Here is a 57,671-nt window from a genome sequence, read left to right as displayed (position 1 = left end):
TTCAATGAGGCCAGGCAACATTTCTTGCAGGCGCTCGTTGAAGCCGGGGAGCACGTTGGAGGGGCAATCTTCTAAATCGCCGATGTCGATCCAAGCTTCTAGAACGGGGCGGTAAGTCCAAATATTCGGACCCTTCAAGTGGGTTACCCGAATAAATTTGATATCTTTAGAACTCATTTTCGTGCTTTTCACAATTCTGAGCGAAGGCACGGAGCGATTCGTGTCCGGGGATACAATGACTGGCCAGTTGCAGCACTGGCAATGATCGTCTGATAAACAAGGTGCATGGGCTGTGTCCTGGCCGCTTCTTTTGCTGTTTTTGTTTGCCGCCAACACGGGTTGACTCTTGCTGTTTGAAACTTTATGAACTCCAACACCCATCCTCCCATCGATTTGCTGGGATTGCCGTTTTTTTGGCAGAAGGGCTTGTTGTCGCATGTTCACCATGGTGAAAACGTTCTAGCTTGGCTAGAGGTTGACCTGAATGATGAACTGATCTTCAAAAAGACCCTTGTTATTTTGACCGATCAAAGGGTCATCTCTGTGGATGAGGCCCAAAATAGTTGGGATTTTTGGGCCTTGAGCCCCGATTTAACCCTTCGAGTGGTCGATCACGCGGGCGTTGGCACCTTGGCACTTCATCAGGGCGGCTTAAGACTCAAGGCTTGGCGGTTTACCTTGGGGCTTGAAGCGGCGGTTCTGAGATGGAAATTGGGCTTTGAAAATCATCTCACTGGACAGGCTCAGACGGCGTCCTTTTTTGGGCAATCCTTGACTTCCCCCTCTGCCGGTGTAGATGACTGGGCAGAACCAGGGGTTGGCCAAATGCGGCACGTCTTGTGCCCATTTTGCCAAAATGTGGTGGATGCTTTAGAAGAGGAATGTGCTGTTTGCCTCGAAAAGGGCCAGGCGCCAACTTCCACATGGACCTTGCTCAAGCTCTGGCGTTTTGCCAAGCCTTATCAGTGGCAACTCTTGATGGGGTTTTTGCTGACCTTGGCGTCCACTGCGGCCACCTTGGTGCCGCCTTACCTCACCATGCCCCTGATGGATGATGTGCTCATTCCTTATCAAAACGGCAAAGACATAGACACTGTGCTTGTCACATGGTATCTGCTGGGCCTGCTGGCCTCCGCCATCGTTGCTTGGTCCTTGGGTTGGGTGAAGACCTATATTTTGGCGCTGGTTTCAGAGCGAATTGGGGCTGATCTCAGAACGACTACTTACCAGCACTTGCTGAAATTGTCTTTGGAGTATTTCGGCGGGCGTCGAACCGGTGATTTGATCGCTCGAATTGGCAGTGAGACCGATCGAATCAATGTCTTCTTATCGCTTCACTTGCTGGATTTTGCAACCGACGTGTTGATGATCCTGATGACAGCAGTGATCTTGTTTTCAATCAATCCCACCTTGGCGCTGGTAACCTTGTTGCCTTTGCCATTCATCGGCTGGCTGATTCATGTGGTGAGAGAAAGGCTGCGAACGGGCTTCGAAAAGATTGACCGCGTGTGGTCAGAGGTCACCAACGTGTTGACAGACACCATTCCTGGCATTCGCGTGGTTAAGGCTTTTGCGCAAGAAGACCGCGAAGCGCAGCGTTTCATCGATGCCAACAAACACAATTTGACCGTCAATGATCGGCTCAACAGAGTTTGGTCTGTGTTCTCACCCACGGTCACGCTCATGACCGAAATAGGCCTGTTGATTGTTTGGGGTTTTGGCATTTGGTTGGTCTCTAAAGATCAAATCACAGTGGGTGTGTTAACCGCATTCTTGGCCTACATCGGGCGCTTTTACACCCGACTTGATTCCATGAGCCGCATTGTGTCGAGCACTCAAAAAGCAGCCTCTGGTGCCAAGCGAATTTTTGAAATTCTGGACCATGTCTCTAGCGTGCCAGAGCCCCAAAATCCTGTTGCGATGTCCAAGGTAGAGGGTCGCATTACTCTGACAGATGCCAGTTTCAGATACGGCAACCGGGCTGTGATCAAGCACTTGAATCTCGACATCAAACCTGGAGAAATGATTGGTTTGGTAGGGCACAGTGGTTCGGGGAAAAGTACCTTGGTCAATTTGATGTGTCGCTTCTACGATTTGTCGGAAGGCAGCATTGCTTTAGATGGCGTTGATATCAAGCAACTCAAAGTGGCTGACTACCGCAGGCAAATTGGTTTGGTTTTGCAGGAACCTTTCTTGTTCTTTGGCACCATTGCCGACAACATTGCCTACGGCATGCCCGAAGCCACTCGAGACCAAATTGTGGCTGCTGCGAGAGCGGCACACGCGCATGAATTTATTCTGCGCATGCCTCAGGGTTATGACTCTTTGGTGGGAGAGCGTGGACAAGGTTTGTCTGGTGGCGAGCGGCAACGAATTTCAATCGCTCGCGCCTTGCTCATTGATCCGCGCATTTTGATTTTGGATGAGGCCACATCGGCGGTTGATACTGAAACCGAAAAAGAAATTCAAAACGCTTTGGATAATTTGGTTCGCGGCAGAACCACCATTGCCATTGCGCACCGTTTGTCAACCTTGCGCAAAGCAGATCGTTTGGTGGTCATGGACAAAGGCTTGATTGTGGAGGAGGGCACTCACGACGTTTTGATTGATAAACAGGGTGCCTATTGGCGCTTGTACGAAGCCCAGCAAAGGCAGGCAGAAGCTGAAGGCGCTGTTTTGCGGGAGTCGGTGGCATCATGATGACCCAGCTGATGAATTTTCAATTTGACCAAGGGTCCTCGGGTCGGTGGTTTTACGTCAGTGCAGAAGGCCGACAACATGACAATGTTTTGGCTGTCAGATCATTTCCTGTTGCGGCTCCCGAAGAGGGAATTGCCATTGTGGATGTCGATGGCAAAGAGCTGCTTTGGATTTCGCATTTGAATTTGTTGACAGAGGCCTTGCGCGCCAATATTTTGAAGGCCATGGCACAGCGAGAGTTCATGCCTCAAATTTTGAAGTTGTATGGTGTGAGCGGATTTGTGGCGCCCAGTACTTGGGACATTGAAACGGATCGTGGTAGAACCAAACTCTTACTCAAAGGGGAAGAGGACATTCGCCGGCTGTCTGGCACGGTTTTGCTGGTGACGGATGGGCATGGTGTTCAGTTCTTGATTCGTGATTTGGCTCAAATGGATCGACATTCACGAAAGCTGCTAGATCGATTTTTATGAAGCGCCCCGGCAGTCTGCATGCACGTCTAACTTCGATTGATAAACGTCTGTGCTGATATTCATCAGCCCCAGCACTGTGTGAAAGTAATTGTCGTGAGTGAGTGGTGTTTCCGATTTGTTTTTCAAACAAGCAGGCACCAAGCCAGACTGCTTTTCAAAACTTGCCGACAACCATGTGATCCAAGGGACGCGCTTTTGCAAGTCGGGCGCAACATTGTAGGGTAGCCCATGCAAGTACAAATTGTTTTCACCCAAAGATTCGCCATGGTCAGACACATAGAGCATGGCTGGCGCAGCGTTGGCTTCTGATTTTTTGAGCCACTGAATGGCCTGACCTAAGAAATGATCGGTATAAAGAATGGTGTTGTCAAACGAGTTGACAACCTGCTCACGGGAGCATTCATGGAGAGCATTGCTCTTGCATTCTGGTAGAAATTTTTTGAATTGATCGGGCACACGCTTGTAGTAGGCAGGGCCATGACTGCCCATTTGGTGCATGACCACCACAACACCTTTGGCTCTTCGTTCTGCAGGCAGTGCTTGAATTCGTTGGTCAATTTCGTGCAACATTATTTCATCAAAGCACTCTCCGTTTTTGCAGAGTGTGGGGTGTTTCAATGACTTGGTCAGTACTTGTGGCACTCGTTCGCAGACGCCTTTACAGCCCGACTGGTTGTCAAGCCACAATACAGCCAGACCAGCGTGGTGAAGCACATCGATCAGACTTTCGTAATTGTTTTTGCGCGATTCATAAGCCTCTTTGCCCATGTGCGAAAACATACAGGGCACAGAAGTGGCTGTGCTGGTGCCACATGACATGACGCCTTTCAGACTGATGATGTTCTCATTGGACAATTCAGGCGTGGTAGGGCGATCGTAGCCATTGATGCCAAAGTTGCCCATGCGCGCTGTTTCACCTAGAACCAATAACAAAAGGGTGGGCTTGTGTTTGCTGTTGGCTGGATTCAATTGAGCATCGCGGCCCAAGGGCAATAAAGTTGTTTGATTCCTTTGAAAGGGTTTGGCCGCCACCATGCCAATTGCATAGTAGCTGTTTAAAGGGTTGACCAAATAACGCAACTGAGTGTGATTGCGCATGATGGAGGAGAAGTCTTGAAAAATAGCCAATAAAGCGCCAACAATGACCACCAAAGAGATGACAAGTGTGAGGATGTTGCCAAAGATTTGCTGGCCTAAGCGCAAAGGTTTGACGGGTATTTTCCAAAGGACCCAACAGGGCAAAATACCCAAAAGTGCTAGGCTGATCAGCATCCGCCAGTTCATCAAATCCAAAGCTTCTTTGGTATCTGTTTGAACCACATTGGTAATCATGGTGCTGTCGATCACAATGCCGTAGCTCATCATGAAGTAAGCGCCGCTGGCTGCGCTCAAAAAGAACACTGCAATGGCAGGTTTGAGAAGCCATCGCCAGTTCAAGAAACTCAAAATGGCACTGATGGCAGCAGTGATGATGGCGCCAAATCCGATGGCAAAAGCCAGTCCTCTAAAGCCAGTCACTTCGGGCAATTGGTGAACCTGTGACCACAGGGCGATGTTGCCAGCGCTGCTTAGCCACAGACTACTGAGCAAGGCAAGCCAAGCCGGGTGCCATCCTTGTTTTTGCGGGGCAGAAGAATTTGAGCGTTTGAGATTCATGCAGAAAAGATAAAAGCTGGATGTATTTTCTCAGACTTCCTTTGAAGCCAAGGTGTTTGAGAAAGAATTCGCATGCAACATCAGCCTGGCCATAAGGAGCCGTGTTCGGGAACAACGGCACGCATGTGCAGCTCTCTCTCAATGCGCTGGCGCAAAACGTCTGATGCCTCGCGTTCGCCGTGCACCACATAGACTTGAGCCGGTGCTTGCGGCATCTTTTGAAGCCAAGCCAAAAGTTGTTTGCCATCGGCATGGGCAGAGGCTGAGCTAAGTTGGACAATTTCTGCTGCCACAGGCAAGTCTTTGCCATGCAGCCGAACAGAAGACGCGCCACTTGCCAATGTGGCGCCGCGCGTGCCCGGAGCTTGAAAGCCAGTGAGAATGACCATGTTGCGATGGTTACCAACGTGGTTGGCAAGATGGTGCAACACGCGGCCGCCTGTGGCCATGCCGCTGGCCGACAAAATGACCATGGGGCCATGGCGTTTTACCAAAGCTTTAGACTGTTCGGGTGTTTCGATCATGGTGGCCACGTGGTCCATGGCTTGAACTTCGGTGGCATTCAAGCGGTGCTCGCCCATGTGCCGTTTAAACAGGGCGGTGGTGTGAATGGCCATCGGGCTGTCCAAAAAAATAGGCAGGCTGTGAGGAATTTCGCCACGAGATTTGAGTTGTGCAATGCTGTGCAAAATAGCCTGTGCTCGGCCAACTGCAAACACCGGCACAACTGCAACGCCACCTCGAGCCGCTACTCGTTTGAGGGCTTCGCCTAACTCTGCATTCACGTTTTCCTCGGGGTGTGTTCTGTTGCCGTAAGTTGATTCAATCAACACCGTATCAGCTTGCGGCGGCGCGTCGGGTGGATTCATGAGGCTGTCATCGGGCCGTCCAAGATCACCTGAAAACAGAATGCGCCGACCACCCACTTCCAACAACAAACTGGTAGCACCCAAGATGTGGCCCGCACTGCTGAATTGGGCCTTCCAGCCTGGCATGGGTTGAAACCATTCACGGAGTTTCTCAACATGAAACTGTTGCAGGCAATACTTGGCGTCTTGCTGGGTGTAAAGCGGTAAGGCTGGACTGTGTTTGGAGTAGCCATGCTTGTTTGCGAAATAGGCATCTTCCTCTTGGATGTGCCCACTGTCGGGTAACAAGATGCCGCACAGGTCGCGTGTGCCTGAGGTGCTGTGAACTTTGCCTTGAAAGCCGTTGCGAGCTAAAAGTGGCAAGTAGCCACTGTGATCCAAATGGGCATGCGTCAAGATCACAGCGCCAATGTCTTTTGGCGGTGTGGGGCAGGGATCCCAGTTTCTAAGGCGCAATTGTTTGAAGCCTTGAAACAAACCGCAATCGACCAGCAGTTTTTTGCCGTCGTACTCGACACAGTATTTGGAGCCGGTCACCGTGTCGGCACCGCCTAAGAAACGAATGTTGAGTGTCATGCGTCCATGTTAGGCCGATGACCCAACATTGACTTGACATAGATCAAGACTAAGCTTTTAACTTAAGCGCCGAACAAACCTTTGAGTTTGTCGGTCCAGCTGTTGCCTGTGGGCATGTGCTTGGCGCCGCCTTTTTGCAAAGACTCTTCGAATTCCTTGAGCAGCTTGCGTTGGTGCTCTGTGAGTTTGACGGGCGTCTCAACTGTGATGTGACAGTACAAGTCGCCAGGATAGCTGGAGCGTACGCCCTTGATGCCTTTGCCACGCAAACGGAATTGCTTGCCAGTTTGTGTGCCTTCAGGAATGTCGATGGCTGCCTTGCCGCTGAGAGTGGGTACATCGATTTCACCGCCCAGAGCGGCTTTGCTGAAGCCGATGGGCACAGAGCAATGCAAGTCATCGCCATCGCGCTCAAAAATGTCGTGTTTCTTGAGGCGAATCTCAATGTACAAATCGCCGGGCGGGCCGCCATTGGTGCCGGGTTCACCGTTGCCGGTGCTGCGAATGCGCATGCCGTCGTCAATGCCTGCAGGTATTTTGACTTCGAGCGTTTTTTGCTTTTTGAGTTTGCCTTGGCCACTGCACGAAGGGCAGGGGTCAGAAATAATTTTGCCGGAGCCACGGCAGTGTGGGCAGGTTTGCTGCACACTGAAAAATCCTTGGCGCATTTGCACGGTGCCCGAACCTTGGCAAGTACCGCAGGTTTTGGCGCTGGTACCTTTCTTGGCGCCGGAGCCATCACAGGGGTCGCATTCTTCCCAGCCCGGAATTCGAATTTGCGCGTCTTTACCGGCAGCTGCTTCTTCCAAAGTGACTTCCATGGCGTAGCTCAAATCGCCGCCTCGGAACACTTGACGACCACCCCTGCCACCGCCACCGCGTTGTTGGCCAAAGATATCACCAAAAATGTCGCCGAAGGCTTCACCAAAACCGCCGAAGCCTTCAGCACCACCTGGGCCACCGCGCATATTGGGGTCAACACCTGCATGGCCATATTGGTCGTAGGCGGCACGTTTTTGCGCATCCGACAACATCTCGTAGGCCTCTTTGACCTCCTTGAATTTGCCCTCTGCTTCTTTGGCGTCGTCACCCTGATGGCGGTCAGGGTGGAACTTCATGGCCAATTTGCGATACGCCTTTTTAATCTCTTCATCAGAGGCGTTCTTGGCTACACCCAATACTTCGTAAAAGTCTCTTTTGGCCATCGTATATTGCTACTGTTTTTAACAAGAACGCCGCGAAAGCGATTCCCTGAGGAAATACGCTGACGCGGCGGCTTGGGCTATTGCCCTTGAGAAAAAGGCTTAGCCTTTTTTAACTTCTTTCACTTCTGCATCGACCACATTGTCGTCTGCTGGTTTGGCATCGGCACCAGGACCACCTGGGCCACCGGTTGCACCACCGGCAGCCGCTTCTTTGGCTTGCATGTCGGCGTACATTTTCTCGCCCAGTTTCTGGCTGACGTTCATGAGTGTTTCGGTTTTGGCTGTGATGGCGTCTTTGTCATCGCCATTCAAAGCCTCTTCCAATTCTTTGACTGCAGCTTCGATTTTTGTTTTCTCGTCGGCTTCAATCTTGTCGCCATATTCGGTCAAGCTTTTCTTCACGCTGTGTACAGTGGCTTCGCCTGAGTTTTTGGCTTGAACAATTTCGAGTTTCTTCTTGTCGTCTTCGGCATTCAACTCGGCGTCTTTCACCATCTGTTGAATTTCTGCTTCAGACAAACCAGAGTTGGCCTTGATGGTGATTTTGTTTTCTTTGCCAGTGCCTTTGTCTTTGGCGCCAACGTGCAAGATACCGTTGGCGTCGATGTCAAAGGACACTTCGATTTGCGGGGTGCCACGCGCAGCAGGTGGAATACCTTCGAGGTTGAACTCACCCAGCAACTTATTGCCACTGGCCATCTCGCGCTCACCTTGGTAAACCTTGATGGTCACGGCGGGTTGGTTGTCCTCGGCAGTGGAGTAGGTTTGTGCAAACTTAGTAGGAATGGTGGTGTTCTTGGTGATCATTTTGGTCATCACACCGCCCAGGGTTTCAATACCCAAGGACAAAGGTGTCACGTCCAACAACAACACGTCTTTGCGATCGCCCGACAACACTTGACCTTGAATGGCAGCACCCACGGCCACAGCTTCATCAGGGTTCACATCTTTGCGTGGCTCTTTGCCAAAGAATTCTTTGACCTTGTCTTGCACTTTGGGCATGCGAGTCATGCCGCCCACTAAAATGATGTCGTCGATATCAGACACACTCACGCCAGCATCTTTGATGGCCATGCGGCAAGGTGCAATGGTGCGCTCGATCAACTCGTCAACCAGGCTTTCGAGCTTGGCGCGGCTGAGCTTGATGTTCAGGTGCTTAGGACCTGTGGCATCGGCTGTGATGTAGGGCAGGTTGATGTCGGTGCCAGCTGAGCTGGACAATTCGATTTTGGCTTTTTCAGCGGCTTCTTTCAAGCGCTGCAAAGCCAACACATCTTTGGACAAATCAACGCCGCTTTCTTTCTTGAACTCGGTGATGATGAAGTCGATGATGCGTTGGTCAAAGTCTTCGCCGCCCAAGAAGGTGTCGCCGTTGGTGGACAAGACTTCGAACTGCTTTTCGCCATCGACGTCGGCAATTTCAATGATGGACACGTCAAAGGTACCGCCGCCCAAGTCATAAACCGCAATTTTGCGATCGCCTTTTTCGGTTTTGTCCAAGCCGAAAGCCAGTGCAGCAGCAGTAGGTTCGTTGATGATGCGCTTCACATCCAAGCCAGCAATACGGCCAGCGTCTTTGGTGGCTTGACGTTGCGCGTCGTTGAAGTAAGCAGGCACCGTGATAACCGCTTCGGTCACTTCTTCGCCGAGGTAGTCTTCGGCCGTTTTCTTCATCTTGCGCAAAACCTCAGCGCTAATTTGTGGCGGTGCCAATTTGTTGCCACGCACTTCCACCCATGCATCGCCGTTGTCGGCTTTGGCAATGGTGTAGGGCATCAGGTCGATGTCTTTTTGAACTTCTTTTTCGGCAAATTTGCGACCAATCAGGCGCTTCACGGCGTACAGGGTGTTGCGGGGGTTGGTGACCGCTTGACGCTTGGCGGACGCGCCGACCAAAATTTCACCGTCTTCCTGGTACGCAATGATGGAGGGAGTGGTGCGCGCGCCTTCGGCGTTCTCAATCACCTTGGTGGTGTTGCCTTCCATGATGGCCACACACGAGTTGGTGGTGCCCAAGTCAATGCCAATGATTCTTCCCATGTTCTTCTCCGGTAATCTAAAAAAATGCTTGAATAGTTAAGAAGTAGGGGCATTTAGGGCAATTTCAAGACTAAATAGGCTGAAATTGCTTCTTTTTTGCCCTCTTTTGCCCGAAAACAGGCAGTTTTCTACTTCTAAGCGTACTTATTTGGGTGCAGTCACTGTGACCAATGCAGGTCGCAACACCCGCTCTGCAATCAGGTAACCCTTTTGCAAAACAGTCACCACCGTGTTGGGGTCTTGTTCAGCAGGGACCACGCTAATGGCTTGGTGGTGGTGGGGGTCAAACTTGGTGCCAGCAGCAGGGTTGATTTCAACCACTTTATTGCGCTCTAGGGCACTTTTCAATTGACGAAGCGTGGCTTCTGCGCCTTCGCGAATTTGTTCTGGCGTGACGTTTTGAATGGCCAAACCAGCCTCCAAACTGTCAAGCACAGGCAGCAGGCTGTCGGCAAAACCTTCCACTGCAAACTTGCGTGCTTTGGAGATTTCTTCGTCGGCGCGGCGTCGGGCATTTTGCACATCGGCTTGGGCGCGGAGATATTGATCGGCCAATGTGGCGTTTTGCGCCTTCACGTTGACAAGTTCTGCTTGTGCATCGCTGAGAGGGTCTGAGCTTGCAGGCGCAGCTTGAGCATGCGTGTCATGACCCATGGCCGCTGCTGCTGCTGCCAAGGCTTCGGCCGCAGGCATGACATTGGGGGCTTCAGGGTTTTGGCCTTGATTTGAGGTGTTTTGTGAGCTGGAATCAGACATGAAATGCATCCGCAATAAATGACAACGCCCCAAACTTGGGGGCGTTTTGAAAGATTTCAAGACCTTTCAGCGCTTGCGCTAACAGGTCTTGGTGGCCATCAAGACAGGTCGAGTAACTCGACGTCAAACTTCAGAGTGGCGTTAGGAGGAATGACACCGCCAGCGCCGCGAGAACCGTAGCCTAGCTCGGCAGGGATGATCAGGGTGCGCGCGCCACCGATTTTCATGCCGGCCACGCCTTCATCCCAACCCCGAATGACCATGCCAGCACCCAAACTAAATTGGAAGGGGTCGCGGCGGTCTTTGCTGGAATCAAACTTGGCGCCTTGTTCGCCGTCTTTGTAGAGCCAGCCCGTGTAATGCACGGTTACTGTTTGGCCTTTGGTGGCTTCGGCGCCGTCGCCGACCACGGTGTCTTCGTATTGCAGGCCTGTGGCTGTGGTAATCATGATGAGTCCTAGAAATTAGTCATAGAAAGGCCGGTACAAGACCGGCCGTTGGCTGAATTATGCCAGTGGATGGCTTCTTGCTTAGTTCTTGACCTCAATGCGATGAACGTTTGGCCAAGTCTTGCATCAGTGCTCGAATGCCATAAGTCCAAGCTGGGGCTTGGTCCGATGTGGTCACGCGGTTAAACAGGGTGCCCAATTGGGGCGTTGTGATGGCCACGGTATCGCCCACCAAATGGGTGAATCCTTGGCCAGGGCCGTGCCTGTCTTGGGTGGGAGCAAACATGGTGCCCAAAAACAGTACCAATCCATCAGGGTATTGGTGGCAGGGGCCGATGGCCTGCGCTGCCAAATCCAGGGGGTCTCGGCTAATTTGGCTAAGGGAACTGCTGCCTTGCATCACGAAGCCTTCAGGTCCATGCACCGCCATGCTGAGGTCGGTATTTCGAACGCTGTCGATGGTGTATTGGCCATCAAACAAGCGGATGAAGGGGCCAATGGCGCAGCTGGCGTTGTTGTCTTTGGCTTTGCCTAACAACAAGGCACTGCGGCCTTCAAAGTCGCGCAGGTTGACGTCGTTGCCCAATGCGGCGCCCACAACGTGGCCTTTGGAATTGATCACCAACACAATTTCGGGCTCGGGGTTGTTCCAAGAACTGCCGGGGTGCAAACCCACATCAAAACCCGAACCCACTGCGCTCATGGCTTGTGATTTTGTGAAAATTTCGGCATCGGGGCCAATCCCCACTTCAAGATACTGAGACCATACACCCTGAGCCAACAAAACTTCTTTGAGTTTCATGGCTTGCGCTGAGCCCGGTTTGACATTGCGCAAATTCTCGCCCATGACATCTACCACGGCCTTGCGAACGCTCTCGGCTTTGGCCGCATCGCCGCGAGCCTGCTCTTCAATCACGCGCTCAAGCATGCTGGCCACAAAGGTCACGCCAGCTGCCTTGATGGCTTGCAAGTCAGTGGGAGCAAGGAACCACGCTTGTTGCGCGTTGCGATGCAAAGGGTCAGTGTTGGTCCACAGGGCTTGGGTTGACCAAGTTTTGCCTTGGTGATTTTTCACTTTGATGGACACATCTTCGAGCTCCATCAAGTCGCTGCTGGTCAGAGCCAAATTAGACAAGTCGGTGGTTTCTGTGGCGCCCACTTTGACAAGGTAAGGGCCTTCATCGGGTACCCAAATGCGGCCAATCAAAACAGCGTTGGGAGCATCTTGAGGCAGAGTTTCTGCCAATGAAGGAAAGCTTGAATGTGACAAGGCCAGGTCTCCCAATGTGTGTCTCTGGGGTCAAGAAAAACGATGCCCTTAGAGGTAAATTTTTTGCAGCAAGCTCACCAAGGTTTGTACTTGATTTGGTGTGAGTTTAGAGCCAATTTTCATTTCTAGCTCGGAGGCTGTGGCCTCTGCTTTTTCCATGAGTTCTAAGCCCTTGTCAGTGGGGTGCAGGCCCATGGCGCGACCATCATGGGGGTGAGGCAGGCGTTCAATCAAGCCTCTTGATTCCAAGGATTGCACCAAGCCTACCAAATTGGGCGGCAAAATATTCAAGGCAGCACAGAGCTGTCGCGAAGTGACACCTGGGTTGTGAACCACCACCGACATCACAGAGAAGTCAACTGGCTTTAAGTCATAAACCGCCATGCGTTCTAGAAATTGTGCAATCACGGCCAATGCTGCACGGCGTGCGTTATAACCAATGAGGGTTTCCAGATAGCTGGTGTCGACTGTTTCGACAGAAGGAGCGAGAGATTTCAGGCTGTTTGGCATTGTGTCTGAATGATATGACAACGCATGGCAAATTCTGGCAAAACCCATTGACTGAATGCCTTTGAAGGTGCGTGCCAACGGTCTTTCACATTGGGCGTGTTTGGGCTAAGTTGAGCATCAATGCGCTGCCAAGCCCATTGCAAAAGAACCAAGGCCAAGGCACGCAAAAAATCATCGGCCACCTGGTGGCCAAGGCTGTGGTTTTGTTGAGAGGCTCGCAGAATTTGTTGTGTCAGTGTGCGAAGTTGCGTTGCCTCAGCTGTTTCAGTGTTGGAGTCTGTCATCAAGTCATCCAGCAGCTGATACAAACTTTGACCGCCATCGGGAATGATTTTTCGGACCAACAAATCAATGGCCTGAATTTCATTGGTGCCTTCATAAATCATGGCAACGCGTGCATCGCGAACAATTTGCTCAATGCCCCATTCGCGCACATAGCCATGGCCGCCAAACACTTGCAAACAATCGCTGCCGCCGTGAAAAGCTTGGTGGGTGAATGCGGCTTTCATGACCGGCGTCACCAGTGCACACCAACGCTGTGACTTGGCTGCAGTGTCTTTGTCGGCGTGTTTGATGCGGTCTAACTCTATGGCTGTTTGATAAGCCAGCACACGGCCGCCATCCACCCATGCTCGCTGCGTATCCAAGATGCGCTTGATGGCGGGGTGTTCAATGATGAAGTCGGCTTCGGCTGCAGATTTTGCTTTGACTTCTTTGCCAGCTGGCGCTCGCATCTGGCGGCGTTCTTTGGCATAGGCATCGGCTTTTTGCCAAGCGGCATCGAGAAGGCCAATGCCTTGCATGGCCACATGCAAACGCGCGGCATTCATCATCACAAACATGGCGTTCAAGCCTTTGCCCGGTTCGCCAATGATCTCTGCCTGTGCATCGTCAAATCGCATGACGCAAGTGGGGCTGCCGTGCAAGCCCATCTTTTCTTCAATGCGGTCGCAATGCACAGCACTGCGATCGCCATTGGGATAAAACTTAGGGACTAAAAAGAGAGACAAACCTTTCGGTCCAGGTGGTGCGTCGGGCAAGCGTGCCAATACCAAATGCACGATGTTGTCGGTGAGGTCGTGCTCGCCGCCAGAGATGAAAATTTTGGTGCCGTTCAATGCATAGCGGCCATCTGTTTGCGGTGTGGCCTTGGTACGCGACAAGCCCAAGTCGCTGCCGGCATGGGGCTCGGTCAAGCACATGGTGGCCAACCATTCGCCGGTGCCCACTTTGCTCAGGTAAGTTTCTTTGAGTGAGGGGCTGGCGTAATGCTTGATGCACTCGTAAGCGCCATGCAGCAAACCGGGCGCCATGGTCCAACCATGGTTGGCGGCCGACAGCATTTCGTAAAGCATGATCTCCAAGGCAGTGGGTAAACCTTGGCCACCATCTGCCGTGTCAGCCGAAAGTGCTGGCCAACCCGCTTGCCAAAACATTTGATAAGCCGACTTAAACCCCGGGGGCATAGTCACTTTGCCGTCTTGCCATTGGGCGCCAATTTCGTCGCCGTCGCGGTTCAAGGGTGCAACAACCTCGCCTACAAACTTACCGGCTTCATCCAAGACTTGCTGAACCAAATCATCGTCTAAATCTTCAAACACTTGAAGTGATTTGAGTTGATCTGGCGCATTCAAGACATTGGACAAAACAAATTGCATGTCTTGGATGTTGGGTTGGTAATGGCTCATGGCAATTCGGCAAATGATGGTGAGACCCAAGAGCTTTGTGAGCTCTTGAGTTGATCGGCAATGGTGCCGCCTAACGGAATCAATCCCACCACGGTCAAGGCGTCTTGCACAGCTTTGTCTTTGAGCGCTGCATTGATTGCTGTACCGATTGTGGGTTGCAAAAAATCGCGACGATTGGTCATGCTGGTCTTCTTGGCTTGGTTAAAAAACTGAAAATGGATTTAAAAAAGAAATCAGCGAATTAGCTACACAGCGCTTTGATGTCTGCGGGAACTGGAATAGCTTTAATGCGATCAGGGTCTTCTGGGTGCTTGATGCAGAAGGCTCGCACTTCGGTGCCTTCGCACAGCACGGTATCACCGCGCATCACCACGTGTTTGTGGATGAAGGTTTTGTCGCGCCACTCTTGCACACTGGTATGAACTTGAAGTGTTTCACCGTAGGTGGCCGGACGAGCAAACTTGGTATTGATTTCCAGCAGCGGTGTGCCAATGATGCCGGTGGTTTTGACCAATTCGCGCCAAGGTTGAACGCCGCATTTCACAAAAAAGTTTAGGGATGAAGCGTCCATCCACTTGGAGAAGTTGGGGAAGAACACGATGCCTGCAGGGTCGCAGTCACCGAACATCACTTGCACTTCATAAACGACTGTTTTGCTCATTGAAAACTTTCTTGCGATCAACGCGGCGCCATGCGCAGCGCACCGTCTAAGCGAATCACTTCGCCGTTCATGTGGCCATTGCTCACAATGTGCGCAGCCAATTGCGCAAACTCTTCAGGCTTGCCAAGGCGTGAAGGGAAGGGGATGCTGGCAGCCAAAGAGGCTTGTACGGGCTCTGGCAATGTTTTTAACAAAGGCGTTGCAAAAATGCCGGGAGCGATGGTGCACACGCGAATACCGTGTTGTGCCAAGTCACGCGCCATGGGCAAGGTCATTCCAGCCACACCCGCTTTGGAAGCGCTGTAGGCTTGTTGTCCTACTTGGCCATCAAACGCAGCCACCGAAGCTGTGAACACCATGGCGCCGCGCTCGCCGTCTGCCATGGGATCGAGCTTGGCGCAGGCTGCTGCAAACACACGTGCGGCGTTGTAGGTGCCAATCAAATTGACGTTGACCACTTTGGCAAAGTCTTCCAAAGGTGCTGGGTTGCCATCTTTGCCCACAATGCGTTTGGCAGTTCCGATGCCTGCTATTTGCATCAAGATGCGCGCGCCGCCATGAACTTTGGCTGCTTCGGCTACAGCGTATTCCATGCTGGCGGCGTTGGTCACATCACACTGAATGGCGATGCCGCCAATGTCGGCTGCTACTTTTTGAGCATTCTCGAGATTCAAGTCGAGAACGGCTACTTTGGCGCCGAGTCGAGCCAATTCGCGGGCGGTTGCTTCGCCCAAGCCAGAGCCACCGCCGGTGACCAAAGCGCTCATGCCTTGAATGTTCATGATGTCCTCTTGATAAATGATGTTGTCTGAAAAGAATGGCTTTAGGTGTTGGGGTTCTCAATTAGCAAGGCAATGCCTTGGCCGCCGCCCACACAAGCACTGGAAATGCCATATCGTTTGCCACTGCGCGCCAATTCACGCGCCAAGGTGATGGTGAGACGAACACCCGTTGCGGCCAGTGGATGACCCAAAGCAATCGCGCCGCCGTTGACGTTGAGCAAGCTCATGTCTAAACCCAACTCACGGCCTACCGCCAGAGTTTGTGCGCCTTGGGCTTCGTTGATTTCAAAGCGGCTGATGTCTGACAACTTCAAGCCAGTGCGCGCCAACAACAGGCGAATGGCAGGCGCAGGGCCAATGCCCATGATTTCGGGGGGCACGCCAGCCACAGCAGCAGCCACCACGCGGGCCAAAGGCTTTTTGCCGTTGGCTTTTGCATAAGCTCCCGAGGTGACCACGCAAGCGGCAGCTGCATCGACCAATGCGGAACTGTTGCCACCAGTCTGAACTCCGCCTTCGTAGACGGTGCGCAATTTAGCCAACACTTCTGCAGGGGAAATGCGGGGATGTGTGTCTTGTGTCACTTCAGTGATCTTTCCCTGCAACTTGATGCCGCGAGGTTTGTAGCCGTCGAGTTCAAATTTCTCAGTGGTGACGGGCACAATTTCACCAGCCAAGAAACCAGATTGTTGTGCCGCGACAGCTTTGGCAAATGACTCTGAGGCAAAAGCATCCACTTCTTCGCGAGTAATGCTGTATTTCTTGGCCAAGTTTTCGGCCGTTTGAATCATGTTGATGCCAGCCGCTGGATCTTTCAGCGCCTCCCACATGTAGTCTTTGAAACCAACGGGCGAGCCCAATTTGAAACCTGTGCGGTGGTCAAACGCTGCTATTGGGTTGCGCGTCATGCTTTCAGTGCCCACCACCAACGCAGCTTCTGCTGCGCCCGATTGGATGTGCTCGCCCGCTTGGCGGAACAATTCAAAGCCAGTACCGCAAATGCGTTGCGCCATGAGTGCAGGCACTTCAACAGGCACGCCTGCATACAGGCCAATGTGACGTGGCAAGAAGAACTGATCAAAGTCGCCAGGGGCCATGTTGCCCGTGAGCACTGAGCCAATGTCCTTGGCAGGAACATCGGCACGCTTTAAGGCTTCGCGTGCTGCTTTGATGCCCATGTCGGTGGGAGAAATGTGACCCAAAGCGCCACAGTAATCGACCATTGGCGTGCGAACGCCTTCGTGCATCCATACATCTTCAAAGGCATTGAAAAATCCAGCTTGGCTCATGATGTTTCTTTCTGAATTTCAAAATTAGAGCGTGGGCTTCAAGATGAAGTGCAAACGCTCTTCATGCAAGGCGGCCACAGTATCTGAGCGGTGTGACAACACGGCGCGTTGGTTGATGGAGCCTTTGTCAGTAATCTCTCCTTTGTCGATGGTGGGCGGCTCTGACAACAAGCACATGCGTGCAATGCGATTGGCACTGCCGGTGGCCGTTTTGGCCAGTTCATTGAGCACCTTTTGGAAATGCGCCAATACAGGTTCGCTGCTCAACACATCGGCCAAAGGTGCATCGGCTGCCATGCCGCTCAGTGCGCGCACTGCAGGCGTTGGGAATACCATGGCGCCTACTTCTTTCAAGTTGATGCCTGTTAGCACCACGTCTTGAATAAAAGGCGCACCCGCTGCAATGATCTTGGCGCGCAATGGACCGACACTCACAAAGGTACCGGTGGCTAACTTGAAATCTTCCGCTATGCGGCCGTCAAATTTCAAGCCCAAGTGCACATCGGTTTCATCAATCCACTTGACCGCATCACCAGTGCAAAAGAAGCCTTCATCATCAAAGGATGCTTTGGTTTCTTCCTCATTTCGCCAGTAGCCAGGCGTGATGTTGGGACCGCGGTAACGCACTTCAGTTTTGCCACCCATGTCGACAAGCTTGAGCTCCAAACCGGGTGTGGGGACGCCCAAGTCGCCAGCGTTGACGTAGGGGTTGGTGACGAAAATACCAAAGGGGCCAGACTCGGTCATGCCAAGGCCTGTTCCCATCACAATCCGTTCGCCAATTTCGCGCTCTTGAGATTCATACAAGCTGTCCCAAATGGGTTGTGCCAATGCGGCACCTGCATAGAAGAACATTTGCACGCGTGACAACAAAGTTTTGCGCAGCAAGTCGTCTGTTTTCATGGCCATTGCAATGGCTTCAAACCCAGTGGGTACATTGAAATAAACCGTGGGGGCAATTTCGCGCAGGTTGCGCAATGTCTCGTGCATGAGAGCCGGCGTGGGCTTGCCGTCGTCGATGTACATCGTGCCGCCATGAAACACCACCATGCCAAAGTTGTGATTGCCGCCAAAGGTGTGATTCCAGGGCAACCAGTCCACCAGCACCAGGGGTGCTTCGGCCAAGATGGGCATCGACTGTGCCATCTGTTGTTGGTTAGCACACCACAAACGCTGTGTGTTGATGACCGCTTTGGGCAGCTTGGTGGAGCCACTGGTAAACAAAAATTTCGCAATGGTGTCAGGGCCAGTGGCTGCCATGGCGGCATCCACTTGGGTTGTGGCTGGCGTGCTGCACAAGTCTTCAAATGAGGTGACCTGTTTGCCTTCTACGCCACCTTCATTCATCACAATTTCCATGTCGCTGGAAACTGTGGCTGCAATGGCTTTGGCATAACGTGCGTCGCTGGCAAACACCAAACCTGGCGTTACAGTTCTCAGCACATGTTTGAGTTTGTCGTAGTCTTGGCTGATCAAAGAGTAGGGCGGTGAGGTGGGTACAAAAGGAACACCAGCCACCAGACAACCTAGAGCCAACAAGGCATGCTCTAAACTGTTTTCGCTCAAGATCACCACGGGGCGTTCTGCATTCAGGCCGCGGTTGAGAAGGCCCTGTGCAATGTTGCGTGCGGTATGCCATGCCTCTGCGTAGGTCACATGGCGCCAATCACCCAAGCTGCCATCGGCCAATTTAACGCGTCGTGCAAACAGAGTTTGTGTGGGCTTGATGTGTGCCCAGTGTTGAAGACGGTCTGTGAGGCGATCTGGGAAAGCCTGCAAATCTTGATCTGCTTTGAGGTAGTGCGTACCGGGTACACCATCTCTTAAGGTGACGCGTGTCACGCCAAAACGCAGGGGTCTAAATTGAGGTGCGCTCATTTGTATCTCTCAGTAGGGGGTGGCGATGTATTTTTCTTTAATGGCTGATTAGCTCTTTTGAACTTTGGCAGCCTTGCCTTCCAAGAAAGCCTTCACGCGCGCTTTGGCCTCGGGAGCCGCTTGCGCGATAGAGGAGATGAGGGCTTCTGTGAGGAAGCCATGATCGGCAGGCTGCTCGGCAATGCGAGGCAGCGCGTGCATCAAGGCGTAGTTGGTCAGGGGTGCGTTGGTGGCAATTCGTTGAGCCAGGTCCAAAGCCTTCTCTAAAGCAGTACCGGTTGGAACGTGGTACTGAGCTAGGCCAATGCGCTCGCCATCTACCGCGTTGTAAACACGGCCTGTCAACATCATGTCGGTCATGCGTGCCACGCCAATCAGTTTAGGGATGCGAACAGAACCGCCACCGCCGACAAAAATACCGCGCGTGCCTTCAGGCAAAGCATAGAAGGTGCTGTCGTCTGCCACGCGAATGTGGCAAGCACTGGCCAACTCCAACCCGCCGCCCACCACTGCGCCATGAAGTGCTGCTACGACAGGCACCCGGCCCAGCTGAACCGCATCCAAAGCTACGTGCCAGCTGCGTGAGTGGTGCAGGCCTTGACCAGCGTCGCGCTCTTTGAGTTCAGACAAGTCCAAACCAGCACAGAAATGATCGCCTTCGCCATAGACAACTGCTGCCTTGGCTTCCTCGGGCAGGTTTTGGAACACATCGCGCAAGGCTTCTACCAAACCATCGTTGAGAGCGTTGCGTTTTGAGGGGCGGCTCAAACGCACCATGGCTACTGCCCCATTCATTTCAAAGTGAATGCCTTGAGTCTGAGCGCGTTGCAACAAAGGATGTAAATTTTGAGTCATGATGGAGGGTCTAAAACAGCCTTGCTTGAATGAAAAGGCTGGTTTAAAAGGTTATTATTAATAACTATATTGTCTTTCCATGTGGAACTAAAAAACACAGGGTTTTCCCTTATTTTTGAAAGTTTTTATGAAGCACCAAGACCTGATTGCCATTGATATTCACACCCATGCTGAGGTGAGTTGTTGGAACCCTTTTGACAACTATGGCGAGGAATACGATCGCGCGGCGGATAAGTTTTTTGGCAGTGATCGTCGTCCCACCATTGACGAAACAGTGGCTTATTACCGCGAGCGAAAAATTGGCTTGGTGATGTTCACTGTCGATAGCGAATCTCAATTGGGGCGTCGGCGCATTCCCAACGAAGAAATTGCCAAAGCAGCCCGTGACAACAGCGACATGATGATTGCCTTTGGCAGCATCGACCCTCACAAAGGCAAAATGGGCGCGCGCGAAGCCGAACGACTCATCAAGGAAGAGGGCATCAAGGGCTTCAAGTTTCACCCAACTGTTCAGGGCTATCACCCCTACGACAAAATGGCTTGGCCCATTTATGAGGTGATCAACGAACACAAATTACCCGCTATTTTTCACACGGGTCACAGCGGTATTGGATCCGGCATGCGCTGCGGTGGCGGTTTGCGTTTGGAGTACAGCAACCCCATGCACCTTGACGATGTGGCCATCGATTTTCCCGACATGCAAATTGTGATGGCACATCCCAGTTTTCCTTGGCAAGATGAAGCCCTCAGTGTGGCAACGCACAAGCCCAATGTCTGGATAGATTTGTCGGGCTGGAGCCCCAAGTACTTTCCCAAACAATTGATTCAGTATGCCAATACCTTGCTAAAGGATAGGGTCTTGTTTGGCAGCGACTATCCCCTCATCACACCTGAGAGGTGGATGAGAGATTTTGAAGTAGCAGGTTTCAAACCCGAGGTGATGCCCGGTATTTTGAAAGACAACGCCGTACGTTTACTCGGTTTGAAATAAGTTATTTCAAGGTAATAGAAGTTCTGACAGTGCCTGCCCTTGCGGCATGCGCTGTCAAGTTGAGTACGGTGCCTGCTGGTGCTTCCACAATCCATTCGTTCAAAGCCCGATCGCCAGTGATATTTTTGTTGGGTAAAAAAGCTTGAAGCGAATTGCTGGCAGCGTGGCCTTCTAACTGGGGGCCTTCCATGCGCGGTTTGCCCATTCGAAGTGTTGCCCCTTCAGGCAGACCAATTTCAAAGGTGCAAGGCCTTGCTGTTTTCCTCTCGAGTGCGCGCTTGGTGACATAGCTCGGTAAGTAGCCTGCATTGCCCACTGCCATTTGAATGCGCCACTGGCCATTTCCTAAACTTTCTGCCTTGGTGTGCAGCAATTCCAATTTGGGCAAAGTGAGTGCGATCTGATTCAACCACGCTGGAAACCTTGCTGCCTCACGCTCGCGCAGATGCGCAGGTGGATTGCGCCAGTAGTTCATTCGATCCCAGCCGCCCAATTCCACTGCACCTAAGTCGGGGTGTTGGTAAGGATACCAGTCGACGTGCGCATTGCCGCCACACACTTCATCACTCCATTTAAGCAACTTGATATCGTCTTCGGGTGGATGGTCACGGTACCAATGAATCCAGTCGTAATCTGTGATGCCGGCTTCTTTGTTTGGCGCCCAAATTTCAATGGTCCAAAACAAGGCACCCAGGTGTTCGTAGACCCAGTCTTGCGTACCGGTAATGATTTCTTTGGGATGGTATTTGAAGTCATGAAAGGTACTGACAGCCGGATAGCCTGTGAGCTTGGCGCCAAGGTCTGACATGCGCTTGATCATCCACAAGTCTTCAGGCGTCATGTCGTCGTCGCTTTGCGTGCCCATAGGTCGCAAAATAACGCCCGAGTGGGTGTGAAAACTCACTGCAGCACCAATGTTGGGGTGCTTCGCAATGAAGTCCACCATGGCGCGCACTTCAGGTTCGCTGGTGGGGTAGGGGCCTGCGCCAACTTGTTCGTGTTCTTGACGCCAATAAGCAGGGAAATTACGGTTCAGATCTAGGCCTTCAATGTCTCGGTTGGGCTTGATGTTGACGCCATCGAAATGCTGCAAACTGCCCTCGGGCATGACGCGGTAATACTGGCCGCCAAACTCGCCAGGCAATCTGGGTGTGAGTAAGCGAGGTTCATCGGGGTTAACTTTCCAACCGCCGTGCGGATCGGGAATGCGCATCATCAAAATGCGGCCATCGCCGTCCATGTCTTCTATGGTCAGACCATCTACATGGGGCTCGTCCCATGGATAGGGGCGGGTAGATGAACGAATGTGTCTGGGCTTGTCTGCCAAGGCCAGTTCTGCACCATCTGGGTTCAAGCGAGGCACCAAGTAGATGGCGCGCGTGTTGAGCAACTCGGTCACGCCGGCATCTATTCCGTCTTTGCTCAAAAGATGGTGCAACCAATAAAGGCAAGCCGTACTGGCGGTCAGCTCTGCCGCGTGAATATTGCCATCCACCCAAAAAGCTGGTTTGTCTTGGTCAGCGCCGCTTGCCTTGCGAGTCAAAACAAGCACCCAAATGGGGCGATCTTCATGGCTCCTTCCCAACTCTCTCAGCTCTACCAGGTCAGGACGCGCAGTGGCAAAAGCATGCAGAAGTTCTGTGAGTTCGTGATGTTTATAGAAACGATCGAAGTCGGGGCGTGGGAGTGTCATCTGATGGTTCTTATCGGACATAGCTGAGGACATGGTGAATTGAGGGTGGATGAGGGTAGATCAGGGTGGAGACTAGATTAAGTCCTCAGCATAACAAGGCTTTCGGGTGTTGAAATGAATTCGCACACTTTTTATCCCTTGAATGTACGAGGGGCTTATCAGGGAAAAACCTAGGCAATCAGTCCCGAATAAGACGGATATTGATTTCAATTCTCTTCACAATCCGTCATCAGTTCTAACCACAACTGGCCCCTTGCATGTTTTTGGTGAAAGGGGCGAGTTCAACCCACGAAAGTTTGGCATGTCAAAACCTGCATTGATTCTTGAGAAAGTCCTGGCGCACGAGAAAAATCGCCCAGATTTTGTGTACATGACGCAACCCATTGGGAATGGCCAGGTCATAGATTACACATGGCGCGAAACCCTCAAGCAAGCGCGTTCTATGGCGGCTTACATCAAAGCTCAAAACCTGGAGCCAGGTGCCCGGGTGGCCATTCTGTCCAAAAATTGCGCACACTTCATCATGGCAGAGCTTGCTATTTGGATGTCTGGTTGCACCACGGTGGCCATTTTTCCAACCGAGTTGGGTGCGACCGTTCGATACGTTTTAGATCACAGCGAAGCCAGTCTGCTGTTTGTCGGTAAATTGGATACATGGGCCGAACAAGCGCCTTCTGTGCCGGCCTCTTTGCCTTGCATTGCATTCCCCTTGGCACCTGCCAATCAATTTGCAAAGTGGGATGACATCGTTGCAAAAACAGCGCCCTTGCAGGGAGACATCGCGCGGGCACCTCAAGATTTGGCCATGATCATGTACACCTCTGGCTCAACAGGCCAACCCAAAGGTGTGATGCACAACTTTGAGCGTATCTCCGTTACTGCGGAGTTAATGAGTCAATCTATTATGGACAGCGCTGGTGATTTGAAAGATTACCGAATCTTGTCTTATTTGCCTTTAGCGCACGTTTTTGAGCGAGCTTGGGTGGAGTCAGCCAGTTTGACTCATGGAGATACGCATGTGTTTTTTGCAGAATCCTTAGACACATTCATCCAAGACTTAAACCGTGCACGGCCCACGTTCTTCATTTCTGTACCGCGCTTGTGGCTCAAGTTTCAGCAAGGTGTTTTCAGCAAAATGCCGCCAGCCAAGTTGGATTTGTTGCTGAGCATCCCAATTGTCAAAGGTTTGGTTAAAAAGAAAATTCTCCAAGGCCTTGGCTTGGATCAAGTGGTGTCAGCGGGCAGTGGTTCTGCACCCTTGCCAGCAGAACTCATCGTCTGGTATCGCAAGTTAGGCTTGAACCTCTTGGAAGGCTACGGCATGACAGAGGATTTTGCCTGGTCGCACAACTGCACCAATGAAATCAATGAGCCAGGCAGTGTGGGCATCCCCGCAAATGGCGTACAAGCTCGTATCAGCTCTGAAGGCGAAATTCAGTTGAAATCACCAGGACAAATGGTGGGTTATTACAAACGGCCCGATTTGGATGCTGAAGCTTTTACAGAAGATGGCTTTTTCAAGACAGGCGATCAAGGTCAACAGCGCGCGGATGGCCTGTTGAAAATTACCGGACGGTTGAAGGAGATTTTTAAAACCTCCAAGGGTAAATATGTGGCGCCTGCACCCATTGAAAACAAACTCAATGTGCATCCCATGATTGAGATGAGTATTGTCTCAGGCGTCTCTCAGTCGGCTCCCTACGCCATGGTGGTGCTGGCGGAAGACATTCGTCCGAAAGTCAAAGACGCTGAAGTCAGGGCTCAAGTTGAACAAGCGCTTAGCGATTGGCTGGTTAAGGTGAATGCAGATTTGGCAGACTACGAAAAGCTTCGCATGCTGGTGATTGCCAATGAGGCTTGGTCTATCGAGAACGGCTACCTTACGCCCACTATGAAAATCAAACGCAGCCGCATTGAATCGTCTGTTGAAAGCAAAGTGCCCAGCTGGTACGAAAAGTCCGGCAGTGTGTTTTGGGCTTGATGGATGAATCACTCAATTTCAAACACCAACCGAGTCTTGGCACACACAGGTGCCAAGTATCCTATCTTGCAAGCGCCCATGGGTTGGATTGCGCGCACTCAATTGGCTTCCGCTGTCTCTAGAGCGGGAGGGCTTGGCATCATTGAAACTTCTTCAGGCGAAACAGAAAATTGCCAAGCTGAAATTCTAAAAATGCGCGAATTGAATTTGCCATTTGGTGTCAATTTGCCCATTCGGTTTTTAAAAGACGATGCCATGCTGAAATTTGTGTGTGCATCGGGTGTGAAATTTGTCACCACTTCCGCTGGCAGCCCAGCCAAATTCATTCAACCTTTGAAGGATGCAGGCATCACGGTTTACCATGCAGTGCCCACCGTGGATGCTGCCATGAAATGCGTCGATGCAGGGATTGATGGCCTCGTGGTTGAAGGCTCCGAAGGCGGCGGTTTTAAAAACCCCGAAGACGTATCAACGCTGGTTTTGTTGCAAGCCATTCGGGCCAAGGTTGACGTGCCCTTGATTGCAGCTGGCGGCATCTGTGATGGCAGAGGCATGGCCGCTGCTTTTGCATTGGGCGCTGAAGCAATTCAAATGGGAACACGCTTCGTCAGTTGCGCGGAGAGTCCTGTCCATGACAATTTTAAAAATGCCATTGTCAATTCAAAAGAAACAGGCACTTGGATGCTCAACACCAAATCGACTCCGTGCATACGAGCCCTCAAATCGGAACGAACACAGGCCATCCATGAACAAGGGATCATGTCGTTTGACGACATGAAAGGTATCTTGAATGTTTATTTCAAAGGCGACATGGAAGCAGCGCCAGCATTGGCTGGGCAGTCTGCGGGCCTTATTGATTCGGTGAAAACTGCCAAGGCAATCATCGACGATACCGTGGCAGAGTTTATGGCCATTTCAAGCCAGATGGGCCGAATGGCTCACAACAACCATTTCGCTTTCAACTGATTTTCAAAATCTCAAACATCGTCCTTGATGGTGTTGCGCAAGATACCCACTGCATCAACTTCAATTTCGACAACATCACCTGGCTTCATGAAGAGTTGGGGGGTTCTCTTATTTCCCACTCCGCCAGGCGTACCACTCACAATCACATCGCCGGGTTCTAGTGGAATGAATGTTGAGATGTAAGCGATTTGACGCGGAATACTGTGAATCATCATGTCGGTCGTGGCACGCTGCAATTCAACCCCATTCAGTCGAGTGCTGAGTGTCATTGTTTGACCGGGTTTGATCTCATCGGCAGTGACCATCCAAGGACCAAAGCCACCCGTACGCCAGAAATTTTTACCTGCAGTCCACTGGGTGGTGAAATTTTGCCAATCGCGCACTGAACCATCGTTGTAGCAAGAATAGCCAGCAATGTGATTCCATGCGTCAGCCTCGGAAATACGGCGTCCGCCTTCACCAATGATGATGGCAATCTCGCCTTCATAGTCAAGGCGATGTGATTCTGGCGGGCGCATGATGTCTTGGCCATGGCCTACTTGCGAAGAATTAACGCGCGAGAAAATAGCGGGTTTTTCGGTGAGATCGCGGCCAGTTTCTTTGACATGATCGTGATAGTTCAAACCCACGCACATGATTTTTTCTGGATTCGGAATGACCGGCAACAAGGACAGATCTTCAAAAATCAAATCAGGTGTGTGTTGACGCAATGCCTCTGCTGCTTTGTCTAGCATTTTTTTTGCAATCAATGTTTTTAGATCGGGCGCTTCAGCACCCAAAATGGGCGTGAGGTTTAAAACTTTATTGCCGTGAACTGCGCCATAGCATGCGGTGTGATTGAGCAAGAAGCTAATAAGTCTCATGGAACAATTTCCTGGTTGGGGATAAAACCGATATTGTGCTTGTTTTGAAGCTCACGGTGGCGGCAATCGGAGTTTCATTCGCGGCCTTATGAAAACCATTCATACTGCAAAGTGCTAACCCCGCGCCAAGCGATGCCGTATAAAATCAAGGACAAGAATGATCATGCTGGATTTCAGGTGAAGTCACTTTGAAGGAGATGGGATGTTTCTCAAAAATGAATGGTACGTAGCCTGCCGAGCTGAAGAAATTACCGACAAGCCTTTGGGCAGAAAAATATGCAATGAGTCCATGGTTTTTTTCAGAGGACTCGAAAATCGTGTGTCGGCGGTCGAAGATTTTTGTCCGCACAGAGGTGCCCCTTTGTCATTAGGCCGTGTTTGCAATGGGCATTTGGTCTGTGGCTATCACGGCCTCACCATGGGATGCGATGGTCATACCGTCAGCATGCCTGGGCACAATGTCCGCGGATTTGAACCGGTCAAAAGTTTCCCTGTCATTGAGCGGTATGGCTTTGTATGGGTTTGGCCCGGAGACCCTGCCAAAGCCAACATCGACAAATTGCCAGTCTTTGAATGGTTTGAAAATCCAGCTTGGGCATACGGGGGAGGGCACTATCACATCGCCTGCGACTATCGCCTGATGATCGACAACTTGATGGACCTTACACACGAAACCTATGTGCATGCCACCAGCATTGGGCAAACTGAAATTGACGAAACCCCCAGCCGCACCATCACGGAAGGCAACACAGTGGTTACCAGTCGATTCATGGAGGGTATCAAAGCGCCTCCTTTTTGGCAGATGGCCATGCGGGCCAATGACTTGCCTGACGATGCCAAAGTAGACCGCTGGCAAATTTGCCGTTTTTCGCCTCCCAGTCATGTGATGATTGAAGTGGGGGTGGCACTGGCGGGCAAGGGTGGCTACGACGCCGATCCCAAAGACAAAGCCTATAGCGTGGTGGTTGACTTCATCACACCTGAGACAGATACCAGCATCCATTATTTTTGGGGAATGGTTAGACAATTCAAACCACAAGATCAAGCGCTCACAGCGCGCATTCAAGAAGGTCAGGGAAAAATTTTCAGCGAAGACCTGGAAATGCTGGAGCGTCAACAGAAAAATATATTGGCAAACCCTGAACGGAAACTCAAAGTATTGTCAATCGACGCTGGGGGTGTGATGTCGCGTCGGGTGATTGATCGGTTATTGGCATTGGAAAAGGAAGCGTGAAATGAAACAACCATCTTTGTGGGTCAAATGGGTATGGGCAATGTTGCTGTTTGTGGGGTCTTGCAGTGCATTCAGCCAAGCTGCATATCCCAACAAACCCATCAAAATTGTGGTGCCCTTTGGAGCGGGCGGAGTGGCCGACCTCACTGCGCGCACAGTTGGGCAAAAACTGGGTGAAAATTTAGGTCAAAGCATTGTCATTGAAAACAAGCCTGGCGCAGGCGGTGTCGTGGCCACGGATGCTGTGGCCAAATCTGCCCCCGATGGTTACACCTTGCTTTTGATGTCGAATGCCACCGCTGTGAGCGCGGGGCTTTTCAAAACGCTGCCCTACGACGCTGAAAAAGATTTAACACCCTTGTCGGTGCTGGGTACTTTTGACATTGCCATTGTGGTACCGCAAGAATCTAAGTTCACCAGTTTGCAAGACCTGCTTAACTTTGCCAAAGCCAATCCTGGCAAGTTGAATATTGGCAGTATCAATGTCGGCAGTACACAGCACCTGGCTGCTGAACTGTTCAAAGCCACGGCTGGCATCGATGCGCAGGTTGTGCCGTTCAACGGCACACCCGCTGTGCTTACCGCTTTGCGCGGTGGTCAGGTCGATTTGGCTGTTGAAATCTTGGCGCCAGTGTTGCCACAAATCAGAGGTCAAGCATTGCGTGCTTTGGCTGTTACAGGCGATAAGCGCGCAGCATCATTGCCGCAAGTACCCACAGCCAAAGAAGCAGGAATTAGAAATCTGTATGCCGCTTCTTGGAATGCACTTGCGGTACCCTCCAAAACACCGCGCGACGTTGTCCAAAAATTGAATCAAGAAATTCAAAATGTTTTGAATTCGCCTGATGTTCGCAAAAAACTATTGGACATGAATGTCGACCCTCAGCCTGGTAGCCTTCAGCAGGCTGCCGATTTGTTAAGCAGTGAGACCAAGCGTTGGGGTGAAGTCATTCAGCGTGCAGGCATTCCCAAACAGTGAGTCATACGGTTTAGTTCTGGCTTCAAGCCTACACAGACTCTAACAAACGCATTGCAGTTTCGCGAATTAAGTGAAGCGTTGCTTGCTGAGTGAGTGTGCTGGGTCTTTGTGAACTCACCACGCAACTCAACTCAATACTGAGTTGGGGGTTTGAAATGGGTCGTGTTGAAAAGGCGGATGGGTTGATTGAGCGCATCACCGCATTGCGCGACAAAATGGCGCAACCTGCACCATCTGCTACCAAATCTAAGATGGCCGTCACCCCATCAATTTCCAAGGCAATGCGTGGTCGGGTGCCTAGGGCGGCCATTTCTGATTCCACGTGCATCCGGATGGCATTGGGTCGGCTTGGAATGACCAAGGGCAGTTTGGCAACATCTTTTAAATGGACGGGTGGTGGCGGTGGGTCTTCTTGAAGACCGGGCGGCCGTCTTTGAACCAGCCACAACTCTTCTCGCACCAGATGCGAAATCTCCAATCCTGCAGTGGCTTTCATGTTGTAGAGCAGGGCAATGTCAAGCCTGCCGTTCAACAGGCTTTCTTGCATGGCCGTGGTCAAGCCTTCGCTGATAGACAACTGTGCTTCAGGCATTTTTTCTCTAAACGCGCGTGTCAGTGGCACTGTCAAAACCCTTGCCACGCTGGGCGGAAGTCCCAGTGCAACTCGGCCGCTCAAGCCGCTGCGAGCTCGGGCTAGGTCTTCTTGGGCACGTTCAACTTGATGCAAGATGCCTCGGCCATGCTCTAAAAGCAGCAAGCCCGCTTCGGTGGGGCTGGCGCCGCGTCCATTGCGTTTGAGTAAATTTTGTCGCAACTCAACTTCCAGCAATCTAATTTGGCGACTCAAAGCAGGTTGTGCCACATTGAGCGCAATGGCTGCTCGGGTAAAGCTTCCCATTTCGGCCACGCGCACAAAATATTCAATTTGCTTGAGATCCATCCTTTAATTTTGCCATAACAGGGCTTTGCTTATGCATAATTGTTATATCTGGTAGTGGCTGTAGTAGCTAGTTCAAAGTAGCACTCAATTAGAAAATAAGCCAGCCTCAAAACTTTATTCATTTGATTCAGACCATGAAACCTTCTTCTCAAACTGCGGTTCCATGCATGTTAATGCGGGGTGGCACGTCTAAGGGCCCGTTTTACAAAGCAGACGATTTGCCATCAGACACCGCTCTGAGAGACAAAGTGTTGTTGGCGGCCATGGGGTCGCCAGACAAAAGGCAAATCGATGGTTTGGGCGGCGCACACCCGCTCACCAGCAAAGTGGGCATCGTGAGCCAAAGTTCTGTGCCTGGCGTTGCACTTGATTTTTTGTTTGCTCAGCTCCAGCCCGACAAAGACACGGTCGATACCACGCCCAACTGCGGCAATATGTTGGCGGCTGTGGTGCCATTTGCGCTTGAAACGGGCATGGTCAAAGCGCAGGGAGATCAATCGACCTATCGAGTGTTGACTTTGAACACCAACATGCAGTGCGACATTACCGTCGATACCAGGGGCGGTTTGGTGCAATACGAAGGCAATGCTCGCATTGATGGTGCACCGGGCACTTCAGCGCCAGTTGTCATTAATTTCTTGGACACTGCAGGTTCGGTTTGTTCTGGGCTGTTGCCAACGGGTAAGGTCAAAGACACCTTGACCGTGACTGGCCAAGGTTTCACTCCCTTCACTTTGGATGTCACATGCATTGACAACGGCATGCCCTTGGTCATTTTCAAGGCTTCTGATGTTGGCCGAACCGGCTATGAGTCGGTAGCCGAGATGAATGCCGATACAGATTTGAAAACCAAGATTGAAGCATTGCGAATCCAGGTGTCCTTGCTCATGGGCTTGGGCGATGTAAGCCAAAAGAACTATCCCAAAATGACGCTCATAGCGCCGCCGCAAAACGGTGGCGCCTTGAGCACACGCAGCTTCATTCCTCATGTGTGTCACGACGCCATTGGTGTTCTGGCTGCCGTCACGGTAGGTACTGCATGCGTGCTCGAGGGTTCTGTGTGCGATGGCATAGCCGTCATGCCAGAAGGCGCTACCAAAAACGTTTCGGTGGAACACCCCACTGGCGAGTTCAGTGTTGCTTTGCAAACAGAGCCTGCGCCTCATTTACCCGGCGGTCAGCATGTCAAACAGGCAGCGCTCTTGAGAACAGCTCGATTGCTCATGCGAGGCGAGGCCATGGTGCCTGCGTCCTTGTGGACTCCAGCAGTTGCATAAACTTATCAATTCATTTTTCCATTGGATATCTTCATGAGTCAGCAAAACCCCTTGATCATTGATTGTCATGGCCACTTCACCACAGCCCCTAAGGCTCTAGAAAGCTGGCGACTTGCGCAGATTGCCAACTTGAATACGCCTGAGCTGGGTCCTAAAGTGGCCGACCTCAAAATCAGTGACGACGAGTTGCGCGAGTCGATTGAGACCAACCAATTGCGTTTGATGAAGGAGCGCGGATCTGATTTGACCTTGTTCAGTCCTCGTGCAAGTTTCATGGCGCATCACATTGGCGATTTCAATACATCCTCAACATGGGCTGCCATTTGCAATGAACTTTGCTACCGAGTGAACCAGCTGTTTCCAGACCACTTTGTACCGGTCGCCATGTTGCCGCAATCGCCTGGGGTTGACCCAGCCACCTGTATTCCAGAGTTGGAGCGCTGCGTGAAGGACTATGGCAATGTGGGCATCAATCTCAACCCAGACCCCTCTGGCGGCCATTGGACATCGCCACCTTTGAGTGACAAACACTGGTACCCTATTTACGAAAAAATGGTGGAATACAACATTCCAGCCATGATTCACGTGAGTACCAGCTGCAACAGCTGTTTTCACACCACCGGCGCACACTATTTGAACGCAGACACCACCGCATTTATGCAGTGCTTGACGTCTGACTTGTTCAAAGAATTTCCCACCCTTAAATTTCTGATTCCCCATGGCGGCGGTGCGGTGCCATACCACTGGGGTCGCTTTCGCGGTTTGGCGCAAGAATTGAAAAAACCGCTATTGCAAGAACATTTGCTCAACAACATTTACTTTGATACCTGTGTCTATCACCAGCCAGGCATTGACCTGTTGACCAAAGTGATACCTGTTGAGAACATTTTGTTTGCGTCTGAAATGATTGGTGCTGTGCGAGGCATTGATCCAGAAACTGGCCACTACTATGACGACACCAAGCGCTACATTGAATCTTCGAGCATCTTGAATGCAGAACAGCGTTACAAAATTTATGAAGGCAACACGCGTCATGTGTTCCCAAGACTGGATGCACATTTGAAGGCCAAGGGACTTTGAGCACCTAACAGCCAAAGACATTTCACTCACTATTTAGAAATTGGAATGAACATGACAGAACTCGGAATTGTGAAACGCAACATCACTCGCGCAGACAAAACTGCAGTAGATAAGCTCGGCCGCTTTGGCTCGGCCACAGTGCATGAAGCCATGGGGCGTGTGGGCCTGATGCAGAGGTACATGCGTCCAATTTACAGCGGGGCCCCCGTCTCTGGAACGGCCGTGACAGTGCTTTTGCACCCCGGCGACAATTGGATGTTGCACGTTGTGGCTGAGCAAATTCAACCCGGCGATATCGTGGTGGCTGCTCTCAGTGCAGACAATTGCGACGGCTTTTTTGGCGATTTATTGGCAACCTCTTTCATGGCGCGTGGTGCCAAAGCCTTGGTGATTGACGCAGGCGTTCGCGATGTGCGTGAACTCACTGCAATGGGCTTTCCAGTATGGAGCAAGGGCATCAGTGCCAAAGGTACTATCAAAGCAACACTCGGCTCAGTGAATATTCCAGTGGTGTGCGCAGGGGTTCATGTGAACCCTGGCGATGCCATTGTGGCTGACGACGATGGTGTGGTGGTGGTGCCTGCAACATGGGCACAAAAGGTGGCTGACGCGGCTGAAGCCCGCGAAGCCAATGAAGGTGAGAAACGCGCCAAATTGGCTGCAGGCATTTTGGGACTCGACATGTACAACATGCGCGAGCCATTGGCCAAAGCGGGCTTGAAGTACATCGATTGATGGCTTCGCTATATTTTTACAAATAAACAGTGTCAAAGATGGAATTTCAAAAAACCCCTGGCTGGCTTGATTGGTACGCCAACCCCAGCAAACCCAAGTTCAAACTTCCCGCAGGCGCGGTAGATGCACATTGCCACGTGTTTGGCCCTGGTGCAGAGTTTCCTTATGCGGCTGAACGCAAGTACACGCCTTGCGATGCATCCAAGCAACAACTCTATGCACTGCGCGATCACTTGGGTTTTTCGCGCAACATTGTGGTGGGCGCTACTTGCCATGGCACAGACAACAGCGCCACAGTGGACGCATTGCGCCATTCAAACGGCAAGGCTCGTGGCATTGCAACGGTCAAGCGCAGTGTCACAGATGAAGAATTGCAAGCCATGCATGAGGCTGGTATTCGCGGCGTGCGCTTTAATTTCATCAAGCGCCTGGTTGACTTCACGCCCAAAGAAGAACTCATGGAAATTGCAAGCCGCATTGGCAAGCTAGGCTGGCATGTGGTCATTTATTTCGAAGCTGTCGATTTGCCTGAACTGTGGGACTTCTTCACAGGTCTTCCCACCGTGGTGGTGGTCGATCACATGGGCACGCCCGATGTGAAACTGCCTGTCGATGGGCCTCAATTTCAATTGTTTTTAAAGTTCATGCGCGAGCACCCCCATGTTTGGTGCAAAGTGACATGCCCAGAGCGCTTGTCTGCCACGGGTGCACCTGCCTTGAATGGTGAGCAAAATGCTTACCGAGATGTGGTGCCATTTGCCAAAGCCATTGTGGAAGAATTTCCAGACCGTGTGCTTTGGGGAACCGACTGGCCGCATCCCAATTTGAAAAAGCACATGCCCGACGATGGTCTCTTGGTTGACTTTATTCCGCACATTGCCACCACGCCAGCGTTGCAGCAAAAATTATTGGTCGACAATCCCATGCGCCTTTACTGGCCAGAGGAGAAAATTTAATGGCCCTGGACAAACCTTACCTTGATGTACCTGGCACCATCATTTTCGATGCTGATCAAAGTCGAAAAGGATATTGGCTTAACCAGTTTTGCATGTCACTCATGAAAGCTGATAATCGTGAGCGATTCAAAGCCAACGAACGTGCCTATTTGGACGAGTGGGACATGACCGAAGAGCAAAAACTGGCCGTGTTGGCCCGTGATCTGAACTGGTGCATGCGCACTGGGGGCAACATTTACTTCTTGGCCAAAATTGGCGCAACAGATGGCAAGAGTTTTCAACAAATGGCGGGCTCTATGACCGGAATGACAGAGGAGGAGTATCGCAACATGATGATCAATGGCGGGCGCTCTGTCGAAGGCAACCGCTTTGTGGGAGAGAACGGTGATGCTCAAGCACAAAATCAACCTCAAGGCGCTGCCGGTAAGAAAGTCAACTGATCATGGCCAAAATCACAGCCTCCGTCTTCACATCGCATGTTCCGGCCATTGGCGCCGCATTGGATTTGGGTAAAACCCAAGAACCCTATTGGCAACCGCTTTTTGCTGGTTACCAATATGGCAAACAATGGATGCAAGAAAACAAGCCAGATGTTATTTTCTTGGTCTTCAACGATCACGCTACCGCATTCAGCTTGGACTTCATTCCAACCTTCGCCATAGGCACGGCAGAAAAGTTTCAGCCAGCCGATGAGGGTTGGGGCCCCCGTCCTGTGCCTGTGGTCAAAGGGCATCCCGAATTGGCTTCGCACATTGCACAGTCTGTGATCCAACAAGACTTTGACCTCACCATCGTCAATAAAATGGACGTCGATCATGGCCTCACAGTGCCTTTGTCGCTAATGTGTGGCCAGCCTCCCGCTGAAAAATTTGAATGGCCTTGTCCGGTCATTCCTTTTGCAGTCAATGTGGTGCAGTACCCTGTTCCCAGTGGCCAGCGTTGCTTCAACTTAGGCAAAGCCATTCGCAAAGCCATCGAAAGTTATGACGAAGACATCAATGTTCACATTTGGGGCACGGGCGGCATGAGCCACCAACTTCAGGGTGCGCGTGCGGGCCTCATCAACAAAGAATTTGACAAAGCGTTTCTAGACAAACTGATCAACGATCCTCAAGCCGCGGCCGACATACCGCACATGGACTATGTCCGAGAAGCTGGCAGTGAGGGCATTGAATTGGTAATGTGGCTCATTGCCCGCGGGGCCATGAACGATGTTGCAGGGGGCAAGGCACCCACGCTCAAACACCGTTTCTATCATGTGCCCGCTTCAAATACAGCAGTGGGCCATGTCATCTTAGAAAATTAAATGGGTAAGAAGGAAAAATAATATGTCGAAAACAATCAAAGTTGCCTTGGCAGGTGCTGGTGCATTTGGTATTAAGCACTTGGATGGCATCAAGAACATCGATGGCGTTGAAGTGGTCTCCCTGGTTGGTCGTGAATTGGAAAAAACCAAGGAAGTTGCCACCAAGTACGGCATTGGTCATGTCACCACGGATCTGGCTGCCAGCCTGGCATTGCCAGAAGTCGATGCCGTGATTTTGTGCACGCCAACCCAGATGCACGCGTCTCAAACCATCGCTTGTTTGAATGCAGGAAAGCACGTTCAGGTAGAAATCCCTTTGGCAGACAGCTGGAAGGATGCGGAGGAAGTGGTTCGCTTGGCCAAACAAGCTGGGAGAGTGGCCATGTGCGGCCACACACGACGTTTCAATCCAAGCCATCAGTGGGTGAACCACAAAATCAAAGCAGGCGAATTCAACATTCAACAAATGGATGTTCAAACTTACTTCTTTCGCCGCACCAATATGAACGCTTTGGGCCAAGCACGCAGTTGGACAGACCATCTGCTGTGGCACCATGCAGCCCATACAGTCGATCTATTTGCATACCAAGCGGGTAGCCCCATTGTCAAAGCCAATGCGGTTCAGGGGCCTATTCACCCCACATTGGGCATCGCCATGGACATGAGCATTCAGTTGCAAGCTGCCAATGGCGCCATTTGTACTCTGAGCTTGTCATTCAACAACGACGGTCCATTGGGTACTTACTTCCGCTACATTGGTGACACAGGCACTTACCTGGCCCGTTACGACGATTTGTACACAGGCAAAGAAGAGCAAATTGACGTTTCTAAAGTGGATGTTTCAATGAACGGCATAGAGTTGCAAGATCGAGAGTTCTTTGCAGCCATCAAAGAAGGCCGAGAACCCAATGCCAGTGTGGCTCAAGTTCTACCGTGCTACAAAGTTTTGCATCAATTAGAGTTGCAGCTCAACGCTGCTTGAAACCAATCGGCACCCAGACACTTTCGGCTCAAACTTCACACCTGCTCACATCATGAAAAACAGAAAACTCGGACCCTTCCAAGTCAGTGAAATTGGGTTAGGCTGTATGAATTTAAGCCACGCCTATGGCGCCCCCGTTTCAGAAGCTCAAGCAGAACGGGTATTGCTTTCAGCTCTAGACGCTGGGGTCACCTTATTCGATACTGCTGCGCTCTACGGCTTTGGCACCAACGAAAGCTTGGTGGGAAAATTTCTCAAGTCGCACCGCCAAAAGTTCACCCTGGCCAGCAAATGCGGCATGGCGGGTGTCGATCTGAATGGCGATGGCAAATTGGTGCGTGTCATCGATGGTCGGCCCGAAACCATTCGAAAGACTTGTGAAGATGCCCTCAAACGACTGCAAACCGATGTGATCGATTTGTATTACTTACACCGTTGGGACAAAAAAGTGCCCATTGAAGACAGCGTGGGTGCGCTCAGTGATTTGGTGCGTCAAGGCAAAATTCAAAGCATCGGTTTGTCGGAGGTTTCTGCCGGTACTTTGCGCAAAGCGCATGCGGTGCATCCCATCGCAGCGGTACAAACTGAATACTCTTTGTGGACGCGCAATCCAGAAATCGCAGTGCTACAGGCATGCGAACAACTGGGCACCACCTTTGTGGCTTTCAGTCCAGTGGCCAGAGGCTTTTTGTGCGGTCCTTTGGACATGGCCACATTGGATGCGAAAGACATCCGAAAAGGCATGCCGCGATTTACACCCGAGAATTACGCCGCCAATTTCAAATTGTTTGCGCCTTACCAGAACTTGGCCAATGAGGCGGGTTGTTCGCCAGCGCAGCTGGCTTTGGCTTGGCTGTTGCACAAGGCACCGCACATCATTCCTATTCCTGGCACCACCAGTGTGCCGCACCTGCTAGATAATTTAGGTGCCTCTGATATTCGGCTGAGTGATTCAATCATCACTCAATTAAACGCCTTGATCAATGAGAAAACTGTTCAAGGCAATCGCTACAGTGCCCAATCCAACGCCGAAGTCGATACCGAAGTTTTTGAGTAACTAGCGACGAAGGGAAGGCCCATCGATGGGCAAGCCTTGCGATCTTGATTTCAAAAACAATTCCAAGCGTCTGAGTTCGATGCTGCCTGGGGCAGGGACTTCAGCTTGAACACCAGAAAAACATGCGCGCAGGCGTCTGTCAATTGAGCCCATGCTTTGCCAACTCATTTTGAAAATAGGAAATCCAGTAGGGTGCCCGGGTGAAACAATGTCTGCGCGCATTTGTTTGCCAATATTCAGATCATGACAGTGCGTGCAAGCCAGGTTCATGGCACCTTTGCGCGTGGTAAACAACTGGGCACCCGCATTCAATTCGGTTTGCCATTGTTGTGCATGATTTGGCGGCGCACTCACCTTAAACGGCAGGCCTTGACTGCTCTTGTGAAGCAATGCGCTGAGTGCCAAGACGTCAGGGTTTTCCAAGCCTCTGAGTGGGCGACTGGTTCTCTCAGAACATGAAACGATTTGATCTTCCAAGTTAACCAGTCGATTCAAACGCGCAGACCATTTGGGATGCTGTGGGGCCGCTAACTTGAGTGTCTGCACATCGCCATGGCATTGATAGCAAGATTGTTTGTCTGGTGCGCTGCCCCATAAATTGCGCCCTTGGTCTAACCACAGGCTGACTGGATTCAGACTGGCATCGCTTTGCATGGATTTGAGTGAGGGACTCAAAAAATGATTGCCACTGAGTTGATGCTCTGAAGAGGTAGTGGCCCATGCGTTCTGAGCCCAAAACGCCCAAAATGCCCAAAACGTAAAAAGCCCGCAAGCAGAAAGCCCGCAAGCAGAAAGCATTAGGCAATGCTTGAAGGCAATTGCTTTGGTACGTAAGACAAAGGTCATGACCATTCAGTGATCTATCGCCATGTTTGCAGCAAATCAACCACGTGTTTGATTTCTTCTGCCGTTAAAACTTTGCGTGTGGGATTGACTTTCACCAAACCTTGATGGTTGCCATAAGGTGGCATGAGCGTGTCGGGCTTGATGGTTCTGGCATCACTCACCCAGCGCACCAAATCGTCTCGGCTCCATTTGGCACCCACTCCCTTTAGGTTGGGGCCAAAATTGCTTGTGAGCCCAGATAGGCCGGGCAAGTCGTGACAAGCAATGCAATTGCCTTTTTGTGGGTTGGTCATGTATTCATAGGCCCAGGGCGAACGCGATGCCTGTTCGGCTGAAGCTGTTGAACTTAGCCCCCATACAAATAGGCATACATAAATGAAGCTCGAATAAAGCAATTTCATATTGAGAATTGTGGCTTGATTGATCAAATCAAGGGTTTACCCGTAATGCTATAGGCCGATTTGAATTGATAAAACATGCATAATATTTCCAGTCCAAGCGGTCGGCTAATTGATTTTGACAACCAAACTGCTTGTTTTTGTAATTAATGCAGTTCCTTGAGGGCACCCCCATGACAACCATTCTCCAAAGTTTTGTCTCAGGCCGTTGGATCGGATCGCAAGCCGCACAACCCCTTCACAGTGCCATCAACGGCAAAGAAGTCGCTTTCTCCCACGCTGAAAGCCTAGATTTTGAGGAGGCTCTGCAATATGGTCGCACTACGGGCTTACAAGGCATGCTGGCTCTGGACTTTCAGCAACGTGCCTCTGCGCTCAGGGCATTGGCCAAGTATTTGGTAGAACGCAAAGAAGAGCTGTATGCCATCTCCGCCCACACTGGCGCCACGCGCGTTGACTCTTGGGTCGACATTGAGGGCGGTACGGGCACTTTGTTTGCCTATGCCGGTATGGCCGCCAGTGAATTGCCCAGTGGCAATTTGATTCACGAAGGGCCGGTGGCCTCTCTGGGTAAGAAAAATACTTTCGCTGGAACTCATATTTTGGTTCCCCGAGGAGGTGTGGCAGTTCACATCAATGCCTTCAATTTTCCAGTTTGGGGCTTGTTGGAAAAATTTGCACCTACTTTCTTGGCTGGTATGCCTTGCATCGGCAAGCCCGCTACGGCCACCAGCTACCTGACCGAGGCCTTGGTTCGAATGATCGACCAATCTGGCATCTTGCCAAAGGGCGCTTTGCAGTTGGTCATTGGAAGCACCGGTGATTTGCTTGATCGCTTGGATGTGGCCGACGTGGTCACTTTCACCGGCTCTGCAGACACTGCTGCCAAGCTGCGGGTGAATCCCAATGTGGTTCGCAACAGCATTCCATTCAATGCCGAAGCCGACTCTCTGAATTGCGCTATCTTGGCTGATGACGTCACACCTGACGATGAAGAGTTTGATTTGTTCGTCAAGGAAGTAGTGCGAGAAATGACCGTCAAAGCCGGGCAAAAATGCACCGCCATTCGACGCGCCATTGTGCCGCGCAAACACTTGGACGCTGTAGCTGAAAAAATCAAAGCCCGTCTAGCCAAAGTGGTGGTGGGCGACCCCTCTGTAGAAGGCGTGAAGATGGGCGCCTTGGCCTCTAAGTCGCAGCAGTCAGACGTTGCTGAGCGAGTGGCCATGCTGCGTCAAAGCGCTGAAATGGTATTTGGCGGTGACGCCCATTTCAATTTGGTAGGCGAGGGCGTGGTCAATGGCGCTTTCTTCCAACCGACTTTGCTTCTGTGCCAAAAGCCCATGAGCACCGACAGCATTCACGACATTGAAGCCTTTGGACCTGTGAGCACTCTCATGCCCTATGACGGCATGGAGGAGGCCATGGCCTTGGCCAAGCGCGGAAAGGGCAGCTTGGTAGGCTCTTTGATGACCAAGACGCCAGCCGTGGCAGCGCAAGTGGTACCTCGTTTGGCGGCCAACCACGGCCGTCTTCACGTGCTCGACAGAGAGTCTGCTGGAGAATCAACGGGCCATGGTTCACCATTGCCATCCCTTAAGCACGGAGGCCCTGGTCGCGCCGGTGGTGGCGAAGAGTTGGGGGGTATTCGCGCAGTGACGCACATGATGCAACGTGCTGCAGTTCAAGGATCTCCCACCATGTTAACGGCCATCACGCGCGAATACGCTCGCGGTGCCAAAGTAATTGAAACTGGCACGCATCCCTTCAAGCGTTACTTTGAAGAATTGCAAATTGGCGAATCCTTGCTGACAGCCACCAAGATCATTGGTGAGGAAGACGTCAAAGCATTTGGCGACCTCACAGGCGATATGTTCTACATGCACTTTGACGACGCAGCCGCCAAAGCTTCCGCATTTGGCAAACGCATCGCCCACGGCTATTTGGTTTTGTCTGATGCAGCAGGCTTGTTTGTGGTGGCCGAACCGGGGCCTGTCTTGGCCAACTACGGCTTAGACACCCTGCGTTTTGTCAAGCCTGTGGGCTTGGGTGACAGTATTCAAGTACGCCTCACTTGCAAACGTAAAATTGACCGCAACAAAAAAGACGCCAACGGGCAAGGGCAGGGGGTTGTAGCTTGGGACGTGGAAGTGACCAACCAAGACAAAGAATTGGTTGCCAGCTACGACATTTTGACTTTGGTTGCCAAAAAGGGATGAGTTGCGAATTCTGTTAATTCCCCTAAAAAAACTAGGCCTAAATTGAAGCCGAATTTAAATAAAAGCTCACATGAATTCTAATTCTGTGATCGTTGGGGAGTAGCTCAATTTCTTCGTGCTCAGTTCAGCCGTCAGGCGCACGAAGAGATCAACAAATCGTCATTACGGAGTTTTACTTCCGGTTTGTTGGGCATATAACTGATTCATAACAAGCAAAGCAAGACCTTCGATCTCTCGTGTTGCCGTTGTCGTTTTTTTTGACGCGGCAGCTTGTTCGGATCGTTATTGAAGGTCTTTCATGGAATTGTTTTCAGCCCCGTGGTGGTCAGCATTGCTGGCCATCATTCTCATTGATTTGGTTTTAGCTGGCGACAACGCCATTGTGATCGCGCTGGCAGCGCGTAACCTCCCCCCAGAACATCAAAACAAAGCCATCATTTGGGGCACTGTGGGTGCCATTGTGGTTCGCTCTGCCATGACAGTTGGTGTTGTCTGGCTACTTAAAATTCCAGGTCTCATGTTGGTGGGTGGTCTTGGCCTGCTTTGGATTGCCTACAAGCTCATCGCTGACACCTCGGATGGCGAACACGAAGGCCCTAGCGCCACCACTTTTTGGGGCGCCATGAAAACAATCATTGTGGCCGACGCACTGATGGGTGTCGACAATGTATTGGGCGTAGCCGGAGCCGCCAATGGCGACTTTACGCTGGTGGTCCTTGGCCTGCTTATCAGCATTCCAATTGTTGTTTTCGGTAGCAAATTGGTTTTGCGCTTGGTAGAAAGATTTCCCGTGATCATTCAATTGGGTGCTGCCGTGTTGGCTTTCACAGCTGCTCAGATGGTCATCAACGAAAAGTTGCTAGACCCTGTGTTCGACGGTGGTGAGACGATTAACCTCATAGCCCGCATCGCTACTTACAGTGTGGCCATAGTCGGTGTTCTAGGACTTGGCTGGTGGACGAGCAAACGTCAGGAGAAAGAGACACCTGAGACGCCATCCGCTTGAAGTTTTGGAACAAGGAGACAAGAAAATGGAAACATTCATTGTTTACATCGACGACAAGCAATATGCACTCCAACAAATCGTTCCAATGCTGCCAGCCAGTGGGTCACAAGCTACCGAAGCAAATTGGATTTTGATTGGGTGTCCGCCCAGGTTGAATCGCCATACTGGGCGATGGCTCACGCGAACAGCCCAAAACAAATGGCGTCAAGAATGGACCCGTGAAAATACGGAAGCACTTGTTCACTTGCTAGATGCTGTGGGTCACAAAGTTTCTGTGAGAACAGTTCAAGGCCCCCTCGCTGAGTTCACCAAGCAAATTAAGGGTGAAGTTGGTTTGGCAAGAGTGGTTGATGTACGCCGTCCAAAATTGTCAGTCAACTTGGACTCCGTCACCCCAGAGCAAGCGCAAGAAAAGTCCAACTTGAGTTTGCCAGGCGGTGTGTTGGCAATGAGTGCAGCCATTGTGATGGCCAGCGAATAAATCGACTCGCTTTACAAAAAAACCTTCTAGTCAAACAACTAGAAGGCTTTTTTTATGGATGAACGAACGATTGATTGATTGTTCCTTCGTTCGTTCTTTTGTATATTGGATGGCTTGAGCCGTCAATTTACATCGTGTCGATGAAACTGCGCAGCTTGTCGCTACGGCTAGGATGCTTCAACTTGCGAAGTGCTTTGGCTTCAATTTGGCGAATGCGTTCACGCGTGACATCAAACTGCTTGCCCACTTCTTCCAGGGTGTGGTCGGTTGACATTTCAATGCCAAAACGCATGCGCAGCACTTTGGCTTCGCGCGGTGTGAGACTGTCCAAAATATCTTTGACCACATCGCGCAAACCGGCTTGCATGGCTGCATCGATAGGCGCTGTGTTGGCGCTGTCTTCAATGAAGTCGCCCAAGTGGCTGTCATCGTCGTCACCGATAGGTGTTTCCATGGAGATTGGCTCTTTGGCAATCTTCATGATCTTGCGAATCTTGTCTTCTGGAATTTCCATTTTTTCTGCCAAGATGCTGGCATCGGGCTCAAAGCCAAATTCCTGCAAATGCTGGCGCGAAATACGATTCATCTTGTTGATCGTTTCGATCATGTGAACCGGAATTCGGATGGTGCGAGCCTGGTCTGCAATAGAGCGAGTAATGGCTTGGCGAATCCACCATGTGGCATAAGTGGAGAACTTATAACCACGACGGTATTCAAACTTATCGACCGCCTTCATCAAACCAATATTGCCTTCTTGAATCAAATCGAGGAACTGCAAACCGCGGTTGGTGTATTTTTTGGCAATGGAAATGACCAAACGCAAGTTGGCCTCGATCATTTCCTTTTTGGCATGGCGAGAAGCGCGCTCACCTGCATTCATGCGCTTGTTGATGTCTTTGAGTTCATCCAAAGGCACCACCACGCGAGTTTGCAAATCGGTGAGTTTCTGCTGCAAGTCTTGGACTGGCGGGATGTTTCGACCCATCACCGCACTCCAAGGTTTGCCTGCGGCAGATTGTTTTTCAATCCACTTTAAATCAAGCAAATGAGAGGCAATGCGCTGGTTGTTTTTATCACGGCCACTGAACTCAGCAATGAACTGATCTTGGGGGTAACCGCATTTGTCGACGATGATGCGGCGCAGTTCACGTTCCTTCTTGCGCACATCGTCAACATGACCTCGCACCATGTCGCAAAGCTTCTCAATGGTCTTGGCCGTGAAACGGATGGTCATCAATTCTTCGGACAATTCCTTCTGTGCCTTGAAGTAAGCGGGAGTGCCCCAGCCTTCTTTGGCAGAGATTTTGTGAACTTTTTCGAAGAGTTCTGTGATGCGATCAAAGCGCTCTAGGGCTTGATTTTTGAGTTCTTCCAACTTCTTGGTGAGTGCTTTGGAGCCACCTTTGCCATCGTCATCGTCAGACTCATCAAATTCGTCGAAGTCTTCTTCGGCCACATAGTCGTCGGCCTCATTGATGTTCGAGAAGCCATCGACAACCGTGGAAATGACCACTTTGCCTTCGCGAATTTCGCCAGCAAGACGCAGAATTTCAGCAATGGTGGCAGGCGAGGCGCTGATGGCCGTCATCATGTCCATCAAGCCGCCTTCAATGCGCTTGGCGATTTCAATTTCACCTTCACGGGTGAGCAATTCAACGGTGCCCATTTCGCGCATGTACATGCGAACAGGATCAGTGGTGCGACCAAATTCGCTGTCAACCGTGGACAGCGCAGCTTCAGCGGCTTCTTCGGCTTCTTCTTCTGTAGAGCCTGTGGGCGCGTTGTCAGTAATGATCAGGGTTTCAGCATCAGGCGTTTGCTCATATACCGCTACACCCAAATCATTGAGAGTGGCAATTACCACTTCCAAGGTTTCAGCGTCGACCAACTTGTCAGGCAAGTGGTCAGAGATTTCGCCGTGGGTGAGGTAACCACGCGTTTTGCCCAATTTGATCAGCGCTTTGAGGCGTTGACGGCGCTTGGCCATGTCCTCTTCAGACAAAACAGTTTCGTCCAAACCAAACTCTTTCATCAAGGCGCGCTCTTTGGCCTTGCTGATTTTCATGCGAAGGGGTTTGACCTTCTCTGTTGACTCGGCAACAGGCTCACCCACCAAGTCGTCTTCGATGTCGCTCAAATCTTCCTCAATGGGGGCCGCATCTGCTTTCGGTTTACGGCCACGCTTGGCACCAGATGGTTTGAGATCTGATTCAGGTGCACTTGTTTTGGCTGGTTTGACCGCTGCAGCTTTGTCGTCTGTAGGCGTTTTGTCTTCTTGCTTGGATGGCTTTTTGTCGCTTGCTTTGGCAATGACTTTAGGATTGCCTTTTACGTTTTCTTTCGCATTAGCTTTTACGTTAGCTTTTGGCGCTTCCGGTTTTGCGACCTTGATGGGAGATTTAGCAGGCGCTTTGACGGCGATTGGTTTTTTAGATGCAGGCACTGAACTGGCTTTCTTGGCCGGTGTGACTGCCTTGGCTACGGGTTTGGCAACTGATTTAGAAACTGGTTTGACAACTGGTTTAGCGGCAGTCTTGACCACTGCTTTAGGAGCGGCTTTGATGGGCGATTTGGCAGTTGGTTTGGCCGGTGTTTTGGCAGGTGATTTGACTGGAGCTTTGGCTTTCACCGGACTTGTTTTGGTTGTTGCTTTGGAAACTGGCTTTGAAGCCGGTTTTTGAGCTAATTTTGGAGCTGTTTTAGATGCTGATTTAGAAACTTGCTTAGACACAGGTTTGCTGGCAGGCTTGGCAGTTGGCTTTGCAACAGGCTTAACAGGTTTTTTTGCGCCAGACGTGGCTTGTGTTTTAACGGGCTTCTTCGGCTTTTGAGCGGGCATGATGGACCTCAATACTTCAAACTGAATGGAAACAAACGCTGCGCCACAAACTTCTGGCGCGAGAGGAAATGCAAACAAGCACCTGAGGTCAGGTGGCTAAATTGCAAGGTCTTGTAAGCAAGATGTGTGGGCGAACATTTGGAATGCAGTCCTTGCGGTAGTTGGGCCTTTCCCATGGAGGGAGGTGCGCTGTGGCGGTGGCCGGGTCCGGAGGTGCTGCTGTCGCTCTTGCTTGGAAAAGTGGATTATACCGAAATAGGGTTCAAAAACAACTAATTTTGAGCGTTCATGAGGGTTCTACGCCGCTGATGGATTTCTCGCCACTTTTGAAAAGCCTCTGGGCTTTGCAAACTTTCAGCATTCTGCAGGGCGACAGTTTCCAACTCTTTGAGTTGGTCAATGAGCATCAGGTTAAGAAGTAGCCGCAGTTCTTTGTGGGCCTCCCCAGGCTCCATTTCGATTTGTCCTTCTGGTTGGCTAGGGGCATGGGACTCCATGAGCTTGTCAGCCAAGCTGGAAAAACTTAAATGTTGCAATTCAGCTTTTAAAGTTCCCCAAGCGAGAGGGCCATGATCCAGAAATTGACTTTCAACCCACCGCATGATGTCGCCATGCTGGCCGGGTAAATGGGACAGCAATGAGTGGTCTTCAGCAGATAAACCGTCCCACAGGGCCATGTTGGTGAGAATGAGTCTGACCGCATGGTCTGCTCTGCTTGCAGGCTGGACTCTGGGTCCTAGATCGGATGCTTGAAGAGCATCTGTACGGCTGAGCAGCCGCCATTTGCCATTGGAATCTTTCTGCCAAGTTTTACCGTCGGGGCGAGCACGCGAGGATTTTTGATAGGCCTGGCTTTTAGGTGGTTCAAAGGGCGAGGGCATGCCCTCTGGATCATAGGCTGAATGGGATCCTTGGCTGGCCATCAATGGCGATGTCATTGAACCGTTTGCTTGCCCGGTGGACGCCGTACCTCGGGGCTTACTGCGGGTTGCAGAAGCTTCTGCTTGTTGAAGCCAAAGCCCAGCCAGCTCTGCCGCATCAAGCTGAATCAATTGCGCCAATTCTGAGAGAAGTTGACGCTTGAGAGCGCCATCTGGGAGGGCGCGCCAGAGAGGGCTGGCGTTGCTAGAAAGACGTGCTCGTCCTTCGGCTGAATTCAAATCGCATCCTTCTGATGCAACTTCAATTAAAAACTTAGACAGAGGCGTGGCATTGGTGACGGCAACAGAGAAGGCCTCTGAGCCTTTTTCTCGGATGAAACTGTCGGGGTCATGTTCTTGAGGCAAGAACAAAAATTTTATGCTTCGAACATCGGTTGCGTATATCAGAGCGCCATCGAGGGCTTTTCGAGCGGCTCTTCGGCCAGCCGCGTCACCATCAAAACCAAAGACGACGGAATCAGTAAAACGAAATAGCTTTTGAACATGGTCTGGCGTGCAAGCGGTGCCAAGCGTTGCAACTGCATTGGGGAAGCCCCATTGCGCCAAAGCCACTACATCCATGTAGCCCTCAGTGACCAAGACATAGCCTGCGCTGTGAATGCTGTCGCGCGCTTCAAACAAACCATAAAGCTCGCGTCCTTTGTGAAAGACAGGCGTTTCAGGAGAGTTTAAGTATTTGGGGGTGCCGTCCCCCATCACACGCCCACCAAAGCCAATGCACTCACCTTTGATGTTTCGAATTGGAAACATCACCCGGTCCCTGAACCGATCGTATCGTTTGCCATCTTCTTCGTTGACAATCACCAAACCACTTTCAGCCAAAAGTGGGTCATCGTAGTTGGGAAATACGCTGGCCAAACTGCGCCAGCCTTCAGGCGAGTAACCCAAGCCAAATCGTTTGGCAATTTGCCCTGACAAGCCACGCCCCTTCAAATAAGCCACTGCATTGGGCGCAATTTTGAGTTGTTGTTGATAAGCGCTGGCCGCTTTTTCCAACATGTCGCTCATACTGGTTTGCTTTTGTTTTTGCGCAGCAGCCTTTGCTTTGTCTTGCGGTGAGAGATCGTCTTCGGGAACCGTCATGCCCGTTTGTTGAGCCAAATCTTTCACGGCTTCAATGAAGGTCATGCCCGCATGGTCCATGAGAAAGCCAAGGGCATTGCCATTTTTGCCACAGCCAAAGCAATGGAAAAACTGTTTGGTGGGGCTGACTGTAAAGCTGGGTGATTTTTCGCCGTGAAAGGGGCAAAGCCCCATCAAGTTGGCGCCACCTTTTTTCAATTGGACATAGCGGCCAACAACTTCCACCACATCAACGCGGGAGAGAAGTTCTTGAATAAAAGACTGAGGAATGGCCACGTCCGTATTTTGGCCCAAGTTAGGGCTTCAATGGACAAAAAAGTCAATCAATCGTCAGAGTATGGACCCCAAAAGTCCCCGCTTTTTTGTCTGCAAAATAATGTTGCAAAGTTTCTTGAACGGTTCTGAAAGCCAATTCGCTCCATGGAATTTCATCTTCGGCAAACATTCTGGCTTCTTGAGTTTCAAATCCTGGTTCGAAGATTTCGTTGTCTAGTTCCGCCAAGAAATACAGATGAACTTGGCCGACCCGGGGCACACTCATGACTGTGAAAAGTGGGCCTATTTTGAATTGTGCCCCAGCCTCTTCGGATGTTTCGCGCGCAGCGCCCTGCGAAGTGGTTTCGCCCAACTCCATGAAGCCAGCAGGCAATGTCCATTTGCCTTTTCGAGGCTCAATATTGCGCTTGCATAGCAAAACTTTGTGGCCTAGGTAAGGGACTGTGCCAACGACATTGAGGGGGTTTTCGTAATGCACCAATTGGCACTCGGTGCAAATGGCGCGCTGTTTGGTGTCGCCATCATCGGGAAGTCGATATAAAACCGCCGAGCCACAGGCTCGGCAGTGTTTGATCAATTGGCGTTGATAGCTCAAGCCTTTTTCGCAGGAGCTTTGGCGGCTGGCGCTTTGGAATGCTTTTCGATCAGTGAACGTGCTGTGTCTAGCAATTTGCGACCGTCATAGCCGCGTTTGTTCATGTCTTCAAGCCATTCAATTTCCAGCGCGCGTGACTTGCGACGGAACTCTTGTGCTTCAACCGGGCCCACTGTGAAAATGGTGTTGTTGCGGTCGCTGGCTGTTTTGCGCCCAGGCACATCGCCTTCTTGCTGAACCTTGCCAAGCCAACCCGATGTTTCGATGCCACTGTTGTCATCGATGATTTTTTTCAAATCGGGTGGCAGTGAGTTGTACTTGGCTTTGTTCATCGTCATCACAAAGGTGGTGGTGTACAAGCAACCACCGGCAGGGTCAAATTCTGCATGGAACTTGGTGAGTTCGTTGACCTTCACAGCAGGCACAACCTCCCAAGGAATGACGGCACCGTTGATGGTTCCTTTGGACAAGGCATCTGGAATGCCAGGCAATGGCATGCCGACGGGGATAGCACCCAATGCACCCATCAATTTTGTAACTTGTCGAGTAGGGGCGCGCATTTTCAAGCCCTTCAAGTCAGCCACACTTCTGACGGGTTTGTCGACAGTGTGAATAGCGCCTGGGCCGTGAACATGCAGAGCAATTAATTGGGTTTCTTTGAATTCATCGGGTGCCATGGTTTGCACATATTCCCAGTAGGCCTTGGATGCGGCTTCTGCATTGGTCATCATGAATGGCAGTTCAAACACTTCAACCCTTGGGAATCGGCCCGCTGTGTTGCCAGGCAAAGTCCAAACGATGTCGACCACACCATCACGGGCTTGGTCATACAACTGAACAGGCGTACCGCCAAGCTGCATGGCAGGATAGGCTTCGAATTTGATTCGGCCACCTGAGTCTTTTTCCACTTTGTTCATCCATGCTTTGTGCATGTTGAGCCACACGTTGGACTGTGGGGCCATGAAGGTGTGAAACTTCAAGGTGACGGTTTGTTGGGCGAAACCAGTGAGGGCTGGCGCTGCAATGGCGGCTGCAGCACCTGACTTTAAAAGTGAGCGACGTTTGATCATGAATGTCTCCGAAAGGTGATGATTGGATATTAACGGATCAAAGCCCCAAATTGAGGCTTCCATTTAGGCAACGTATTGAATCAACCACAGGGAAATCCCGGGGAAGAAGAGCAGCAGGATGGTTCGAATGGTGTCGCTGATGAGGAAAGGCATGACGCCCTTGTAACTTTCAGAGATCGGCACATCCTTGGCCATGCTGTTGACCACATACACATTCAATCCGACAGGGGGGGCTAACATGCCAAATCCCACGGTCATGAGCACCATGATGCCAAACCAAATGGCGGTGGGTTCTTTGGCCATGCCAAAGTCAAGACCCATGATCAAGGGGAAGAAAATAGGAATGGTCAGCAAAATCATGCTGAGTTCATCCATCACGGCACCAAGAATCACATAAAACAACAATATGGCACTCACAATCATGAGTGGAGCAAGCCCCCAGCTGCTCACCACGTTGGCAAGTTGGTTGGGCACTTGCGTGAGTGCGAGTGATGAATTCATGACGTCAGCGCCAATGAAAATCATGAAAATCATGGCCGAGCTTTCAGCGGTTGCATAAAAGCTTTTCTTGAATTTTTCCCAATTGATTTCACGTTTCAGCAAGGCTGCAATGAAGGTTGAAGCCGCTCCTACGCCAGCGCCTTCTGTCGGTGTGAAAAATCCGCCGTAAATGCCGCCAAAGACAATGATAAAAATGGTAGCGATGGGGGCTATGCCAGCCAAGGCTGCCAATGAGAATTTTTCAATGTCGTCATCTACCTCGGGCGCTTGACCGGGCACCAATCGAACATAGATGGCGATGGCCACCATGTAGCCCAGCATGGCAATGATGCCAGGCACCATGGCGGCGGCAAACAGTTTGGCAATGTTCTGCTCCGTCAAAATGGCATAAATTACCAAAGGTACCGAGGGGGGAATCAAGATGCCCAAAGTACCGCCTGCAGCCAAGGTACCTGTAGACAGGCGACCCGAGTAGCCATGGCGCTTCATTTCTGGCAATGCCACACCCGTGATGGTGGCTGCAGTAGCAACCGAGGAACCGCAAATAGAGCCAAATGCTGCACTGGCCAAAACGGCCGCCATGGCCAGACCACCTTTGAAGCGTCCCATGACGCTGGCGGCAAATTGAAACAAAGCCTTGCTGATACCGCCTTGGGTTGCAAAATGGCCCATCAGGATGAACAAAGGAATGACTGACAGGTCATAACTTGCAAATCGAGCAAATGCCAAATTGTTGAGAAAGTTGGAATAGGGTCCCCAGCCAGTTTGCATGAGATAACCCAAAGTTCCCGCTGCAAACATAGAGACCGCAATGGGAACTCTGATGGCCATGAGCACCAACATGGCGCCAAAAATAATCAAGCAAAGGGTGATGGCGCTCATGCTGATGCCTCATCTGTGCGGGTGAATTTTTCACCCATCAAGGCTTGAGTTAAAGCAATGGCTGCACTGAGTGCCAATGGGGGTGTCATGGCTGCATAAACAATCCACTCAGGAAATCCCAACATCATGGAGCCCGATTGCGTCGTCCATGCGTTCATTCCGCCTAAATAGGTTCGCCAAGCGAGCAAGGCAAAAACTGCAGCCATGAAAAGTGAACCTAATCTGTCCAATTGTTCAATGGTGGCTTGACTTGCCTTGGCTGTGAAAAAGTCCACAACGATGTTGGCCTTCTTGAATTGGCAAAGGGGCATGAACAGTGCAATGGCGGCACCAGTGGCAACACCGGTCAGCTCAAAATCGCCCACGATGGTTGAACCGTTGGTATTGCGACCGATGAGGCTGTAACAAGTCATCAAAGTAATGAAAGTCAGCAAAGCGCCTGCCAAGATGCTGCAGAATTTGGCCAGTAGCTCGAGGATTTTCAATCTTTACCTTTCAGACAACCGGGCACAGAGCCCGGTCGATTTCTTTTGATATCAGGTTTTATTTTGCAGGGTCAACTTTGACCGTCAAGGTGCCCAAGCCTGCAACGCGACCAACCAATGTATCGCCAGCCACTACGGCGGCAACACCTTCGGGTGTACCTGTGTAAATCAAATCACCGGGCTGCAACTCCCAAGCGGCCGACAAGTGCTCGATGGTTTCTGCCACGTTCCAGATGAGCTTGGCAACGGTGCTGGTTTGACGCACTGTGCCGTTAACCAGCAAATCAATTTCTGCATGATTCACGTCGCCGGCTTTGGCTTTCGGTGTGATGGGGCCAATGGGTGCTGAGTGATCAAACGCTTTGCCAATGCACCATGGACGGCCTTGTTTTTTCATGTCATTTTGCAAGTCACGGCGTGTCATGTCCAAGCCGACTGCGTAGCCAAAAATATGCTTCTCTGCATCCGCCGCTTTGATGTTTCGACCACCTGTGCCGATGGCGACAACCAATTCAATTTCGTGGTGAAAGTTTTGGGTCAAGCTGGGGTAAGGCATGTGGCCTGTCTCGCCTTCATTCACAACCACCAGGGTGTCTGTGGGTTTCAAAAAGAAGAAGGGGGGTTCTCTGCCTGTGAAACCCATTTCTTTGGCGTGTTCTTCGTAATTGCGACCTACGCAGTAGATGCGGCGAGCTGGAAAGCGTTCAGCCTGTCCCAAAACTGGAACCGAAACTACGGGAGCTGGGGCGAAAACAAAACTCATAAATACCTTTCATGCAAATAAAAAGAGAACGCCAAAACCGATTTTCATAAGTATACTTATTATTGGACGATTTTGTCATCAACCCCGAATCATATTGCATGGAGAAGAGTTTTGATTTTGCGAAAGCGCCAGGTCACTTGGTGCGTCGTGCGCAACAAATTGCGGTGTCCTTGTTCATGGCGGAATTGGCGGCGGAGGATGTCACGCCAGTTCAATTTGCCATTCTGAATGCTGTGATGGACACGCCGGGCATTGATCAAATTACGTTGTCCGGCCGAGTGGCATTTGATGCAGCAACTTCCGGCTCTGTCATCGGGCGTTTGGAAACCAAGGGGTGGATCAAACGAGAGCAGGACAAACAAGACCGCAGGCGTAAACTTTTGTGGCTAACGCCCTCGGGTCAAGAGGCTACCTTGCTCATGAAAACTGCTGTGCAGCGGGTGCAAGATACTTTACTTAAGCCACTGAATCATGATGAAGCCCTGCAGCTCGTGGGCTTGCTCTCTAAACTGGTGGCCGGTCATGAATCGCAGCTGAAACAGGCCGAGGGGGGCGATGTTGACCCCTCAGACCGATCCTAGCCCTGACTCGCAATTTGTTTATTTAGCTTTTGTACGTGAGTACAAAATGTTCCACCACGGGAGGGCCTGCGAAAAATGGTCCCACAATGGCGCGCCACTCTGTAAAAGCAGCTGACTCTCTAAATCCGATGGTGTGATCTTCTAATGTGTCCCAGAAAATTTGCAGAATAAATCGGTCTGGGCTTTCGATACCTTTGTTCACTTTGGCGCCTTGAAAACCCTTGGCTTTTGAGATGACGGTTTGAATTCCGCGCGCAATGGCTTCTTCGAAGGCTACTTCCTGGCCAGGTTTAACGCGAATGTCTGCTAATTCAAGAATCATGATGTTCCTAGGTTGATGTGAATAAATTTGATCGTGGAGTGCCACTTGAAATGGAACTTGGAATTTTTAACTGAAGCAACATTGTGGCAAAAAAATGCAGGGATCAAAGACGGCGCTGTTTGGCAACCCATAAAACCAGCGCAATGAAGGCGAGGCTAACCACGCACAGTGCAAAACTGGCGGCTGCCCAAAAAGTACTCACTTCAGCTCGAGCAGTCAGAGGCCCAATGCCTTCATAGGCCCAGACAAAAGCTCCCCAAAGCCCCACACCCCACAGCATGATGCTGTAGATGATGAGAGGCAGCAAAGTCATGCGGTAACACCTCAAAATAAAGGCACAAACCGCTTGCAACGCATCCATCAAGTGATAAAGGGCTACCCACCCCAGCACAACTGACGCAGCCAATGAGACCGCAGTGTCAACTGAAAACCAGCCCGCCAAGGTTTCTTTGCTCAAGGCCAGAACTGTGCTGAACAGCAAGGCGAGGACCAATGTCAATTTCAAACCCGTATGGGCAGCCTTCTCGGCTTGAGCAGGGTCATTGGCGCCAATCCAAAAGCCAACTCGAGCACTGCAAGCAATGCCAAGGGCAAGCGGAATCATGTAGAGCAAAGTAGCAATGCTGGTTGCAATTTGGTGGCTGGCCGATGCCACCACACCTTGTCTAGAAATAAAGAGAGCCATCATGGTAAACGCAGTAACCTCTACCAACACGGACAGGGCGGCCGGTACGCCCAAGCGCAAAAACTCTTTAAGCACTTTCCAATTGGGGGCCTCCAATGGCTGCCATATTTTGTATTCTTGGTAAACCTTGTGAGAGCGCAAGAAATAAATACCCATCAGCATCAGCCACGTATTGACAATCAGGGTGGCCCAAGCGCAGCCCACAACGCCTTGCGCTTCTAGCCCCCAGCCTCCCAAAGTTAAGTAAATTGAAAGAGGTATTTTGAGACCCAATGCTGCAATTTGAAGGACCGTGACCCAAAGCGGCATGCCCAAGCTTTGGTTCAGCGTTGAGTACATCCGAAAAAGCAGTGACGGCCCCACAGCAAGCGCCAAAACATAAAGGTAATCTCGCACATCGTCTTGCAGAGTTTCAGGAACACCTGTTGCGTTCAGCCATGGATCTGGAAACAACAGCGCCAGAGTGCCAAAGATACTCACGCCAAGGCACAAGTACAAAGCTTGCCGAACCGATTTGCCAAGCGCTGCATGTGCGCCGGCCCCACGCAACTCTGCCCAAACGGGCAGCAGGGCTGTAATCAAACCATTCAAAGACACATAAATGCTGATGTAAATGGCAGATCCCACAGACAAAGCGGCAAGCGCAGATGCGCTGTATCGACCCGCAACCAAGGTGTCAACAACGCCAAATGCCATCACTGCCAATTGCCCCACCAATACCGTACCGGCGTGACGAAGGATGGTGCGCGCTTCAAACATACCGCTAAGTAACTTCAGGGCTTAGCGGAGGTCGTGGGCGCTACGGCGCGAAACAAAACGATGTCTTCGTTGTTGTCAGATGGGCGTCGGACGGTGGCGTGGCGTGTCCACAAACCGACGTTGACCTCTTGGGACAGAGAGGTCAGTGCTTGAGTATCAACAATCAGCCAAGCACACTGCTTTGAATCAGTGCTTAACTGATTTGAGGGCCTCACAACCGGTTGCAATTTGAAATTGCCGTGAAACTCGAAGGCTGCACCTTGTGCCTTGGTCAGCCCATAGTAATGGACGCACTCGGAGTCTCCCATCATGCTTCTGACCTGGTAAACCAAAGGCGCATAACTTCTCCCAAAGTCCAATACAGGTAACCAAAGGGTCATGATCAACAACCAGCACAAGGTGGCGCCACTGGCGGGCAACACCATGCTTTTCCAAAGAGCTGCGCGGTTTCTGCCTGCACGCCATTTCACAAGGCCTGCCCATCCTAGTGTTGCCAAGCCAGCAATGACAAAAGTAGTTAATGAAAACTGTGCAACAAAGCCAGGCGCCAGTCTGCCGACATTGATTGCTGGCTGGGCTGGAAAGCCTGTTTGCAAGGACAGCCAGACAGTCCAGACAATCAGGGCTCCAAAACTGAAGAAGAGCAGCGTGAACCAATCAATGAACGCGCTCATGCTGCGTTTGAAAGTGGGCAAGGCAAAGGCAGCCAATGTGGCCAATGCAGGCAAGGCCAAGAGCAGTGCACGATCGCTGATACCGGAAAACCAAGTGCTTGCGATGGCGACACCCAAGAACCAGAGTGGCAATGACAAATGGGGGTTGGCTGAAATGTTTTTCAGCTGATAGCGCCAGCGCCAAAGCGTCCAGAGTGCCAAGGGCCAAGCGGGCCAAGTGAACCACAAAAGCAATCTGGCCAAAGACTTGATTTCAAAGAAATGAGGAAACTCCACACGCCATTGCCACAATTCCAGCTTGCTGGCGATGGCGGCCGTGGACAAACAAAAAATCAAGATCCAAGCAACGTCGACACGCCTGACTTGCAATGAATGCGGTTTTCGAGTGTCAAGTGCCATCACAATGGCACCACCAGCGCCCAACAACATGGCCAGTAATGGTGAGCCAGAAAGTCCCAAGCCTAAAATGCCACTAGCCGCACCAAAGAGCGCAGGGATTCTTTTGCGGGCCAAGTTGGCCAAAGCAAAGAAGAGAAGGGCAGAAAAGGCAAGTTGTGCAAGCGGTGGTGCGGCTTCATGTGAAAGCCTGGCCAAGCCCAAGCAAGCAATCAAGGCCAGCAAGCCACCATCTGCCATGGCCCTTGCATAGTCTGCAGGTTGAGCTTCTCCGCCAAAGGCAAAGCTGACCGGTTGTGCAGCAGGCGAACGAGCCAAGGCGTAGACCGCATACCAAGTGGCTGCCAATGTGAGACCCAACAAGGCCATGAAGGGCAAGCGAGCAGCAGCGTCCAATGCAAAACCGGAGGGTGCCAATTGGATGGCCCATGCACCCAGCCAATAGGGCAAAAGAGCAGCATCTAAATCGGCTTGTCCAAGGAGCGTCGGTTTGAGCCACGAAATGTCTTCGGGGCCAATGGACAGTGCCAAATTTCGCATGAACCCAAAGGCTTCCATGTCTTCGGCTTTCCATGGAGTTCGGCCAACGAAGCCCGATAACACATAGGCTAAGCAAAGTGTCCACAAAACCCAGCGCGGCAAACGTCGAACGGCATCTTGTGCCACGATGGCTGGGTTGGAAGATGTATCTGATGAGTAGGAATTCACAATTCAGACAATAGCAGAGTCGGTATCAACATCACAAGTCCATGCCAGCGGGGTGTGGGCATGCAAAAAAACAAGGGCAGGCCGGTTGCCCGGGCTGCCCTTTGTGAGTCACAAAATGACGTAATTTGAAATTACTTCGTGACAGATGTTTTGCCGAAACGGTTGCGGAATTTCTCAACGCGACCGCCCATGTTGTCGACAGATTTTTGGGTGCCTGTGTAGAAGGGATGTGATTCGCTGGAGGTATCTAACTTGAACAAGGGCAACTCGCGGCCGTCGTCCATTTTCACCATTTCTTTGGCATTGACGCAAGAACGTGTGACGAACTTGAAGCCGTTAGACAAGTCCAAGAAGCAAACTTCTCGGTAATTGGGGTGAATGCCTTCTTTCATGATCTTTTCCTTGGGTTCAGATGCGACAGCCGCCCTCGGACCATCCGGGGTACTTTTCGCGAAACACGAGATTATGGCATGAAATCAATGACTTGCACGCCGGATTGGGTCTGCAAAAGCTACTTTTTAGCCGCCTCGACGCATCATGTCGAAGAATTCGACGTTGCTCTTCGTGGCTTTCATACTCTTAAGAACCATTTCCATGGCCTCAATTTCATCCATGTTGTACATGAATTGGCGCAAGATGCGCGTTTTTTGCAGCACCTCTGGCTGGAGCAACAACTCTTCGCGGCGCGTACCACTGCGGTTCAAGTTGATGGCTGGGAACACACGCTTTTCGTACAAACGGCGCTCCAAATGAATTTCGCAATTGCCTGTGCCTTTGAACTCTTCAAAGATCACCTCGTCCATGCGGCTGCCAGTATCGACCAAAGCGGTTGCAATGATGGTCAAGCTGCCGCCTTCTTCTACATTGCGAGCCGCGCCGAAGAAACGCTTGGGGCGTTGGAGCGCATTGGCATCGACACCACCCGTTAAGACCTTGCCAGAGCTTGGCACCACATTGTTGTAAGCGCGAGCTAAGCGGGTAATGGAGTCGAGCAAGATGACCACATCTTTTTTCAATTCAACCAAACGCTTGGCGCGTTCAATGACCATTTCAGCCACGTGCACGTGGCGTGCAGCCGGCTCGTCAAAGGTAGAAGCAATGACTTCGCCGCGCACAGTACGCTGCATTTCGGTTACCTCCTCAGGACGCTCATCAACCAGCAGTACCATGAGGTGAACGTCGGGGTTGTTGGCCGTGATGGCGTGCGCTATGTGCTGCATCATCACAGTTTTGCCTGACTTAGGTTGAGCCACGATCAATGCGCGCTGACCTTTGCCAATCGGGGCAATGATGTCGATCACGCGGCTGGTGATGTTCTCATCGGCCTTGATGTCGCGCTCTAAACGCATCTGAATGTTGGGGAACAAGGGCGTCAAGTTCTCAAACATGATCTTGTGCTTGTTGTTCTCTGGCAAGTCGCCATTGACCTTGTCAAGCTTGGTGAGGGCAAAGTAACGTTCGCCGTCTTTGGGGATGCGAACTTCGCCTTCAATCATGTCGCCGGTGTGCAAGTTGAATCGGCGCACTTGGCTGGGGCTGATGTAGATGTCGTCGGTACTGGCTGTGTAGCTGGTGTCGGGGCTGCGCAAGAAACCAAAACCGTCGGGCAAGATTTCTAAAACACCATCGGCAAACACTTGTTCGCCAGCGCGGGCGCGCTTTTTGATGATGGCAAACATCAGCTCTTGTTTGCGCATGCGGCCCGTGTTTTCAATTTCAAGCGCATCTGCTTGCTTGAGGACTTCAGACACGTGGAGTGCCTTGAGTTCGTTTAAATGCATGGATTTACCTGCGTAAAGCAACCCTGATGGGTTGAAGTCAATAAAATCTGGGGGAGGAGTAAGCCGAAATTTCAAACGTCTAGTAACCAAAGCCTGAAATGTGCACCAGAGATAAGCTTGGTGCTGATGGCTTTTTAAAGTTGCTATCTTGAAACTGTGCTGAAACCCTTGTGGGGCTCAGCGGTTTGAATTATGACAGGAATTTTTGAGGTGGCGCAAGTCGATTTTCATTCATTGAAATGAATTGTTGACAAATCGCCACCTCTTTAAGCTAGTTTCCGAGCGCGCTGGCCTCAGACTCAGGCCAACTGTTGGTCAATGAAGGCGGTGAGTTGAGATTTGCTCATCGCGCCCACTTTGGTTGCAGCCAACTGTCCGTCTTTGAACACCATGAGTGTGGGAATGCCACGAATACCAAATTTAGCTGGAATATCGCGGTTTTCATCAACATTCATTTTGGTAATTTGCAATTTGCCAGCGTAGCCCGTTGCTACTTCGTCCAAAATGGGTGCAATCATTTTGCAAGGCCCGCACCATTCGGCCCAAAAGTCGACGATGACTGGCTTGTCGGCTTTGAGCACATCGTTGTCAAAAGTGGCGTCGGTTGTGTGTTTGATCAAATCGCTGGCCATGGCCTTTTCCTTAGAGAGATTGAAATTACTGCTAGGTTCTGTTTGTAAACT

The 57,671-nt window shown here is 51.2% G+C and carries 53 protein-coding genes (1 of these 53 cut by a window edge); 19 read left to right on the top strand and 34 right to left on the bottom strand.

The window, feature by feature from the left end; genetic code table 11:
• Positions 1–177 carry the beginning of a cyanophycin synthetase gene (cphA, locus tag B9Z32_RS11645; RefSeq protein WP_108421633.1) on the bottom strand. It extends 2,001 nt beyond the left edge of the window, so only the first 177 of its 2,178 coding nucleotides appear in the window; its start codon is at positions 175–177; the stop codon falls past the left edge of the window.
• 186 nt (positions 178–363) lie between these two features.
• On the opposite strand from cphA, the gene B9Z32_RS11640 reads away from it, so the two are divergent.
• Together B9Z32_RS11640 and B9Z32_RS11635 are read left to right on the top strand one after the other, a co-directional pair.
• Positions 364–2,700 (top strand): ABC transporter ATP-binding protein, encoded by a 2,337-nt coding sequence (locus B9Z32_RS11640; protein WP_108421562.1) that lies wholly within the window; start codon positions 364–366, stop codon positions 2,698–2,700.
• Between the two features lie 11 nt (positions 2,701–2,711).
• Positions 2,712–3,173, top strand: a complete 462-nt coding sequence (locus B9Z32_RS11635; protein WP_233248265.1) for a DUF1854 domain-containing protein — start codon at positions 2,712–2,714, stop codon at positions 3,171–3,173.
• Here the strand turns inward: B9Z32_RS11635 and B9Z32_RS11630 are convergent.
• The 15 genes from B9Z32_RS11630 to B9Z32_RS11560 all read right to left on the bottom strand — a co-directional run bounded on the left by B9Z32_RS11630 (position 3,168) and on the right by B9Z32_RS11560 (position 19,657).
• The gene (locus tag B9Z32_RS11630; RefSeq protein WP_108421561.1) at positions 3,168–4,829 is read right to left on the bottom strand and encodes a phosphoethanolamine transferase; all 1,662 of its coding nucleotides are present in this window, start codon (positions 4,827–4,829) and stop codon (positions 3,168–3,170) included. The genes B9Z32_RS11635 and B9Z32_RS11630 overlap by 6 nt on opposite strands.
• A gap of 80 nt (positions 4,830–4,909) precedes the next feature.
• On the bottom strand, positions 4,910–6,274 hold the full coding sequence (locus B9Z32_RS11625; protein ID WP_108421560.1) for an MBL fold metallo-hydrolase RNA specificity domain-containing protein: 1,365 nt from the start codon (positions 6,272–6,274) through the stop codon (positions 4,910–4,912).
• A 62-nt stretch (positions 6,275–6,336) separates the two neighbouring features.
• Positions 6,337–7,479, bottom strand: a complete 1,143-nt coding sequence (gene dnaJ, locus B9Z32_RS11620; protein WP_108421559.1) for a molecular chaperone DnaJ — start codon at positions 7,477–7,479, stop codon at positions 6,337–6,339.
• A gap of 99 nt (positions 7,480–7,578) precedes the next feature.
• The gene (gene dnaK, locus B9Z32_RS11615) at positions 7,579–9,519 is read right to left on the bottom strand and encodes a molecular chaperone DnaK (RefSeq protein WP_108421558.1); all 1,941 of its coding nucleotides are present in this window, start codon (positions 9,517–9,519) and stop codon (positions 7,579–7,581) included.
• Between the two features lie 144 nt (positions 9,520–9,663).
• Positions 9,664–10,275, bottom strand: coding sequence for a nucleotide exchange factor GrpE (grpE, locus tag B9Z32_RS11610; RefSeq protein ID WP_199219988.1), 612 nt, complete (start codon positions 10,273–10,275; stop codon positions 9,664–9,666).
• A 98-nt stretch (positions 10,276–10,373) separates the two neighbouring features.
• The gene (locus B9Z32_RS11605) at positions 10,374–10,724 is read right to left on the bottom strand and encodes an FKBP-type peptidyl-prolyl cis-trans isomerase (RefSeq protein ID WP_090131313.1); all 351 of its coding nucleotides are present in this window, start codon (positions 10,722–10,724) and stop codon (positions 10,374–10,376) included.
• A 94-nt stretch (positions 10,725–10,818) separates the two neighbouring features.
• Positions 10,819–11,994, bottom strand: coding sequence for a fumarylacetoacetate hydrolase family protein (locus tag B9Z32_RS11600; protein ID WP_108421630.1), 1,176 nt, complete (start codon positions 11,992–11,994; stop codon positions 10,819–10,821).
• 48 nt (positions 11,995–12,042) lie between these two features.
• A complete protein-coding gene (locus B9Z32_RS11595; RefSeq protein ID WP_108421557.1) occupies positions 12,043–12,504 on the bottom strand; it encodes a MarR family winged helix-turn-helix transcriptional regulator in 462 nt (153 codons plus the stop codon).
• A complete protein-coding gene (locus B9Z32_RS11590; protein WP_108421556.1) occupies positions 12,489–14,192 on the bottom strand; it encodes an acyl-CoA dehydrogenase family protein in 1,704 nt (567 codons plus the stop codon). Before B9Z32_RS11590 ends, B9Z32_RS11595 begins: the two co-directional genes overlap by 16 nt.
• Entirely contained in the window at positions 14,189–14,374 is a 186-nt protein-coding gene (locus B9Z32_RS11585) for a hypothetical protein (RefSeq protein ID WP_108421555.1), read from the bottom strand. Before B9Z32_RS11585 ends, B9Z32_RS11590 begins: the two co-directional genes overlap by 4 nt.
• 59 nt (positions 14,375–14,433) lie before the next feature.
• Entirely contained in the window at positions 14,434–14,853 is a 420-nt protein-coding gene (locus B9Z32_RS11580; RefSeq protein WP_108421554.1) for a thioesterase family protein, read from the bottom strand.
• Positions 14,854–14,870: 17 nt separating this feature from the next.
• Positions 14,871–15,635 (bottom strand): SDR family NAD(P)-dependent oxidoreductase, encoded by a 765-nt coding sequence (locus tag B9Z32_RS11575; protein WP_108421553.1) that lies wholly within the window; start codon positions 15,633–15,635, stop codon positions 14,871–14,873.
• 41 nt (positions 15,636–15,676) lie between these two features.
• Entirely contained in the window at positions 15,677–16,924 is a 1,248-nt protein-coding gene (locus B9Z32_RS11570; RefSeq protein WP_108421552.1) for a thiolase family protein, read from the bottom strand.
• 24 nt (positions 16,925–16,948) lie between these two features.
• The gene (locus tag B9Z32_RS11565; protein WP_108421551.1) at positions 16,949–18,802 is read right to left on the bottom strand and encodes a feruloyl-CoA synthase; all 1,854 of its coding nucleotides are present in this window, start codon (positions 18,800–18,802) and stop codon (positions 16,949–16,951) included.
• 48 nt (positions 18,803–18,850) lie between these two features.
• Positions 18,851–19,657 (bottom strand): crotonase/enoyl-CoA hydratase family protein, encoded by an 807-nt coding sequence (locus tag B9Z32_RS11560; protein WP_108421550.1) that lies wholly within the window; start codon positions 19,655–19,657, stop codon positions 18,851–18,853.
• Positions 19,658–19,784: 127 nt separating this feature from the next.
• On the opposite strand from B9Z32_RS11560, the gene B9Z32_RS11555 reads away from it, so the two are divergent.
• Entirely contained in the window at positions 19,785–20,648 is an 864-nt protein-coding gene (locus B9Z32_RS11555; protein ID WP_108421549.1) for an amidohydrolase family protein, read from the top strand.
• Position 20,649: 1 nt separating this feature from the next.
• Here the strand turns inward: B9Z32_RS11555 and B9Z32_RS11550 are convergent, their stop codons facing one another.
• The gene (locus tag B9Z32_RS11550) at positions 20,650–22,341 is read right to left on the bottom strand and encodes a M14 family metallopeptidase (RefSeq protein WP_108421548.1); all 1,692 of its coding nucleotides are present in this window, start codon (positions 22,339–22,341) and stop codon (positions 20,650–20,652) included.
• Positions 22,342–22,642: 301 nt separating this feature from the next.
• On the opposite strand from B9Z32_RS11550, the gene B9Z32_RS11545 reads away from it, so the two are divergent.
• The gene (locus B9Z32_RS11545) at positions 22,643–24,322 is read left to right on the top strand and encodes an AMP-binding protein (protein WP_108421629.1); all 1,680 of its coding nucleotides are present in this window, start codon (positions 22,643–22,645) and stop codon (positions 24,320–24,322) included.
• Positions 24,323–24,325: 3 nt separating this feature from the next.
• Positions 24,326–25,288 (top strand): nitronate monooxygenase family protein, encoded by a 963-nt coding sequence (locus B9Z32_RS11540; protein WP_108421547.1) that lies wholly within the window; start codon positions 24,326–24,328, stop codon positions 25,286–25,288.
• A gap of 11 nt (positions 25,289–25,299) precedes the next feature.
• Here the strand turns inward: B9Z32_RS11540 and B9Z32_RS11535 are convergent, their stop codons facing one another.
• The gene (locus B9Z32_RS11535; RefSeq protein WP_108421546.1) at positions 25,300–26,151 is read right to left on the bottom strand and encodes a fumarylacetoacetate hydrolase family protein; all 852 of its coding nucleotides are present in this window, start codon (positions 26,149–26,151) and stop codon (positions 25,300–25,302) included.
• 202 nt (positions 26,152–26,353) lie between these two features.
• Here B9Z32_RS11535 and B9Z32_RS11530 point away from each other — a divergent pair, with 202 nt between their 5' ends.
• A complete protein-coding gene (locus B9Z32_RS11530) occupies positions 26,354–27,385 on the top strand; it encodes an aromatic ring-hydroxylating dioxygenase subunit alpha (protein ID WP_108421545.1) in 1,032 nt (343 codons plus the stop codon).
• Between the two features lie 40 nt (positions 27,386–27,425).
• Positions 27,426–28,364, top strand: a complete 939-nt coding sequence (locus B9Z32_RS11525; protein ID WP_108421628.1) for a tripartite tricarboxylate transporter substrate binding protein — start codon at positions 27,426–27,428, stop codon at positions 28,362–28,364.
• 28 nt (positions 28,365–28,392) lie between these two features.
• Here the strand turns inward: B9Z32_RS11525 and B9Z32_RS11520 are convergent, their stop codons facing one another.
• Positions 28,393–29,304, bottom strand: a complete 912-nt coding sequence (locus B9Z32_RS11520; protein ID WP_108421544.1) for a LysR substrate-binding domain-containing protein — start codon at positions 29,302–29,304, stop codon at positions 28,393–28,395.
• A gap of 134 nt (positions 29,305–29,438) precedes the next feature.
• Here B9Z32_RS11520 and B9Z32_RS11515 point away from each other — a divergent pair, with 134 nt between their 5' ends.
• From B9Z32_RS11515 to B9Z32_RS11480, 8 genes are read left to right on the top strand one after another with little or no spacing between them, the layout of a single operon-like run.
• Positions 29,439–30,581, top strand: coding sequence for a 4-oxalomesaconate tautomerase (locus B9Z32_RS11515; RefSeq protein ID WP_108421543.1), 1,143 nt, complete (start codon positions 29,439–29,441; stop codon positions 30,579–30,581).
• A gap of 51 nt (positions 30,582–30,632) precedes the next feature.
• On the top strand, positions 30,633–31,661 hold the full coding sequence (locus B9Z32_RS11510) for an amidohydrolase family protein (RefSeq protein WP_108421627.1): 1,029 nt from the start codon (positions 30,633–30,635) through the stop codon (positions 31,659–31,661).
• A 51-nt stretch (positions 31,662–31,712) separates the two neighbouring features.
• Positions 31,713–32,396 carry a 4-carboxy-4-hydroxy-2-oxoadipate aldolase/oxaloacetate decarboxylase gene (gene ligK / locus B9Z32_RS11505; protein ID WP_304598443.1) on the top strand — a complete coding sequence of 228 codons (684 nt, stop codon included), beginning with the start codon at positions 31,713–31,715 and terminating at the stop codon, positions 32,394–32,396.
• A gap of 38 nt (positions 32,397–32,434) precedes the next feature.
• Complete coding sequence (locus tag B9Z32_RS11500; RefSeq protein ID WP_108421541.1) at positions 32,435–33,352, top strand: amidohydrolase family protein; 918 nt, start codon at positions 32,435–32,437, stop codon at positions 33,350–33,352.
• A complete protein-coding gene (ligA, locus tag B9Z32_RS11495; RefSeq protein ID WP_108421540.1) occupies positions 33,352–33,792 on the top strand; it encodes a protocatechuate 4,5-dioxygenase subunit alpha in 441 nt (146 codons plus the stop codon). Before B9Z32_RS11500 ends, ligA begins: the two co-directional genes overlap by 1 nt.
• Positions 33,793–33,794: 2 nt before the next feature.
• Entirely contained in the window at positions 33,795–34,658 is an 864-nt protein-coding gene (locus B9Z32_RS11490) for a class III extradiol dioxygenase subunit beta (protein ID WP_108421539.1), read from the top strand.
• A 22-nt stretch (positions 34,659–34,680) separates the two neighbouring features.
• Positions 34,681–35,640: a Gfo/Idh/MocA family oxidoreductase gene (locus tag B9Z32_RS11485; RefSeq protein WP_108421538.1), complete on the top strand. Its 960-nt coding sequence runs from the start codon at positions 34,681–34,683 to the stop codon at positions 35,638–35,640.
• A gap of 52 nt (positions 35,641–35,692) precedes the next feature.
• On the top strand, positions 35,693–36,697 hold the full coding sequence (locus B9Z32_RS11480; RefSeq protein WP_108421537.1) for an aldo/keto reductase: 1,005 nt from the start codon (positions 35,693–35,695) through the stop codon (positions 36,695–36,697).
• Here B9Z32_RS11480 and soxA read toward each other — a convergent pair whose 3' ends face one another.
• The gene (gene soxA / locus B9Z32_RS11475) at positions 36,698–37,372 is read right to left on the bottom strand and encodes a sulfur oxidation c-type cytochrome SoxA (RefSeq protein WP_158268210.1); all 675 of its coding nucleotides are present in this window, start codon (positions 37,370–37,372) and stop codon (positions 36,698–36,700) included. It abuts the gene before it with no gap.
• Between the two features lie 185 nt (positions 37,373–37,557).
• A complete protein-coding gene (soxX, locus tag B9Z32_RS11470; protein ID WP_146179486.1) occupies positions 37,558–37,944 on the bottom strand; it encodes a sulfur oxidation c-type cytochrome SoxX in 387 nt (128 codons plus the stop codon).
• Positions 37,945–38,114: 170 nt separating this feature from the next.
• Here soxX and paaZ point away from each other — a divergent pair, with 170 nt between their 5' ends.
• The 3 genes from paaZ to B9Z32_RS11455 all read left to right on the top strand — a co-directional run bounded on the left by paaZ (position 38,115) and on the right by B9Z32_RS11455 (position 41,647).
• Positions 38,115–40,160 carry a phenylacetic acid degradation bifunctional protein PaaZ gene (gene paaZ / locus B9Z32_RS11465; protein ID WP_108421626.1) on the top strand — a complete coding sequence of 682 codons (2,046 nt, stop codon included), beginning with the start codon at positions 38,115–38,117 and terminating at the stop codon, positions 40,158–40,160.
• A gap of 298 nt (positions 40,161–40,458) precedes the next feature.
• A complete protein-coding gene (locus tag B9Z32_RS11460) occupies positions 40,459–41,166 on the top strand; it encodes a TerC family protein (RefSeq protein WP_108421534.1) in 708 nt (235 codons plus the stop codon).
• A 25-nt stretch (positions 41,167–41,191) separates the two neighbouring features.
• Positions 41,192–41,647 (top strand): hypothetical protein, encoded by a 456-nt coding sequence (locus tag B9Z32_RS11455; RefSeq protein WP_108421533.1) that lies wholly within the window; start codon positions 41,192–41,194, stop codon positions 41,645–41,647.
• A gap of 127 nt (positions 41,648–41,774) precedes the next feature.
• Here the strand turns inward: B9Z32_RS11455 and rpoD are convergent, their stop codons facing one another.
• The 7 genes from rpoD to B9Z32_RS11420 form a co-directional block, all read right to left on the bottom strand.
• Complete coding sequence (gene rpoD / locus B9Z32_RS11450) at positions 41,775–44,486, bottom strand: RNA polymerase sigma factor RpoD (RefSeq protein ID WP_233248263.1); 2,712 nt, start codon at positions 44,484–44,486, stop codon at positions 41,775–41,777.
• Between the two features lie 272 nt (positions 44,487–44,758).
• On the bottom strand, positions 44,759–46,786 hold the full coding sequence (dnaG, locus tag B9Z32_RS11445) for a DNA primase (RefSeq protein WP_108421624.1): 2,028 nt from the start codon (positions 46,784–46,786) through the stop codon (positions 44,759–44,761).
• Between the two features lie 43 nt (positions 46,787–46,829).
• A complete protein-coding gene (locus tag B9Z32_RS11440) occupies positions 46,830–47,381 on the bottom strand; it encodes an NUDIX hydrolase (protein WP_108421532.1) in 552 nt (183 codons plus the stop codon).
• A complete protein-coding gene (locus tag B9Z32_RS11435) occupies positions 47,378–48,451 on the bottom strand; it encodes a TRAP transporter substrate-binding protein (RefSeq protein ID WP_108421623.1) in 1,074 nt (357 codons plus the stop codon). The genes B9Z32_RS11440 and B9Z32_RS11435 overlap by 4 nt, the downstream gene beginning before the upstream one ends.
• Before the next feature lie 63 nt (positions 48,452–48,514).
• Positions 48,515–49,834, bottom strand: coding sequence for a TRAP transporter large permease (locus B9Z32_RS11430; RefSeq protein WP_108421531.1), 1,320 nt, complete (start codon positions 49,832–49,834; stop codon positions 48,515–48,517).
• Positions 49,831–50,319, bottom strand: coding sequence for a TRAP transporter small permease (locus B9Z32_RS11425; protein ID WP_108421530.1), 489 nt, complete (start codon positions 50,317–50,319; stop codon positions 49,831–49,833). Before B9Z32_RS11425 ends, B9Z32_RS11430 begins: the two co-directional genes overlap by 4 nt.
• 58 nt (positions 50,320–50,377) lie before the next feature.
• Positions 50,378–51,082 (bottom strand): fumarylacetoacetate hydrolase family protein, encoded by a 705-nt coding sequence (locus B9Z32_RS11420; protein ID WP_108421529.1) that lies wholly within the window; start codon positions 51,080–51,082, stop codon positions 50,378–50,380.
• Between the two features lie 98 nt (positions 51,083–51,180).
• Here B9Z32_RS11420 and B9Z32_RS11415 point away from each other — a divergent pair, with 98 nt between their 5' ends.
• Positions 51,181–51,663 carry a MarR family winged helix-turn-helix transcriptional regulator gene (locus tag B9Z32_RS11415; RefSeq protein ID WP_108421622.1) on the top strand — a complete coding sequence of 161 codons (483 nt, stop codon included), beginning with the start codon at positions 51,181–51,183 and terminating at the stop codon, positions 51,661–51,663.
• A gap of 22 nt (positions 51,664–51,685) precedes the next feature.
• On the opposite strand, the gene B9Z32_RS11410 is transcribed toward B9Z32_RS11415, so the two are convergent.
• The 6 genes from B9Z32_RS11410 to trxA form a co-directional block, all read right to left on the bottom strand.
• The gene (locus tag B9Z32_RS11410) at positions 51,686–51,985 is read right to left on the bottom strand and encodes an antibiotic biosynthesis monooxygenase (RefSeq protein ID WP_108421528.1); all 300 of its coding nucleotides are present in this window, start codon (positions 51,983–51,985) and stop codon (positions 51,686–51,688) included.
• Positions 51,986–52,088: 103 nt separating this feature from the next.
• The gene (locus B9Z32_RS11405) at positions 52,089–53,429 is read right to left on the bottom strand and encodes an MATE family efflux transporter (protein WP_108421527.1); all 1,341 of its coding nucleotides are present in this window, start codon (positions 53,427–53,429) and stop codon (positions 52,089–52,091) included.
• A 14-nt stretch (positions 53,430–53,443) separates the two neighbouring features.
• Complete coding sequence (locus B9Z32_RS11400; protein ID WP_199219986.1) at positions 53,444–55,207, bottom strand: hypothetical protein; 1,764 nt, start codon at positions 55,205–55,207, stop codon at positions 53,444–53,446.
• Positions 55,208–55,338: 131 nt separating this feature from the next.
• Positions 55,339–55,599, bottom strand: a complete 261-nt coding sequence (locus B9Z32_RS11395; RefSeq protein WP_055360479.1) for a type B 50S ribosomal protein L31 — start codon at positions 55,597–55,599, stop codon at positions 55,339–55,341.
• A gap of 126 nt (positions 55,600–55,725) precedes the next feature.
• The gene (gene rho, locus B9Z32_RS11390; RefSeq protein ID WP_108421525.1) at positions 55,726–56,988 is read right to left on the bottom strand and encodes a transcription termination factor Rho; all 1,263 of its coding nucleotides are present in this window, start codon (positions 56,986–56,988) and stop codon (positions 55,726–55,728) included.
• Between the two features lie 299 nt (positions 56,989–57,287).
• The gene (trxA, locus tag B9Z32_RS11385) at positions 57,288–57,620 is read right to left on the bottom strand and encodes a thioredoxin TrxA (RefSeq protein WP_108421524.1); all 333 of its coding nucleotides are present in this window, start codon (positions 57,618–57,620) and stop codon (positions 57,288–57,290) included.
• Positions 57,621–57,671 lie beyond the last annotated feature (51 nt).

The sequence above is a fragment of the Limnohabitans sp. MMS-10A-178 genome, assembly GCF_003063375.1.
Taxonomy (GTDB): Bacteria; Pseudomonadota; Gammaproteobacteria; order Burkholderiales; family Burkholderiaceae_C; genus Limnohabitans_A.
Note: the sequence above shows the minus strand (reverse complement) of the source record. Positions and strands in the feature narration are given on the sequence as shown.

Bases quoted from the DNA above. Each gene is read 5' to 3' on its own strand.
- B9Z32_RS11575 (WP_108421553.1), bottom strand. From the start codon at position 15,635: ATGAACATTCAAGGCATGAGCGCTTTGGTCACCGGCGGTGGCTCTGGC.
- B9Z32_RS11500 (WP_108421541.1), top strand. From the start codon at position 32,435: ATGGAATTTCAAAAAACCCCTGGCTGGCTTGATTGGTACGCCAACCCC.
- B9Z32_RS11530 (WP_108421545.1), top strand. From the start codon at position 26,354: ATGTTTCTCAAAAATGAATGGTACGTAGCCTGCCGAGCTGAAGAAATT.
- B9Z32_RS11540 (WP_108421547.1), top strand. From the start codon at position 24,326: ATGAATCACTCAATTTCAAACACCAACCGAGTCTTGGCACACACAGGT.
- B9Z32_RS11590 (WP_108421556.1), bottom strand. From the start codon at position 14,192: ATGAGCCATTACCAACCCAACATCCAAGACATGCAATTTGTTTTGTCC.
- B9Z32_RS11490 (WP_108421539.1), top strand. From the start codon at position 33,795: ATGGCCAAAATCACAGCCTCCGTCTTCACATCGCATGTTCCGGCCATT.
- B9Z32_RS11395 (WP_055360479.1), bottom strand. From the start codon at position 55,599: ATGAAAGAAGGCATTCACCCCAATTACCGAGAAGTTTGCTTCTTGGAC.
- B9Z32_RS11410 (WP_108421528.1), bottom strand. From the start codon at position 51,985: ATGATTCTTGAATTAGCAGACATTCGCGTTAAACCTGGCCAGGAAGTA.
- soxX (WP_146179486.1), bottom strand. From the start codon at position 37,944: ATGAAATTGCTTTATTCGAGCTTCATTTATGTATGCCTATTTGTATGG.
- B9Z32_RS11515 (WP_108421543.1), top strand. From the start codon at position 29,439: ATGAAACCTTCTTCTCAAACTGCGGTTCCATGCATGTTAATGCGGGGT.
- dnaJ (WP_108421559.1), bottom strand. From the start codon at position 7,479: ATGGCCAAAAGAGACTTTTACGAAGTATTGGGTGTAGCCAAGAACGCC.
- trxA (WP_108421524.1), bottom strand. From the start codon at position 57,620: ATGGCCAGCGATTTGATCAAACACACAACCGACGCCACTTTTGACAAC.
- B9Z32_RS11520 (WP_108421544.1), bottom strand. From the start codon at position 29,304: ATGGATCTCAAGCAAATTGAATATTTTGTGCGCGTGGCCGAAATGGGA.
- grpE (WP_199219988.1), bottom strand. From the start codon at position 10,275: ATGTCTGATTCCAGCTCACAAAACACCTCAAATCAAGGCCAAAACCCT.
- B9Z32_RS11455 (WP_108421533.1), top strand. From the start codon at position 41,192: ATGGAAACATTCATTGTTTACATCGACGACAAGCAATATGCACTCCAA.
- B9Z32_RS11630 (WP_108421561.1), bottom strand. From the start codon at position 4,829: ATGAATCTCAAACGCTCAAATTCTTCTGCCCCGCAAAAACAAGGATGG.
- B9Z32_RS11580 (WP_108421554.1), bottom strand. From the start codon at position 14,853: ATGAGCAAAACAGTCGTTTATGAAGTGCAAGTGATGTTCGGTGACTGC.
- paaZ (WP_108421626.1), top strand. From the start codon at position 38,115: ATGACAACCATTCTCCAAAGTTTTGTCTCAGGCCGTTGGATCGGATCG.
- B9Z32_RS11550 (WP_108421548.1), bottom strand. From the start codon at position 22,341: ATGACACTCCCACGCCCCGACTTCGATCGTTTCTATAAACATCACGAA.
- B9Z32_RS11405 (WP_108421527.1), bottom strand. From the start codon at position 53,429: ATGTTTGAAGCGCGCACCATCCTTCGTCACGCCGGTACGGTATTGGTG.
- B9Z32_RS11435 (WP_108421623.1), bottom strand. From the start codon at position 48,451: ATGATCAAACGTCGCTCACTTTTAAAGTCAGGTGCTGCAGCCGCCATT.
- ligK (WP_304598443.1), top strand. From the start codon at position 31,713: ATGACAGAACTCGGAATTGTGAAACGCAACATCACTCGCGCAGACAAA.
- B9Z32_RS11415 (WP_108421622.1), top strand. From the start codon at position 51,181: ATGGAGAAGAGTTTTGATTTTGCGAAAGCGCCAGGTCACTTGGTGCGT.
- B9Z32_RS11555 (WP_108421549.1), top strand. From the start codon at position 19,785: ATGAAGCACCAAGACCTGATTGCCATTGATATTCACACCCATGCTGAG.
- B9Z32_RS11625 (WP_108421560.1), bottom strand. From the start codon at position 6,274: ATGACACTCAACATTCGTTTCTTAGGCGGTGCCGACACGGTGACCGGC.
- dnaK (WP_108421558.1), bottom strand. From the start codon at position 9,519: ATGGGAAGAATCATTGGCATTGACTTGGGCACCACCAACTCGTGTGTG.
- rho (WP_108421525.1), bottom strand. From the start codon at position 56,988: ATGCATTTAAACGAACTCAAGGCACTCCACGTGTCTGAAGTCCTCAAG.
- B9Z32_RS11480 (WP_108421537.1), top strand. From the start codon at position 35,693: ATGAAAAACAGAAAACTCGGACCCTTCCAAGTCAGTGAAATTGGGTTA.
- B9Z32_RS11585 (WP_108421555.1), bottom strand. From the start codon at position 14,374: ATGACCAATCGTCGCGATTTTTTGCAACCCACAATCGGTACAGCAATC.
- B9Z32_RS11535 (WP_108421546.1), bottom strand. From the start codon at position 26,151: ATGAGACTTATTAGCTTCTTGCTCAATCACACCGCATGCTATGGCGCA.
- B9Z32_RS11560 (WP_108421550.1), bottom strand. From the start codon at position 19,657: ATGACTCAAAATTTACATCCTTTGTTGCAACGCGCTCAGACTCAAGGC.
- B9Z32_RS11525 (WP_108421628.1), top strand. From the start codon at position 27,426: ATGTTGCTGTTTGTGGGGTCTTGCAGTGCATTCAGCCAAGCTGCATAT.
- B9Z32_RS11570 (WP_108421552.1), bottom strand. From the start codon at position 16,924: ATGAGCCAAGCTGGATTTTTCAATGCCTTTGAAGATGTATGGATGCAC.
- B9Z32_RS11565 (WP_108421551.1), bottom strand. From the start codon at position 18,802: ATGAGCGCACCTCAATTTAGACCCCTGCGTTTTGGCGTGACACGCGTC.
- rpoD (WP_233248263.1), bottom strand. From the start codon at position 44,486: ATGCCCGCTCAAAAGCCGAAGAAGCCCGTTAAAACACAAGCCACGTCT.
- B9Z32_RS11640 (WP_108421562.1), top strand. From the start codon at position 364: ATGAACTCCAACACCCATCCTCCCATCGATTTGCTGGGATTGCCGTTT.
- B9Z32_RS11545 (WP_108421629.1), top strand. From the start codon at position 22,643: ATGTCAAAACCTGCATTGATTCTTGAGAAAGTCCTGGCGCACGAGAAA.
- B9Z32_RS11485 (WP_108421538.1), top strand. From the start codon at position 34,681: ATGTCGAAAACAATCAAAGTTGCCTTGGCAGGTGCTGGTGCATTTGGT.
- B9Z32_RS11460 (WP_108421534.1), top strand. From the start codon at position 40,459: ATGGAATTGTTTTCAGCCCCGTGGTGGTCAGCATTGCTGGCCATCATT.
- B9Z32_RS11635 (WP_233248265.1), top strand. From the start codon at position 2,712: ATGAATTTTCAATTTGACCAAGGGTCCTCGGGTCGGTGGTTTTACGTC.
- ligA (WP_108421540.1), top strand. From the start codon at position 33,352: ATGGCCCTGGACAAACCTTACCTTGATGTACCTGGCACCATCATTTTC.
- B9Z32_RS11595 (WP_108421557.1), bottom strand. From the start codon at position 12,504: ATGCCAAACAGCCTGAAATCTCTCGCTCCTTCTGTCGAAACAGTCGAC.
- B9Z32_RS11605 (WP_090131313.1), bottom strand. From the start codon at position 10,724: ATGATTACCACAGCCACAGGCCTGCAATACGAAGACACCGTGGTCGGC.
- B9Z32_RS11420 (WP_108421529.1), bottom strand. From the start codon at position 51,082: ATGAGTTTTGTTTTCGCCCCAGCTCCCGTAGTTTCGGTTCCAGTTTTG.
- B9Z32_RS11430 (WP_108421531.1), bottom strand. From the start codon at position 49,834: ATGAGCGCCATCACCCTTTGCTTGATTATTTTTGGCGCCATGTTGGTG.